The organism is Bradyrhizobium semiaridum (genome assembly GCF_020329505.1).
Taxonomy (GTDB): Bacteria; Pseudomonadota; Alphaproteobacteria; order Rhizobiales; family Xanthobacteraceae; genus Bradyrhizobium; species Bradyrhizobium semiaridum.
The window spans coordinates 112,518-167,831 of sequence record NZ_JAGKJJ010000012.1; the positions used below are offsets into that span (position 1 = coordinate 112,518).

General features: G+C 65.6%; 58 protein-coding genes (2 of these 58 running past the window's edge). 30 read left to right on the forward strand and 28 right to left on the reverse strand.

The genetic code is table 11. The features are described 5' to 3' along the window. Window positions 1-654 carry the 3' portion of a formate dehydrogenase accessory sulfurtransferase FdhD gene (locus J6500_RS16340; protein ID WP_225713721.1) on the forward strand. Its footprint begins 231 nt before the window's first position, so the window shows 654 of its 885 coding nt (coding positions 232-885); its start codon lies beyond the left edge, outside the window; its stop codon occupies window positions 652-654. Beyond that, window positions 647-1,264: a molybdenum cofactor guanylyltransferase MobA gene (gene mobA, locus J6500_RS16345; RefSeq protein ID WP_225713722.1), complete on the forward strand. Its 618-nt coding sequence runs from the start codon at window positions 647-649 to the stop codon at window positions 1,262-1,264. Before J6500_RS16340 ends, mobA begins: the two co-directional genes overlap by 8 nt. A 29-nt stretch (window positions 1,265-1,293) precedes the next feature. Here the strand turns inward: mobA and J6500_RS16350 are convergent, their stop codons facing one another. Continuing rightward, window positions 1,294-2,058, reverse strand: a complete 765-nt coding sequence (locus J6500_RS16350) for a Crp/Fnr family transcriptional regulator (protein WP_225713723.1) — start codon at window positions 2,056-2,058, stop codon at window positions 1,294-1,296. Window positions 2,059-2,286: 228 nt separating this feature from the next. Here J6500_RS16350 and J6500_RS16355 point away from each other — a divergent pair, with 228 nt between their 5' ends. Then, entirely contained in the window at window positions 2,287-2,664 is a 378-nt protein-coding gene (locus tag J6500_RS16355; RefSeq protein ID WP_312018218.1) for a response regulator, read from the forward strand. Between the two features lie 209 nt (window positions 2,665-2,873). Here the strand turns inward: J6500_RS16355 and J6500_RS16360 are convergent, their stop codons facing one another. Together J6500_RS16360 and J6500_RS16365 are read right to left on the reverse strand one after the other, a co-directional pair. Beyond that, the gene (locus J6500_RS16360) at window positions 2,874-4,436 is read right to left on the reverse strand and encodes an alkaline phosphatase D family protein (protein ID WP_225713725.1); all 1,563 of its coding nucleotides are present in this window, start codon (window positions 4,434-4,436) and stop codon (window positions 2,874-2,876) included. Window positions 4,437-4,729: 293 nt separating this feature from the next. Then, entirely contained in the window at window positions 4,730-6,133 is a 1,404-nt protein-coding gene (locus tag J6500_RS16365; protein WP_225713726.1) for a TAXI family TRAP transporter solute-binding subunit, read from the reverse strand. A 213-nt stretch (window positions 6,134-6,346) separates the two neighbouring features. Here J6500_RS16365 and J6500_RS16370 point away from each other — a divergent pair, with 213 nt between their 5' ends. Together J6500_RS16370 and J6500_RS16375 are read left to right on the forward strand one after the other, a co-directional pair. Then, a complete protein-coding gene (locus tag J6500_RS16370) occupies window positions 6,347-6,652 on the forward strand; it encodes a 4a-hydroxytetrahydrobiopterin dehydratase (protein WP_211985922.1) in 306 nt (101 codons plus the stop codon). Window positions 6,653-6,770: 118 nt separating this feature from the next. Next, window positions 6,771-7,166 carry a YkvA family protein gene (locus J6500_RS16375; RefSeq protein WP_225713727.1) on the forward strand — a complete coding sequence of 132 codons (396 nt, stop codon included), beginning with the start codon at window positions 6,771-6,773 and terminating at the stop codon, window positions 7,164-7,166. A gap of 423 nt (window positions 7,167-7,589) precedes the next feature. Here the strand turns inward: J6500_RS16375 and J6500_RS16380 are convergent, their stop codons facing one another. Further along, a complete protein-coding gene (locus J6500_RS16380) occupies window positions 7,590-8,570 on the reverse strand; it encodes an NADPH:quinone oxidoreductase family protein (protein WP_225713728.1) in 981 nt (326 codons plus the stop codon). Window positions 8,571-8,660: 90 nt separating this feature from the next. Here J6500_RS16380 and J6500_RS16385 point away from each other — a divergent pair, with 90 nt between their 5' ends. The 6 genes from J6500_RS16385 (at window position 8,661) to argG (ending at window position 14,558) form a co-directional block, all read left to right on the forward strand. Beyond that, entirely contained in the window at window positions 8,661-9,500 is an 840-nt protein-coding gene (locus J6500_RS16385) for an SDR family oxidoreductase (RefSeq protein WP_225713729.1), read from the forward strand. A 141-nt stretch (window positions 9,501-9,641) separates the two neighbouring features. Next, window positions 9,642-10,235, forward strand: a complete 594-nt coding sequence (locus tag J6500_RS16390) for an invasion associated locus B family protein (protein WP_376707816.1) — start codon at window positions 9,642-9,644, stop codon at window positions 10,233-10,235. 126 nt (window positions 10,236-10,361) lie between these two features. After that, window positions 10,362-11,576, forward strand: coding sequence for a dual-specificity RNA methyltransferase RlmN (gene rlmN / locus J6500_RS16395; RefSeq protein WP_225713731.1), 1,215 nt, complete (start codon window positions 10,362-10,364; stop codon window positions 11,574-11,576). Window positions 11,577-11,733: 157 nt separating this feature from the next. Further along, window positions 11,734-12,225 carry a hypothetical protein gene (locus J6500_RS16400; RefSeq protein WP_225713732.1) on the forward strand — a complete coding sequence of 164 codons (492 nt, stop codon included), beginning with the start codon at window positions 11,734-11,736 and terminating at the stop codon, window positions 12,223-12,225. A gap of 136 nt (window positions 12,226-12,361) precedes the next feature. Then, the gene (locus J6500_RS16405) at window positions 12,362-13,144 is read left to right on the forward strand and encodes a phosphatase PAP2 family protein (protein WP_225713733.1); all 783 of its coding nucleotides are present in this window, start codon (window positions 12,362-12,364) and stop codon (window positions 13,142-13,144) included. Window positions 13,145-13,220: 76 nt separating this feature from the next. Then, a complete protein-coding gene (argG, locus tag J6500_RS16410) occupies window positions 13,221-14,558 on the forward strand; it encodes an argininosuccinate synthase (protein ID WP_225713734.1) in 1,338 nt (445 codons plus the stop codon). A gap of 158 nt (window positions 14,559-14,716) precedes the next feature. On the opposite strand, the gene J6500_RS16415 is transcribed toward argG, so the two are convergent. Next, window positions 14,717-15,304: a TetR/AcrR family transcriptional regulator gene (locus J6500_RS16415; RefSeq protein WP_225713735.1), complete on the reverse strand. Its 588-nt coding sequence runs from the start codon at window positions 15,302-15,304 to the stop codon at window positions 14,717-14,719. Window positions 15,305-15,401: 97 nt separating this feature from the next. Between J6500_RS16415 and J6500_RS16420 the strand changes: the two genes are divergently transcribed. Both J6500_RS16420 and J6500_RS16425 read left to right on the forward strand, forming a co-directional pair. Then, window positions 15,402-15,767, forward strand: coding sequence for a nuclear transport factor 2 family protein (locus J6500_RS16420; protein WP_225713736.1), 366 nt, complete (start codon window positions 15,402-15,404; stop codon window positions 15,765-15,767). Window positions 15,768-15,886: 119 nt separating this feature from the next. Further along, window positions 15,887-17,644, forward strand: coding sequence for an alkaline phosphatase (locus tag J6500_RS16425; protein WP_225713737.1), 1,758 nt, complete (start codon window positions 15,887-15,889; stop codon window positions 17,642-17,644). 143 nt (window positions 17,645-17,787) lie between these two features. Here J6500_RS16425 and J6500_RS16430 read toward each other — a convergent pair whose 3' ends face one another. The 5 genes from J6500_RS16430 to J6500_RS16450 form a co-directional block, all read right to left on the reverse strand. Next, window positions 17,788-19,995, reverse strand: a complete 2,208-nt coding sequence (locus J6500_RS16430; protein WP_225713738.1) for an OmpA family protein — start codon at window positions 19,993-19,995, stop codon at window positions 17,788-17,790. 228 nt (window positions 19,996-20,223) lie between these two features. Then, window positions 20,224-20,520, reverse strand: coding sequence for a hypothetical protein (locus tag J6500_RS16435; RefSeq protein ID WP_225713739.1), 297 nt, complete (start codon window positions 20,518-20,520; stop codon window positions 20,224-20,226). A gap of 63 nt (window positions 20,521-20,583) precedes the next feature. Next, complete coding sequence (locus J6500_RS16440) at window positions 20,584-20,970, reverse strand: VOC family protein (protein ID WP_225713740.1); 387 nt, start codon at window positions 20,968-20,970, stop codon at window positions 20,584-20,586. Window positions 20,971-21,168: 198 nt separating this feature from the next. Beyond that, window positions 21,169-21,996, reverse strand: a complete 828-nt coding sequence (locus J6500_RS16445) for an FkbM family methyltransferase (RefSeq protein ID WP_225713741.1) — start codon at window positions 21,994-21,996, stop codon at window positions 21,169-21,171. Between the two features lie 71 nt (window positions 21,997-22,067). Beyond that, window positions 22,068-24,122 carry an ABC transporter ATP-binding protein/permease gene (locus J6500_RS16450; protein ID WP_225713742.1) on the reverse strand — a complete coding sequence of 685 codons (2,055 nt, stop codon included), beginning with the start codon at window positions 24,120-24,122 and terminating at the stop codon, window positions 22,068-22,070. A 235-nt stretch (window positions 24,123-24,357) separates the two neighbouring features. On the opposite strand from J6500_RS16450, the gene J6500_RS16455 reads away from it, so the two are divergent. Continuing rightward, on the forward strand, window positions 24,358-24,810 hold the full coding sequence (locus J6500_RS16455) for an SRPBCC family protein (protein ID WP_225713743.1): 453 nt from the start codon (window positions 24,358-24,360) through the stop codon (window positions 24,808-24,810). Window positions 24,811-24,952: 142 nt separating this feature from the next. Here J6500_RS16455 and J6500_RS16460 read toward each other — a convergent pair whose 3' ends face one another. Beyond that, entirely contained in the window at window positions 24,953-27,112 is a 2,160-nt protein-coding gene (locus J6500_RS16460) for a hybrid sensor histidine kinase/response regulator family protein (RefSeq protein ID WP_225713744.1), read from the reverse strand. 371 nt (window positions 27,113-27,483) lie between these two features. On the opposite strand from J6500_RS16460, the gene J6500_RS16465 reads away from it, so the two are divergent. Both J6500_RS16465 and feoB read left to right on the forward strand, forming a co-directional pair. Next, the gene (locus J6500_RS16465; protein ID WP_225713745.1) at window positions 27,484-27,759 is read left to right on the forward strand and encodes a FeoA family protein; all 276 of its coding nucleotides are present in this window, start codon (window positions 27,484-27,486) and stop codon (window positions 27,757-27,759) included. Then, complete coding sequence (gene feoB, locus J6500_RS16470) at window positions 27,756-29,633, forward strand: ferrous iron transporter B (protein ID WP_225713746.1); 1,878 nt, start codon at window positions 27,756-27,758, stop codon at window positions 29,631-29,633. Before J6500_RS16465 ends, feoB begins: the two co-directional genes overlap by 4 nt. Window positions 29,634-29,767: 134 nt before the next feature. On the opposite strand, the gene J6500_RS16475 is transcribed toward feoB, so the two are convergent. The 5 genes from J6500_RS16475 to J6500_RS16495 all read right to left on the reverse strand — a co-directional run bounded on the left by J6500_RS16475 (window position 29,768) and on the right by J6500_RS16495 (window position 34,342). Beyond that, entirely contained in the window at window positions 29,768-30,553 is a 786-nt protein-coding gene (locus J6500_RS16475; protein ID WP_225713747.1) for a succinate dehydrogenase iron-sulfur subunit, read from the reverse strand. A gap of 18 nt (window positions 30,554-30,571) precedes the next feature. Beyond that, window positions 30,572-32,413, reverse strand: a complete 1,842-nt coding sequence (sdhA, locus tag J6500_RS16480) for a succinate dehydrogenase flavoprotein subunit (RefSeq protein ID WP_225713748.1) — start codon at window positions 32,411-32,413, stop codon at window positions 30,572-30,574. Between the two features lie 3 nt (window positions 32,414-32,416). Next, the gene (gene sdhD / locus J6500_RS16485; protein ID WP_225713811.1) at window positions 32,417-32,791 is read right to left on the reverse strand and encodes a succinate dehydrogenase, hydrophobic membrane anchor protein; all 375 of its coding nucleotides are present in this window, start codon (window positions 32,789-32,791) and stop codon (window positions 32,417-32,419) included. Between the two features lie 14 nt (window positions 32,792-32,805). Continuing rightward, window positions 32,806-33,204, reverse strand: a complete 399-nt coding sequence (gene sdhC, locus J6500_RS16490; protein ID WP_225713749.1) for a succinate dehydrogenase, cytochrome b556 subunit — start codon at window positions 33,202-33,204, stop codon at window positions 32,806-32,808. Between the two features lie 190 nt (window positions 33,205-33,394). After that, entirely contained in the window at window positions 33,395-34,342 is a 948-nt protein-coding gene (locus J6500_RS16495; protein ID WP_225713750.1) for a LysR family transcriptional regulator, read from the reverse strand. A gap of 106 nt (window positions 34,343-34,448) precedes the next feature. On the opposite strand from J6500_RS16495, the gene J6500_RS16500 reads away from it, so the two are divergent. After that, window positions 34,449-34,697: a hypothetical protein gene (locus J6500_RS16500; protein ID WP_225713751.1), complete on the forward strand. Its 249-nt coding sequence runs from the start codon at window positions 34,449-34,451 to the stop codon at window positions 34,695-34,697. Window positions 34,698-34,719: 22 nt separating this feature from the next. Next, window positions 34,720-35,580, forward strand: coding sequence for a sulfite exporter TauE/SafE family protein (locus J6500_RS16505; RefSeq protein WP_225713812.1), 861 nt, complete (start codon window positions 34,720-34,722; stop codon window positions 35,578-35,580). 92 nt (window positions 35,581-35,672) lie between these two features. Here J6500_RS16505 and J6500_RS16510 read toward each other — a convergent pair whose 3' ends face one another. Together J6500_RS16510 and J6500_RS16515 are read right to left on the reverse strand one after the other, a co-directional pair. After that, entirely contained in the window at window positions 35,673-36,173 is a 501-nt protein-coding gene (locus tag J6500_RS16510; RefSeq protein WP_225713752.1) for a DUF3658 domain-containing protein, read from the reverse strand. Between the two features lie 19 nt (window positions 36,174-36,192). Continuing rightward, the gene (locus J6500_RS16515) at window positions 36,193-37,719 is read right to left on the reverse strand and encodes a malonate--CoA ligase (protein WP_225713753.1); all 1,527 of its coding nucleotides are present in this window, start codon (window positions 37,717-37,719) and stop codon (window positions 36,193-36,195) included. 86 nt (window positions 37,720-37,805) lie between these two features. Between J6500_RS16515 and J6500_RS16520 the strand changes: the two genes are divergently transcribed. Next, complete coding sequence (locus J6500_RS16520) at window positions 37,806-38,567, forward strand: SDR family oxidoreductase (RefSeq protein WP_225713754.1); 762 nt, start codon at window positions 37,806-37,808, stop codon at window positions 38,565-38,567. Window positions 38,568-38,692: 125 nt separating this feature from the next. Here the strand turns inward: J6500_RS16520 and J6500_RS16525 are convergent, their stop codons facing one another. Continuing rightward, window positions 38,693-40,093 carry an MFS transporter gene (locus J6500_RS16525; RefSeq protein WP_225713755.1) on the reverse strand — a complete coding sequence of 467 codons (1,401 nt, stop codon included), beginning with the start codon at window positions 40,091-40,093 and terminating at the stop codon, window positions 38,693-38,695. 325 nt (window positions 40,094-40,418) lie between these two features. Here J6500_RS16525 and J6500_RS16530 point away from each other — a divergent pair, with 325 nt between their 5' ends. The 3 genes from J6500_RS16530 (at window position 40,419) to J6500_RS16540 (ending at window position 42,588) form a co-directional block, all read left to right on the forward strand. Next, a complete protein-coding gene (locus tag J6500_RS16530) occupies window positions 40,419-40,973 on the forward strand; it encodes a fasciclin domain-containing protein (protein WP_225713756.1) in 555 nt (184 codons plus the stop codon). Between the two features lie 182 nt (window positions 40,974-41,155). Continuing rightward, window positions 41,156-41,788, forward strand: coding sequence for a cytochrome b/b6 domain-containing protein (locus J6500_RS16535; RefSeq protein ID WP_225713757.1), 633 nt, complete (start codon window positions 41,156-41,158; stop codon window positions 41,786-41,788). A 14-nt stretch (window positions 41,789-41,802) separates the two neighbouring features. Continuing rightward, a complete protein-coding gene (locus J6500_RS16540) occupies window positions 41,803-42,588 on the forward strand; it encodes a molybdopterin-binding protein (RefSeq protein WP_225713758.1) in 786 nt (261 codons plus the stop codon). Window positions 42,589-42,646: 58 nt separating this feature from the next. Here the strand turns inward: J6500_RS16540 and J6500_RS16545 are convergent, their stop codons facing one another. After that, a complete protein-coding gene (locus tag J6500_RS16545) occupies window positions 42,647-43,843 on the reverse strand; it encodes a YbfB/YjiJ family MFS transporter (RefSeq protein WP_225713759.1) in 1,197 nt (398 codons plus the stop codon). A gap of 312 nt (window positions 43,844-44,155) precedes the next feature. Here J6500_RS16545 and leuB point away from each other — a divergent pair, with 312 nt between their 5' ends. Further along, window positions 44,156-45,268, forward strand: coding sequence for a 3-isopropylmalate dehydrogenase (leuB, locus tag J6500_RS16550; RefSeq protein WP_225713760.1), 1,113 nt, complete (start codon window positions 44,156-44,158; stop codon window positions 45,266-45,268). 101 nt (window positions 45,269-45,369) lie between these two features. On the opposite strand, the gene J6500_RS16555 is transcribed toward leuB, so the two are convergent. Together J6500_RS16555 and J6500_RS16560 are read right to left on the reverse strand one after the other, a co-directional pair. Further along, complete coding sequence (locus tag J6500_RS16555; RefSeq protein ID WP_225713761.1) at window positions 45,370-45,774, reverse strand: hypothetical protein; 405 nt, start codon at window positions 45,772-45,774, stop codon at window positions 45,370-45,372. Between the two features lie 190 nt (window positions 45,775-45,964). Then, window positions 45,965-46,762, reverse strand: a complete 798-nt coding sequence (locus tag J6500_RS16560) for a hypothetical protein (protein ID WP_225713813.1) — start codon at window positions 46,760-46,762, stop codon at window positions 45,965-45,967. A gap of 115 nt (window positions 46,763-46,877) precedes the next feature. On the opposite strand from J6500_RS16560, the gene J6500_RS16565 reads away from it, so the two are divergent. Together J6500_RS16565 and J6500_RS16570 are read left to right on the forward strand one after the other, a co-directional pair. After that, entirely contained in the window at window positions 46,878-47,912 is a 1,035-nt protein-coding gene (locus tag J6500_RS16565) for an aspartate-semialdehyde dehydrogenase (RefSeq protein WP_225713762.1), read from the forward strand. Between the two features lie 94 nt (window positions 47,913-48,006). Continuing rightward, on the forward strand, window positions 48,007-48,561 hold the full coding sequence (locus tag J6500_RS16570; protein ID WP_225713763.1) for a TIGR00645 family protein: 555 nt from the start codon (window positions 48,007-48,009) through the stop codon (window positions 48,559-48,561). A gap of 13 nt (window positions 48,562-48,574) precedes the next feature. Here J6500_RS16570 and J6500_RS16575 read toward each other — a convergent pair whose 3' ends face one another. Then, entirely contained in the window at window positions 48,575-49,219 is a 645-nt protein-coding gene (locus tag J6500_RS16575) for a carbonic anhydrase (protein WP_225713764.1), read from the reverse strand. A 147-nt stretch (window positions 49,220-49,366) separates the two neighbouring features. Between J6500_RS16575 and J6500_RS16580 the strand changes: the two genes are divergently transcribed. Further along, on the forward strand, window positions 49,367-50,245 hold the full coding sequence (locus J6500_RS16580) for an HpcH/HpaI aldolase/citrate lyase family protein (protein WP_225713765.1): 879 nt from the start codon (window positions 49,367-49,369) through the stop codon (window positions 50,243-50,245). 162 nt (window positions 50,246-50,407) lie between these two features. Here J6500_RS16580 and J6500_RS16585 read toward each other — a convergent pair whose 3' ends face one another. The 3 genes from J6500_RS16585 to J6500_RS16595 form a co-directional block, all read right to left on the reverse strand. Continuing rightward, entirely contained in the window at window positions 50,408-51,196 is a 789-nt protein-coding gene (locus J6500_RS16585; protein WP_225713766.1) for a glycosyltransferase family 32 protein, read from the reverse strand. 94 nt (window positions 51,197-51,290) lie between these two features. Further along, complete coding sequence (leuD, locus tag J6500_RS16590; RefSeq protein WP_225713767.1) at window positions 51,291-51,893, reverse strand: 3-isopropylmalate dehydratase small subunit; 603 nt, start codon at window positions 51,891-51,893, stop codon at window positions 51,291-51,293. A gap of 188 nt (window positions 51,894-52,081) precedes the next feature. Beyond that, window positions 52,082-52,483: a metallopeptidase family protein gene (locus J6500_RS16595; protein WP_225713768.1), complete on the reverse strand. Its 402-nt coding sequence runs from the start codon at window positions 52,481-52,483 to the stop codon at window positions 52,082-52,084. 103 nt (window positions 52,484-52,586) lie between these two features. On the opposite strand from J6500_RS16595, the gene J6500_RS16600 reads away from it, so the two are divergent. The 4 genes from J6500_RS16600 (at window position 52,587) to J6500_RS16615 (ending at window position 54,888) form a co-directional block, all read left to right on the forward strand. Beyond that, window positions 52,587-52,898 carry a hypothetical protein gene (locus J6500_RS16600; RefSeq protein WP_225713769.1) on the forward strand — a complete coding sequence of 104 codons (312 nt, stop codon included), beginning with the start codon at window positions 52,587-52,589 and terminating at the stop codon, window positions 52,896-52,898. A 220-nt stretch (window positions 52,899-53,118) separates the two neighbouring features. After that, entirely contained in the window at window positions 53,119-53,352 is a 234-nt protein-coding gene (locus J6500_RS16605) for a hypothetical protein (RefSeq protein WP_225713770.1), read from the forward strand. Between the two features lie 128 nt (window positions 53,353-53,480). Continuing rightward, window positions 53,481-53,792, forward strand: coding sequence for a hypothetical protein (locus J6500_RS16610; protein ID WP_225713771.1), 312 nt, complete (start codon window positions 53,481-53,483; stop codon window positions 53,790-53,792). A gap of 475 nt (window positions 53,793-54,267) precedes the next feature. Beyond that, entirely contained in the window at window positions 54,268-54,888 is a 621-nt protein-coding gene (locus J6500_RS16615) for a hypothetical protein (protein WP_225713772.1), read from the forward strand. 60 nt (window positions 54,889-54,948) lie between these two features. Here J6500_RS16615 and J6500_RS16620 read toward each other — a convergent pair whose 3' ends face one another. Together J6500_RS16620 and leuC are read right to left on the reverse strand one after the other, a co-directional pair. Further along, window positions 54,949-55,158: a hypothetical protein gene (locus J6500_RS16620; RefSeq protein ID WP_225713773.1), complete on the reverse strand. Its 210-nt coding sequence runs from the start codon at window positions 55,156-55,158 to the stop codon at window positions 54,949-54,951. Between the two features lie 127 nt (window positions 55,159-55,285). Beyond that, on the reverse strand, window positions 55,286-55,314 hold the 3' portion of the coding sequence (gene leuC / locus J6500_RS16625) for a 3-isopropylmalate dehydratase large subunit (protein ID WP_225713774.1). It continues 1,378 nt past the right edge of the window; only the last 29 of its 1,407 coding nucleotides appear in the window; its start codon lies beyond the right edge, outside the window; it ends in the stop codon at window positions 55,286-55,288.

Here is a 55,314-nt window from a genome sequence, read left to right on the forward strand (position 1 = left end):
TACGACGACGTCGTCACCGAGGTCGAATATGACGACGATCTGCAGGTCGTCGTGGTGCGCACCGCGCATCACACCAATTTCGAGGTGAAGCTGAAGAAGCGCACGCAGACCTCGGGCTGCGCCCAGGGCACGGCGTTCGGAGACCTGCTGGAAGCAGTCGAGAAGGTCGCGCTGCCGAAGGCCGAACTGCGCACCTCCTGGCTCTACCGGATGACGCACACCATCAACACGATGCCGTCGCTCTATCTCGAGGCGGGCGCGATTCACGGCTGCGTGCTGTGCAAAGAGAGCACACCGGTCTGCTACACCGAGGACGTTGGCCGGCATAATGCCGTCGACAAGATCGCGGGCTGGATCTACCGCCACAACGTCGATCCCGCGGACAAGATTCTCTATACGACGGGGCGGCTGACGTCGGAGATGGTGATCAAGACGGTGCGGATGGGCATTCCGATCCTGGTCTCCCGCTCCGGCTTCACGGCGTGGGGTGTCGATCTGGCGCGGCAGGTCGGGCTGACGCTCGTCGGGCGCGCCCGCGGCAAGCGCTTCATCGCGCTGTCGGGCGAGGAGCGGATCGTCTACGACCAGAACCTCGACTATGTCGAAGAGGAATCGATGCGCCACAAGCGCAAGGGCGAGGGTGGCGATGACTGATATCCCCTGCGTGGTGCTTGCCGGCGGGCTTGCGCGGCGGATGGGCGGCGGCGACAAGCCGATGCGCCAGATCGCGGGCCGCACCATCCTGCAGCGCGTGATCGATCGCCTCGCGCCGCAATGCGCCGGAGTGATCATCAACGCCAACGGCGATCCCGCGCGGTTCGCAGCGTTCGGTCTTCCTGTCGTCGCGGACGATGTCCCCGACTATCCCGGTCCGCTCGCCGGCATCCTGGCCGCACTCGACTGGACCGCGACGAACCGGCCCGATGCGAAATGGCTGCTGAGCGCGGCGGGCGATTGTCCGTTCCTGCCTCGCGATCTCGTCAAGCGCCTCGACGAGGCGCGTGTGGCGCAGCATGCCGAACTCGCCGTCGCCGCGTCAGGCGATCAGACGCATCCGGTGATCGGTCTCTGGAGCGTACGCCTGCGTAACGAATTGCGCCAGGCGCTCGTCGTGGAAGGCGTGCGCAAGATCGACCGCTGGACGGCGCGCTATCCGCTCGCAACGGTCGCCTGGCCGGCCGAGCCGCTGGATCCGTTCTTCAATGCCAACACCGTCGACGATATCAGGGAAGCCGACCGCCTCGCCGCGCTCGACGGTGGGTGATCAGCGGGCCGCAAGCTGCCATGGGCGGTCTAGTTCGCGGGATTGTCCTCGGCCGGATAGACGCCGCGCAGCACCTCCTCGAAGTGATCCTTGACCGCGTCGTTGCACTGGCAGGCGCGCTGTCGCAGCCGGTCCGGATCGCGGACCACGATCGCGCCGCGGCGCGTGTCCAGCACACCCTCGGCCTTGAAGGTCTGGATCACGCGGCTGGTGTAGCTGCGGCCGACGCCGAGCAGGGTGGAGAGCTGCTCGTGGGTGAGCGGCACCACGCCGTCGCCGTCGGTGCGCTCCATCGCGGCGATGATCCATTTCGCGGCGCGCTGCTCGATCGAGTGGATCGCGTTGCAGGCGGTGGACTGGAAGATCTGCGCCAGCATGCAGTCGGCATAGCGCGCGAAGATGTTGCGCACCGAGTTCGAGTTCAGCTTGGCTGCGTCGAGCTTGCTGATCGGCATCCGCGCGAATGGCCCGCCGAACTTGACGGTGATGCGGGTATAGGCCGGCAGGAAGCCCTGGCTGACGATGCCGCCGACCGCACCCTCGCGGCCGACCAGGATGGTCTCGACGTCGCGCCCGTCCTCGTTCGGCACCATGTAGGAGACGAGACTAGGCCCGCACGGGAAATGCACGGTCTGCACATCGTCGCCGGGATTGTAGAGCAGGTCACCGGCCGCTCCATCCAGCAGCACCAGATATGGTGCGATCAGCTCATAGTCGGTGGCGTTGAGCCGGCGCAAAAGATTGTTGAACGGTCGGTCGCTCGTCCCGGCCAACTCGGTCCGCTTCGTAATCATTGGAGGTTCCTGCCCAGCCAACGCCGACAATAACGGAAAGGTTCCTGGTTTTATGTTCACTAGTGAACAGACGGTGCCGCTTGCGATGTGATGGTTTCATCTCGGGAACAATCGGCGTGCCTGCCAGGGGGCGTCGGTCGCGGGCCATTCGACCGGACCTGATCCGGTCCTTCATCTACGTTCAACCATGGACTCTGGCACGCGATGACACCCGCCTTCTGTGACGGCATGCCCCGTGATGTCCTGATCGTCGAGGACGATCCGATCATCGCGCTGGATTTCGAGGACACCATCCTGCGGTTCGGCGCGAAGACGGTTCGCACTGCCGCCAGTCCGCGGCGCGCGCTCGAACTGATTGCCGCGCAGCCGCCCGATTTCGCGCTGCTCGACCTCGCTCTCGTCAATGGCGAGACGCCGTTCGCGATCGCCGAACGGCTCGATGCGCTGCGGATCGCCTATGTGTTCGTGACCGGTTACGGCTCCGATGTCAGCCTGCCGTCACCACTCGCCGGCATGCCGCGGCTGAGCAAGCCGTGTCCCGCCGATGCGCTGCTGGCCGCGCTGCGCCGGTGGCGCTGCAAGCCGACCGTGGACGCGGGCGAGTGACGCCTGCTTCCACGTCCCCTTGCAAAAGCGAGGTCGCTTTGCTGGCTAGAGCAAAAACCGGTGAGGATCTGCTCTCTCCACATGCAACGTCGCCTGTGGCTGGACCCCCATCCCGACCTTCCCCTTTTAGGGGGAACGGGAAGCGAGGGCTGCACTCCATCGACAAGGCCGTCGACAGAGCGTCGGCATCATCGAGCTGAAGCGGCGGGCTACGCCTGCTTCGGATCGAGCGTGATCGCCCACAGCTCGACGTCCTTGCGGTCGCGCAGGCTCACCGTCATCTGGCCGCTCTTGCCGTCGATCTTGACGTGGCCGAAGAACTGCATGCCGGCCGACGGCGGCAGGTTCTGGTTGGCTTCGCCGGGCGCCTTGACGAACTTCACCTCGGGACCAAACGTGTTGTCGAGCTCGTTCGGGCCGAACGTGCCGGCGTGCAGCGGGCCGGAGACGAATTCCCAGAACGGATCGAAATCCTGGAACTGGGCCTTGTTCGGATTGTAGTAGTGCGCGGCGGCGTAGTGCACGTCGGCGGTCAGCCACACCGTGTTGACGACACCAGAAGTCTTGATGAAGCGCAGGATGTCGGCGATCTCGAGCTCGCGGCCGCGCGCCGGGCCGTCACCCTGCGCGAAGGCTTCCGAGCCCTTCTTGTTAGCCGCATCGTCATAGACGATCAGCGACAGCGGCATGTCGGATGCGATCACCTTCCAGGTGGCCCGCGAGTTGAGCAGGCCGCGCTTCAGCCAGGCGAGCTGGTCGGGCCCGAGGAAATAGGCGCCGGGATCGTAGCTCTCCTGCAGATTCGGACCGTTCGGGCCGCGATAGCTGCGCTCGTCGAGCATGAACACGTCGAGATGCGGGCCGTAGCTCAGCGTACGATAGACCCGGCCGGGCTCGACGATGCTCTCGCGCATCGGATACATCTCGTGGAAGGCGCGCGCCGCGCGCGCGGCGAGCAGCGTGATGTCACGCTCCTTGTAGGCGGCCGGCAGCTGCTTCGACAGCGACCAATTGTTGGTCACTTCGTGGTCGTCCCACTGCACGAAGATCGGCACCTCGGCGTTGAAGGCGCGCAGATTCTCGTCGAGCATGTTGTACTTGTGTGCGCCGCGGAATTCGTCGAGCGTCTCGGCGACCTTGGATTTCTCCACGACGGTGATGTTCTTCCAGATCTTGCCGTCGGGCTGCTTCTGCTCGGCGTTGATGACGCCGTCGGCATAAATCGTATCGCCGGAATGCAGGAAGAAATCCGGATTGTGCTTCTTCATCGCGGCGAAGGTGAACATGCCGCCGTCATCGGGGTTGATGCCCCAGCCCTGGCCGGCGACGTCCCCGCCCCACACGAACGAGACGTCGCGGCGGTCGCCGGGCGCGGTGCGGAAGCGGCCGACCACCGGTTCGCCGACGATGTCGGTATGCGAGAGGTCGCGGAACCGGACGCGGTAGAAGATGTCCTGGCCCGACGGCAGGTTCTCCAGCAGCATCTTGGCGGTGAAGTCGCTCTCCGGCAGTGCCGCGATCGGCGGCAGCGTGCGGGCATCCTTGAACGAGTCTGAGGTGGCGACCTCGACCATCATCTGCGCCGGGCGGTCGGCCCGCGCCCACACCACGCCACCGTCGGTGCCGACATCGCCCGACTGCACGCCATGGGTGATCACCGGACGGTCGGCGGCACGCGAGAGGTAGGGCATCGCGATCAGCCCGACGCCAGCCGCGGCCGTGGTGGACAGAAAGCGTCGGCGGGTCAGATTTCGCGAAAACCGGATGGTCATAGGAAGCTCCTCAGCGTCACGACGCGACAATGCGCCGCAGGCGGGGAAAGACCTAGAAAAATTCCATGACGGCGAGATTACAGGGATGGGCGAAATCGGCTCCGGGATCGCTGCCGTAAGGTGAGCAGGCAGCTCAGGCTCCCTCGCCCGTTCTTACGGGGAGAGGGTGGGGGTGAGGGGCTCGATCCGCGAAGATGGTGACAATGGCGCTTGCGGAGGCTTCCCCTCACCCGGATCGCATCTGGCGATGCGATTTGGCCTCTCCCCGCAAGCGGGGCGAGGCAAGAGGCGACCTACGCCGACCCCGCCGCCCTGAACTGGGTCGCGGCGCGCTGCAGATTCTGCGGCATGCTCATCAGCAGTGCCTTGCGGTCGGCCACGGCGTTGTGGAACTGCTCGAGCGCGATGTTGAACGCGGTCAGCGTCCCTTCCTCGATCGCACCGTGCTCGTAGCAGAGCAGCGTATGCCGCAGGATGTCGTCGGCTTCCGCCTGCAACTGGTCGAGCTCGTCGGTCGAATCGCTCTGCCGGGCGGCCTTCAGCATCTCCAAGAGACGCTCGCGCTGCGAGGTGTTGGTGTTGCGTTCGTCCTGCTTGAGATAGCCGGCGAACCAGGCGCCGGCCGAGCCCATCGCGGAGAGCGCCATCAGGCCCCACCAGATGTAATCGCTGTAGCGGTCGAGGAAGGTCTTCTCCTCGCCGTCGACGAAGGCGGCAGCGCCCGGATGCGCCGGGATGGTGGCGTCCTTGTCGGTGTCGGGCGTCTCGATCTTGGCCGCGAGCGGGAAATCGCTCTTGAGCTGTTGCCGAACCGCGAACAATTGCCGCGTGAACGCCGCCACCGTCGAGTCCGACAGTCCCTTTCGCGCGACGATGTGGTGCGAGAAGCTGATGGTCTTGACCTCGTCCTCCGGCCGGTCGGCGGAGCCGAGCGAGCCGGCCGGAATCTCCGCGGCCTCATAGGCCGGGTGGTTCTGCGCGATCGCTTCCGCGGCGTCGATCGCGAGGAAGGTCGGCTCGCCGCCGTCGCGGCTCGTGGCGCTGATGGCGTCGATCGTGATCTTGCTGTTGGCGGGGCCGGCGGCGAGATAGGCGTCGGCCTTCTGGTTGCGGATCGCTTCCGCGACCTCGTTGGCCGGGAACTGGATGATCTCGACCTTGAGAGGATCGACGCCGTATTGCTGCAGGATCACCTTCAGCAGATTGACGTTGGCCTGGGTGCGGCCGACGACGCCAATCTTGTGGCCGGCCAGTTGCGTGATCTTGGTGATCTTCGTGCCCCTGCGGGCCTTGCCCTTGGCTGGCGGAATCCACATCACCACGACATTCTTGCGCAGCGTCGCGACCGCCTGCGCGTTCTTCGGCACATCGAGATCGCCGCGGATGATGGCGAGATCGGCCTTGCCATCGGCAAGCGTCTGCGCGCTCGCCGTGGCGCCCTCGGTCTGTACCGGGCGCAGCTTGACCTGGCTGTTGTGGTTGTTGTTGAAGGCCTGCGCGAGGGCCTGCACGACCTTGAGGTCGTCGCTGTTGGCCGGTCCCACCGCGATCCGCAGTGTCATCGGGCGCACTGCGAAATAATACCCGGCGGCGAGCGCGCCGATGAGAGCCAACGCGCCGGCAATCAGCACGAAGATCAGCCGCCGCTTGGCCGATCGGGGCGGCTTGGGTGATAGGCTGGCGGAGCCGTCGGTCATCGATCTCGCTAACAAAATCCTTAGGAGTCAGGGCTCGGGACGATCAACGCGCACGCGCAGCCACATTGTAGCAAATTAATGATCCGGCCGACGTTACATCTGTGTCATGGTTACCAGCGGCCATAGGACGCGATTTCGGCCTTAATTTGGGCATGGACCCCGTCCCGCCGGCCGGTTGTTAGGCTAAAGTTGGGGCCGAACAGGAGGTTTGCCATGGTCGAACGGCTGTCAGCGGAGGCCCGCAAGGCTGCGCTCTGGGAATTGGCGGGCTGGTCGGAACTGGCCGGGCGCGAGGCGATCGCAAAAACCTTCGTGTTCAAGGATTTCAACGAGGCCTTCGGCTTCATGGCCCGCGCCGCTTTGGTCGCGGAGAAGAACGACCATCATCCGGAATGGAAGAACGTCTACAAGACGGTCGAGGTCGTACTGGCGACCCACGAGGTCAGCGGGGTCACCAAGCGCGACATCGATCTCGCCAAGGCGATGAACGCGATCGCGCGGCAGTTAGGGGTCAATTGAGTTTGCCCATCATTGCGACCCGTTGGCTCGCGATGACGGAAACCTTGCAGCGACCGGCCGACATCCCCAGATTCGCTTCGTCCGCCGCCGAACGTCGTGCGGCGTCGAGGAGCCAGCGATGCCATCGACCGATCACGGTGCGGGATTCGGGCCTGCCGACCGGCTGGCGCAGGACCCGGAAAGCGTGCGCCGCCGCTTCTGGATCAAATTCAAGAAGGTGGTGGGAAGCCTGCCTTTTGCCGAGGAACTGCTGGCCGCCTATTACTGCGCCTTTGACCGCCAGACGCCGCGCCATGTACAGGCGTCACTGCTCGGCGCCATTGCCTATTTCGTGCTGCCGTTCGATTTTGTGCCGGACATGCTGCCGATCCTCGGCTTCACCGATGACGCCGCGGTGCTCGCGACCGCAATCCGCATGGTCGCCAGCCACATTACGCCGGAGCACCGCGAAGCGGCCCGCGCCGCGCTGAAGCGCGGGGTGGATGAAGCACCTCTCGATCCGTCATCCCGATGACTGGGACGGCTTCGTAGCCGGATGCAGCGAAGCGCAATCCAGATCTTCTCTCGCGTCCCGCACCGGCCCAGGATTTCGCTGCGCTGCATCCGGGCTACGCGATCGCTTTCTTAGCTTCGTAGCGGTGGGCAAAGGAGCGTCTTCGACGCATCGCTGAGTTGCCCGACGTGTCAAGCCGCCGGGTCTTGAGCGTCGGCAGCAGGGCTCCTTTGCATGGGTTGTTTTCGATGTTTTTGCCTGGCCGGGGCCGGCCCAGACAACGGCGCTTCACCTCGCCCCGCGTGCGGGGAGAGGTCGGATCGCATCGTCAGATGCGATCCGGGTGAGGGGAGTCTCAGCGAATTCGTCTATCGCCGCCTGTGCGGAGACAGCCCCTCACCCCAACCCTCTCCTCGCGAAGAGCGGCGAGGGAGCTCGCCCAGCTCAGCTTCCCGGATGCAGGATCACCTTGCCCATCGCCTTGCGGCCGGCGAGCACCTTCAGTGCCTCAGCGGTCTGCGACAGCGGGAAGGTGCGGTCGACATGCGAGGAGATCTTGCCCTCGGCGGTCCATTGCACGAGCTTCTCGAGGTTCTTGCGGTTTTTCTCCGGGTTCTGCCGGGCCCAGGCGCCCCAGAACACGCCACGGATATCGCAGCCCTTGAGCAGCGCGAGGTTGAGCGGGATTTTTGGAATATCGCCGGCGGCAAATCCGATCACCAGGAAGCGGCCTTCCCAGGCCGTCGAGCGCAGCGCCGCCTCGGCATAGGCGCCGCCGACCGGATCGAACACGATGTCGGCGCCCTTGCCGCCGGTCAGCTTGCGCAGGCCTTCCTTCAGATCTTCCTTGGCGTAGTTCAGCGTCAGCTCGGCGCCGTGCTGCCTTGCGAATTCCAGCTTCTCGTCCGACGAAGCGCAGGCGATCACCTTCAGCCCCATCAGTTTGCCGAGCTCGCATGCCGCAAGTCCGGTACCGCCGGCGGCCCCTAACACCGCGAGCGTCTCGCCCGGCTTGGGGCTGGCACGATCTTCCAGCGCATGCAGTGCGGTGCCGTAGATGATGATGATTCCGGCGGCGCGGTCGTAGTCGAGATTGTCGGGAATCTTCACGATCGAATTCGCGGGCAGCGCGATCTTGTCGCGGGCGCCGTTGTGGCCGCACGATGCGACGACGCGGTCGCCGACCTTCAGATCGGTGACACCTGCGCCGACGCTTTCGATTACGCCGGAAACTTCGGCGGCAGGCGAGAACGGGAACGGCGGCTTGATCTGGTACTTGCCCTGGATCATCAGGATGTCGAAGAAGTTCAGCGCCGCCGCCTTGATCGCGATCACGGCCTCACCCGGCGCTGCCACCGGATCGGGGACGTCAGCCAGCACGAGATCGTCGGGTTGACAGTATTGCGAGCAGAGGATGGCTTTCATGGACACACCTGAGTTTCGGACGCAAAAAGGCTGAAAGCTTCTTTGCCGGATTTGGCGCGGAGCGACAATACAAAGCGGAGGGATCAAACTATGTTTGAAAAAGGCCTGCTGGCACACAAGCGCATCCTGATCACCGGCGGCGGCACCGGCCTCGGCGCGGCGATGGGCCGCCGCTTTGCCGAGCTCGGCGCCGAGCTGATCATCTGCGGACGCCGGCAGGAGCTATTGGAAGACACCGCGGCCAAATTCCGCAGCGAATTCGGGACCAAGGTGTCGACGGCGCGCTGCGACATCCGCGACGGCACCGCGGTCGAGGCGATGATCGAGCAGGTCTGGCAGGACGCGCCGATCGACGTTCTCGTCAACAATGCTGCCGCAACCTTCATCGCGCAGACCGAGCATCTGTCATTCCGTGCGGCCGACGCGATCCTCGCGCCGACCCTACACGGCACGCTGTATTGCACGCTCGCCGCGGGCCGCCGCTGGATCGAGGGCAAGCACAAGGGCGTGGTGCTCTCGATCCTCTCGACCTCGACCATCACCGGCCGCGCCTTCACCGTGCCGTCGTCGATGGCCAAGACCGCGGTGCTGGCGATGACGAAGAGTCTCGCGGTCGAATGGGGGCCGAAGGGCGTCCGCACCCTCGCGATCGCGCCCGGCGCGTTTCCGACTGCCGGCGCGACTGGACAATTGCGTCCGGAAGCGCGTGGCGAGAGCTGGTCGCAGCGTGTTCCGCTCGGCCGCGCCGGCGAGCACTCAGAGCTTGCCAATCTCGCGAGCTTCCTGATTTCCGATCAGGCGGGCTACATCAATGGCGAGATGGTGGTGGTGGATGGGGGCGCGCATCTGCGCAGTTCCGGTGCCGAGGACCTGCTGCAATGGACCGACGAACAGTGGGAGAAGCAGCGCGCGGCGCGCGCAAAAGCATGACGCGCAACGTGTCCATCGTCCACACCAGGCCTTCGGCCTAACTGCCTTCCCAAGCAGGCGTTTCCCGGTTATCCATCCGCACCGGCGAGGGGGAATCGCCGGGCCATCTTCCAGTCACAATGATGGGGGAACCAGTTGGCCGTGCGGCAAATACTGACATCGCTGGTTGCCTGTAGCCTGGTGTGCGGCATCGTCCCGCTTGCGCCGGTGCAGGCTGCGCCCAAGAAGGATGCGAAGGAAGCGGCAAAGCCGGCGCCTTCGGCCGCCGCGGCTGCCGCCGGCGGTGCCGAGCCGACATTGATCGGGCAATTCGGCACCTGGGGCGCCTACACGGCTGCGCCGAACGGCAAGAAGGTCTGTTTCGCGCTGGCCAAGCCGTCGTCGTCGAAGACCAATCCGCCGAACCGGCCGCGCGATCCGGCCTATGCCTTCATCTCGACCCGTCCGGCCGAAAAGGTCGTCAACGAGGTCTCGATCATGATCGGCTACGCGGTGAAGCCGGGCTCCGAATCGACGTTGCAGGTCGGCGGCGGCACCTACGCGATGTACACCCAGGGCGACGGCCTCTGGATCAAGAATGCGGCCGAAGAGGAGCGGATGGTGGAAGCCATGCGCAAATCGGCCGAGGTGACGGTGAAGGCCGTCTCCGCCAAGGGCACCGAGACGATCGATACCTTCTCGCTGAAGGGTCTGTCGCAGGCGCTCGACCGGCTGGGCCAGGACTGTCGGCGCTAGAGCATGATCCGGAAAAGTGTGAAGCGGTTTTCCGGAAAGATCATGCTCCAATAAAACCGCCTGAAGGTACAAATCGAGGTATTTGGTGGCTTTCCAGCACCGGCTGGAAGGCCTATTTGAGGTTTCATGACCGACACCCAGACCACTACCGCTGCGCCCGGCGCCAATACGCTGGTCGAAAAGGTTCCGCTGGAAACCTACGTGCCGCCGGCCAAGCCGTCGCTGATCGGGCTGTCGCGCGCCGAGATCGCCGACCGCCTCGGCGAGATCGGCGTCGCGGCCTCGCAGCGCAAGATGCGCACCCAGCAGCTCTGGCACTGGATGTATTTCCGCGGCGCCAGGAATTTTGCCGAGATGACCAACGTCTCGAAGGACATGCGCGCCGAGCTGGAGAAGCATTTTACCGTCGATCGCCCCGAGGTGGTTGCCGAGCAGATCTCCAACGACGGCACGCGGAAATGGCTGCTGCGGCTGCCGAGCGGCAATACGCTCGAGAAGCCGCACGAGGTCGAGTGCGTCTACATCCCCGAGACCGATCGCGGCACGCTCTGTGTGTCCTCGCAGGTCGGCTGCACGCTGAACTGCGCTTTCTGCCACACCGGCACGCAGCGGCTGGTGCGCAACCTCACCGCCGGCGAGATCGTCGGCCAAGTGATGGTGGCGCGTGACCGGCTCAACGACTGGGCCGACCGCGAGGACGGCACGCGCCGCGTCACCAACATCGTGATGATGGGGATGGGCGAGCCGCTTTACAATTTCGATGCGGTGCGCGATGCGCTGCTGATTGTTGCCGACAACGAGGGCATCGGCATTTCCCGCCGGCGCATCACGCTGTCGACCTCCGGCGTGGTGCCGAACATTGCGCGCACCGGCGAAGAGATCGGGGTCATGCTCGCGATCTCGCTGCATGCGGTGCGCGACGAGCTGCGCAACGAGCTGGTGCCGCTGAATCGTAAATATCCGATCAAGGAACTGCTGCAGGCCTGCCGCGACTACCCCGGCGCGTCGAACGCGCGGCGCATCACCTTCGAATATGTGATGCTGAAAGGCGTCAACGACTCGCTCGATGACGCCAAGCTGCTCGTGAAACTGCTCAAGGGCATTCCGGCGAAGATCAACCTGATCCCGTTCAATCCGTGGCCGGACACCGCCTATGAATGCTCGGACTGGGAGCAGATCGAAAAGTTCTCCGAATACATCTTCAACGCCGGCTACTCCTCGCCGGTGCGCACTCCGCGCGGCCGCGACATCCTCGCCGCCTGCGGCCAGCTCAAGTCGGAGACCGAAAAGCTGTCCGCCCGCGAGCGCCAGGCGCTCCGCGCGATGGCGATGACGGATTGAGTGTTGTGGCGCGCCGCCGTCTCCACATCGTCATTGCGAGGAGCGGAGCGACGAAGCAATCCACGTCCCGGCAAGCTCAGAGCTGGATTGCTTCGTGGAGCCTGTCATCCGGCAGCGCATTGCGCTGACCGGGTGGCTCGCAAGACGGGGAAATAGTATGGCGCTGATCGGCCGCCTGTTCGTCGTCGCCTTTGCCTTCCTGATGGCCTGCTTCGCGGCCGGCGTCATCGTGGTCGTCGCGGTGCTCTATCCCGAGATCAGCGATCTCGCCGGCGGCCCGATCGACCAGAGCGCCGTCAATATCGTCCTCGGCTTCGGCTTCATCTTCATTTCCGGCTTCGCGCTGCTGCCCGCCCTCATCATCGTGCTGATCACCGAGGCGTTCAGCATCCGCAGCGTGCTGGCCTACGCCGTCGGCGGCGCGCTGGTCGGTGCGGCCTGCTATCTCGGCCTCGTGCCGTTCGATTCCGACATGATGCAGTTCCACGGCATCGTGCGGCGGCACATGGAGATCATGACCGGCGCCGGCATCGTCGCCGGCCTCGTCTACTGGCTGATCGCCGGCCGCGCCGCCGGCGTCTGGCGCGAGCCGCGGCGTCCCTTGCAGCCACCTCCGCCGCTGCCCTCGCAATCGCGACCGCAGCCGTGATCCATCCCGTCATCGCGAGCAAAGCGAAGCAATCCATCGCTCTGCGCGCACGGAAGCATGGATTGCTTCGTCGCTTCGCTCCTCGCAATGACGGCAGGGGTTTTCTTGCCCCGCCACCTCGGCTAAACCGCGCGCCATGAACCGGACCGGACTTGTCATCGCGCTGGCGCTGGCGCTCGTCATCGGCATCCTGTTCGGGATTTATCCCGAGCTCGACCTGAAGCTGGCGGCGGTGTTCTACGATGCCGCGCAAAAAACCTTTCCGCTGAAGCTCGATGCGGTGGCATCGTTCGCGCGCGATGCGGCGATGTGGATCGCCTGGGCGCTGGTGCTGCCGGCGATCGTGACCATCGTGGTGAAATTCATTCGGCCGGACCGACCGATGCTGATGTCGGGCCGCGCCGCGGTGTTCCTGCTCACCACGATGCTGCTCTCCGCGGGTGTGCTGACCAACTTCACCTTCAAGAGCTATTGGGGCCGGCCGCGGCCGGTGGCGGTGGCCCAGTTCAACGGCACGCAATCCTTCGTGCCGTGGTGGGACCCGCGCGGCGCCTGCGCGCGCAACTGCTCGTTCTTTTCGGGCGAGGGCGCCACCGCGTTCTGGACCTATGCGCCGGCAGCGCTGACGCCGCCGCCCTGGCGGCCGCTGGCCTTTGCCGCGGCGACGGTGTTCGGCGTCGTCACCAGCGGGCTCAGGATGGCGTTCGGCGGCCATTTCTTCACCGATGTCGCGATCGCCGGCCTGGTGTCGTTTTTCGTCGTCTGGCTGTTCTACGCCCTGATCTATCGCTGGGCGGCGACCCGGCTGACCGACGAGCAGGTCGATGCGGCGCTGACCCGGCTGGCGCAGCCCGGCTACCGGCTGATGCAGCGCTGGCGCGGGCGGGCGCAGACCGAATCCGGCGAGCGTCAGGCCTGATTAAAGGCGTGCCCAGCCCGGCGAAATTTGATATCGCCACCTCAAACACCACCCGTTTTCGAGCGATTGGACCGCCATGAGTACGATTCTGAAAAGCCTGCCCACCGGGGAAAAAGTCGGCATCGCATTCTCGGGCGGCCTCGATACCTCGGCGGCGCTGCTCTGGATGAAGCTGAAGGGCGCCAAGGTTTTCGCCTACACCGCCAATCTCGGCCAGCCCGACGAGGCCGACTACGACGCGATCCCGCGCAAGGCGATGGATTTCGGCGCCGAGAGAGCCCGCCTGGTCGATTGCCGCACCCAGCTGGTGCATGAGGGGATCGCCGCGATCCAGTCAGGCGCGTTCCACATCTCGACCGGTGGCATCACCTATTTCAACACCACGCCGCTCGGCCGCGCGGTGACCGGCACCATGCTGGTGGCCGCGATGCAGGAGGACGGCGTCAACATCTGGGGCGACGGCTCGACCTTCAAGGGCAACGACATCGAGCGCTTCTACCGCTACGGCCTGCTCACCAATCCGAGCTTGCGCATCTACAAGCCCTGGCTCGACCAGCAGTTCATCGACGAGCTCGGCGGCCGCGCCGAGATGTCGGCGTTCATGACGGCGCAGGGCTTCGCCTACAAGATGAGCGCGGAGAAGGCCTATTCCACCGACAGCAATCTGCTCGGCGCCACCCATGAGGCCAAGGATCTCGAAAGCCTGTCGACCGGCATCACCATCGTCAATCCGATCATGGGCGTGCCGTTCTGGCGCGCCGATTGCGACGTCAGGCCTGAGAAGGTGGTGGTGCGCTTCGAGGAAGGCCAGCCGGTCGCGCTGAACGGCAAGAGCTTTGCCGATCCGGTCGCGCTGTTCGTCGAAGCCAACGCGATCGGCGGCCGCCACGGCCTCGGCATGAGCGACCAGATCGAGAACCGGATCATCGAGGCCAAGAGCCGCGGCATCTATGAAGCGCCCGGCATGGCGCTGCTGCACATCGCCTATGAGCGGCTCGTCACCGGCATTCACAACGAGGACACGATCGAGCAATACCGCATCAGCGGCATGCGGCTCGGCCGCCTGCTGTATCAGGGCCGCTGGTTCGATTCGCAGGCCCTGATGCTGCGCGAGACCGCGCAGCGCTGGGTGGCGCGCGCCGTCACCGGCGAGGTGACGCTGGAGCTGCGCCGCGGCAACGACTACTCGATCCTGAACACCGAGAGCCCGAATCTGACCTACGCGCCGGAGCGGCTCAGCATGGAGAAGGTCGAGGACGCCGCCTTCACGCCGGCCGACCGCATCGGCCAGCTCACCATGCGCAACCTCGACATCGCCGACACCCGCGTCAAGCTCGGCATCTACGGCAAGACCGGATTGATCTCCGGCGGCCAGGGCTCGGAGATCTTCAAGCTCGAGAACGACAAGGGCTGATCGCGCAAACGTCGCAACAAACTCAGTGTCGTCCCTGCGAAAGCAGGGACCCAGAACCACGAATGCTGATCGCTTTGCGACGCCGGAACGACGAGTCTCTTCCGCCGCGGAGTATGGATCTCTGCTTTCGCAGGGACGACATCGGGAGAGACCATGAGCTACTTCACCCTGAGCGCGTCCAGCAGCGAACGGAACGCGCGGGCGTAATCCGCGCCGCTCTTGCCGATGTCCGGCCCGGCCGACACCGCGACCGCGGCTTCCGTCACCGCGCCGAGCAATAGCCGCGCCAGCGGCTCGATCGGCTGCTTTGCGATGACGCCGGCCTCCATCGCCGCTGACAGCGCGCGCGGAAACTTGCCGCCGAAATGCTTGGCGTCGATCTCGCGCCAGCGCTCCCAGCCGAGCACCGCGGGGCCGTCGCGCAGGATGATCTGGCCGGTCGGACCTTTTGCGCAGGCCGCGAAATAGCCCTGCGTGCCCGCCGCCATCGCGGCCAGCGGATCGTTCTCGGCGCGCGAGATGCGGTCGAGATCGGCGACGAGATCGAGCGAGACCTGCTCGAACACCGCGGCGAATACCGCCTCCTTGGTCGCGAAGTGATGATAGACCGCGCCTTTTGCCACGCGCGCGCCCGCGGCGATGTCATCGATCGTCGCCGCCGCAAAGCCGCGTTCGCCAAAAATGCGCCGCGCCGCCTTGACGATGGCCGCTCTGGTCTTCTCGCGCCGCTCGGCCTGGGTTGCCATGATCGTATCTCTAGCCCAGTTCCCTCCCCGCGCCAATTGACTTACCGACCTTCAGTCGATAAATACCGACCAATAGTCGGTAAATGGAGACGTCGCCATGCCCTCACTGAAAACGCTGCAGGCCTTCGCCGACACGGTCGAATCCAACGACCATGTCGGTGCCATCAAGAATTTCTACGCCGCGGATGCCCGCACCCAGGAGAACGACGGCGAATGGCGGGTCGGGCGCGAGGCGCTGGCGGCGCGCGAGGCGGCGGTGCTGGCCGCGGTCGCCGGCGTCAAGACCACGCGGCTCGGTCCGCTGCTGCTCGACGGCGATCATTCCGCGATCTGCTGGCGCTTCGAATTCACCGCCAAGGACGGCAAGGTCCGCGCCATGGAGGAGGTCGCCTGGCAGACCTGGCGCGGCGAGGAACTGGTCGAGGAGCGCTTCTTCTACGATCCGCAGCAGATGGCGCGGTGAGGTCGGCGGCGGCGGTGGCCTTGCGGCAATACGACCCGGCACGGCCTCATTGCAGCGTCATCCGCGACCGCTAGCCTCTGCCGTCGCGCAACGGAGATGCGCGAAGGCGGAGCACCACCATGATCAGGCAATTTGCCACCGCAGCAGCCACGCTGCTGCTGTCGGCCACGGCAGCGCTGGCCCAAACCATCTTTCCGATCGACCGCGCCGATATCCTCGCCGGCGCGAAATTCGATTTCAAGGTAGAGTTTCCCGATGCGGTCGATCCGGCGAAGCTGAAGGTCACGCTGAACGGGACTGATTACGCCGCGGCGTTCGGCCAGAGCGGTAGCTTCATCGCGCGCGAGGCCGGTAAGGACCAGTCGGCACTGCTGCTGCGCGATGTCGTGCTCGACAAGCCCGGCGCGGTCACGGTCGAGGTCAGCGACGGCACGCGAAGCCGTGCGGTGACGTGGACGGTCTATGACACGCCTGCGCGCAAGGCGAGGAACGTGATCCTGTTCATCGGCGACGGCATGTCGCCGGCGCATCGCGCCGCGGCACGGATCCTCTCCAAGGGCATCGCGGAGGGCAAGAGCCGCGGCAAGCTCGCGATCGACGACATGCCGCAGATGGCGCTGGTCGCCACCGCAGGTTCGGACTCGATCATCACGGATTCGGCCAACGCCGCCAGCGCCTACGCCACCGGCCACAAGGCCGCGGTCAACGCGCTGGGCGTCTATGCCGATCGCACGCCCGATCCGCTGGATGATCCGAGGGTCGAGACCATCGCAAGTGTGGCGAAACGCAAGCTCGACCTCGCCATCGGCATCGTCACCAACACCGAGGTGGAGGATGCGACGCCGGCGGCAATGATCGCGCACACTCGCCGCCGCGCCGCCTATGATGCGATCGTCGCGCAGTATTTCGACGCTAGGCCCGATGTGCTGATGGGCGGCGGCAGCGCCAATTTCCTGCCGAAATCCGCGCGCGGTTCGAAGCGCGCGGACGAAGTCGATTATCTCGCCCGCTTCCGCGAGGCCGGCTATCCGATCGCGACCACGCGAAGTGAGCTCAACACGCTCGCGGCGAAGCCCGACACCCGCCAATTGCTCGGCCTGTTCGCCACCGGCAACATGGACGGCGTGCTCGACCGCAAATTCCTCAAGCGCGGCGGAGTGACAAAATTCCCCGAGCAGCCGGACCTGACCGAGCAGGTGCAGGCCGCGCTCAATATCCTGTCGAAGCATAACGCCGGCTTCTTCCTGATGGTGGAATCCGGCCTGATCGACAAATACGCCCATCTGCTCGACATGGAGCGCGCGGTCTACGACACCATTATGCTCGACAATGCGGTGCGGCTGGCGAAGGACTGGGCCAAAGCGCGCGGCGATGACACGCTGATCCTGGTGGTGGCGGACCACAACCATCCGAACAGCCTGGTCGGCACCATCAACGACGACATGAGCGTGACGCCGAACGTACCGCTGCGCGAGCGCGTTGGGGTCTACGAGAAGGCCGGCTTTCCGAACTATCCGGCGCCCGACGCCGAAGGCTATCCGTCGCGGGTCGACGTCAGCCGGCGGCTTGCGATCTTCTCCGCCAGCCTGCCCGACCATTACGAGACGTTCCGCCCGAAGCTCGACGATCCGAACGAGCCGACGGTGAAAGGCGATGCGCCCGACACCTTCAAGGCCAACGACAAATACAAGGACGTGCCCGGCGTCCTGCTGCGCTTCGGCAATCTGCCGGCGATGATCGGCGCCAGCGTGCATTCCGGCGAGGACGTCATCCTCACCGCGACCGGCCCCGGCAGCGAGCGCGTCCATGGTTCGATGGACAACACCGAGGTGTTTCGGGTGATGGCCGAAGCATTGGGGCTGGGTGCAGGGAAGTAGGTGCGAACGACGCGTTGTTGTCGCGCCCTCGCTGTACCCCGCAAGCGGGAGGGGCATATTTCCCGCGCGAAGGCTTGCGAGCGTTCCACAAACAAATGGCCGGGATCGCTCCCGGCCATGTCGTGTCTTGCTCGGTTGCTCGTTCAACGCGGCGGTGCGGCGGAGGCGGTGCCGCCGTTGAGCAGCGGGGTGATGCGGCGGACGGTGACGCGCCGGTTGATGCGGCTCGGCCCGTCGGTCTGCTCCTTGAGATACTGCTCGCCATAGCCCTGCGACGTCAGGTTCTCGGCCGGCACGTTGAACTGCTGGGTCAGCAATTCGGCCGCGGCCTGCGCCCGGCGGTCCGACAGCGACAGATTATCAACGTCGTTGCCGACCGCGTCGGTGTGGCCCTCGATCAGGAACACCTCGCTCGGGTTGCGCTGGATCGCACGGTTGATGCCGTCGGCGATCGTCTGCAGCTTCGCGGCCTGGTCCGGCGGGATGGTCCACGATCCGGTGTCGAACGTGATGGTGTCGATGTCGACGCTCGGCATCCGCATGCGGACGTTCGGGCTGTAGCGGATCTCGTCAAGCGAGTAGCGGCGCTCGATCCGCTCCACCGGCGGCGCCTCCATGGTCTGGTAGATGACATCCGGCGGCGCATCCTCCGCGCTGACGATGTAGCGGTCGTAGGGGATGTTGACCACCGGCGGCGGCACGTCGACATAGAAGCCGCCGACCGCGCGCGGATCGCGGTAGCTGTTGTCGATGATCACGAGCTCGCGGCCGCCGCGATCCCTTCGGATCCGGCGCAGCATCTGGCCGTCGGGGCCGACCACCGTGATGATCTCGCTGCCGTCGGGCCGCACCACGACGGTGCGGGTCTCGCCGCCGATCGTTTCGGTGCGAATGTCGCGCGCGCCGTAGCGGAAGCGATAGACGTCGTCGCCGCGGACATAGGCCTGTCCGCTCGGGTCGCGCACGATGATGCGGTCGGGTTCGGTGTAGATGGTGCGGCCGTCCTCGACCACCTCGCGCCGCTCCCTGTGCAGGTCGGCGATGGTGCCGCCGATGATCGCGCCGGCGACCACGCCGGCACCGACCGCAGCACCGATGGCGAGCGGCTTGATGTTGTCATGACGCGGCGGCGGCGGCAGCGGCGCCGTCACCTGCGGCGCGCGTTGGAAGGCCGGCGCGACCGTCGGCGGAGCGTTTTGCGCGCGGCCGGGCGGCGGCGTTGCGGCTGCAGAGCCGGGCACCACAGTCGGCGCGGTGGCGCCGTCACGACGCACCAGCGGCGCGCCGGGTTGCGCCGCCTGCGGGGCGGCTGGCGCTCCGGCAGCTGGCGCTCCAGCCGGTGGCGTGGCAGCGGCGGGAGCCTGTCCGGGCACGCCCGGCCGCACCGGCGCTTGGGCGCCGCCAGGTGCAGGCGGTGTGGCTGTGGGAGCGGGCTGCCCCGGTGCTGGCGTGGCTGCGCCAGGCGGTGTGCCCGGAGCCGGCCTTGCACCAGGCGGGGTCGTGCCCGGCTGCGGGCGAGCACCGGGACCCGGTGCCGGCGCAGCGGCGGGCGGTGTCGCACCCGGCTGCGGACGCGCACCCGGTGCGGGGCTCGGCGTAGCCGCGGGCGGTGTTGCGGCTGGCGCAGGCGTTGCGGCCGCGGGAGGAGTTGCGCCTGGCTGTGGCCGTGCACTCGGCGCGGGGCTCGGCGTGGCCGCGGGAGGCGGTGCACCTGGGGTTGCGGGACGCGCGGCGGGTCCGGCTCCCGGCGGCGGAGTCGCCGGACGCTCCGGCGTTGCGGCAGCCGGCGGTGTCGGAGAGGGACGCGCTGGCGCAGCAGCGGGCGGCGGCGTCGGAGACGGGCGTGCGGGCGCGGCCGCCGGAGGCGGGATCGGCGTGGGATGCGCAGGTGCGGCCGCAGGCGGCGGGGTCGGAGCCGGCCTTGCAGGTGCAGCCGCGGGCGGAGCGGGTGGTGTCGGATGTGCCGGGGCAGCTGCGGGCGGCGGCGTCGGGGCCGGCCGCGCCGGTGCGGCTGCAGGCGGAGGAGGTGGCGTCGGCCGTGCCGGGGCGGCAGCGGGCGGCGGGGCAGGCGGCGTGGGCCGTGCCGGGGCCGCCGCGGGCGGCGGTGCGGGATGCGGCGCGGCGGCCGGCGGTTGCGCCGGGCGTGCCGGCGGCGCACCTGCCGGCGGCGTCGGGTGCGCCGGACCGCCCGGTGCGGGCCGGGCCTTCGGCTTGCCGTCGGGTCCGGTTTCCTCTTTCGGCTGCGCCTGCGCGACGACCAGCGGCGAAGTTTGCGCGTGCGATGCTGAGGCGGCGAATTGCATCACCGTCAGCGCTGTCGTGGCAAGCAGCACGAGACGAAGCTTTGTCATGTCTTGGAATCCCCGGCGGAAGATCTGGCAGGAAGCTAAAACGAGAGAACCGAACAATTCGGCAGGACGATGAACCGCCAGCCGTGAGGCCGCAATGTGGCGACTGACTAGCTGTAGCCGCACTTTATTTCGACATCATAACGAGTTGCAGCCGCATTTGTTCACGGCGCATTCAGACGCAACGTTCGGACATGGAATGATCCGCGGCAGAACCGAGGCAGATCTGCTTTATCGCGGACGAAGCTGATCCGTCGCCGGTGGCGGACCGGGTGGTGGTGCAGGCGGCCCGCGCACCGGCAACTCTTCCGGCGTGTTGCCAGGCAGTTCGTCTGGCCGCGCCGGTTCACCGGGCTCGCGCACCGGTGTGGGAATCTCCGGCCGAGGATTGCCCGGAGGAATTCCGGGCGGCGGTTCGCGCGGCGTGCCCGGCGTTGCCGGTGGAATTTCCGGCGGCTCGGTCGGCACCGAGGCGAGGATCCCGGAAGTCAGCAGCGTCTCGTCGATGCCGTCGCGGACAGCGGTCATTGATCGCTCCATCGGACATTGAAACGACAACGGATCGCGCCGCACGACGTTCCAGCACCGCGTTCATTCCGGAGCGTGGCAGACCGCCTCGATATTGTGACCGTCGGGATCGCGCACGAAGGCGCCGTAATAGTTGGCGTGATAATGCGAGCGAATGCCGGGCGGACCATTGTCGGTGCCGCCAGCGGCTATCGCGGCCTTGTAAAAGGCATCGACGGTGGCGCGGTCATTTGCCGTGATCGCGATATGCACCGGCTTGTTCATCGCGCCTTCGCCGCCGATCCAGAAGTCCGGCTTGCCATTGGCGCCGAAGCCGGCCGCGGGTTCATGCCCGGTCAGCTCTGCCGGCACTTCCTTGATCAGGCTGTAGCCGAGCGGCGCCAACGCCTTTTCATAGAACGCCTTTGCGCGCGCGTAGTCGGAGACGGAAAAGCCGATATGGTCGATCATCGCGAGCCTCCTTTATGGTGACGCATGTCTGTCCACGTTCCTCGCTTCACCTCCCCTTGAAAAGGGGAGGTCGCTTTGCTCGTCAGAGCAAAGCGGGTGAGGATCTATCTCTCCACCGACATCGTCGCCGGTGGCTGACCCCGACCCCGACCATCCCCCTTGCAGGGGGAAAGAAGACCGATCCGCATGGGAGCGGGATCACTCCCGCACGAGCAGCGTATTGCTCCGCGTGCGGCCCTGCTCGACGTAACCACGCGCGCGCATGTCCGCAATGCAGTCGTCGGTCCATTCGTGCTTCGACAGATGCTCGATCACGACCGCGCGCGGCCACAGCGCTCGCGGCGCGTCGCGGAAGAAGCCGGTGAGCACGCGATCTTCAAATCCTTCGACATCGATCTTCATCGCGTCGACATGTGTCGCGCCGGCCTCTTCGAGGATCCGTTGCAGCCGCAGCGACGGTACGCTGTAGGCCTTGCCCGAGGGCGTGCCGGTGACGATGTGGCTGGCGCCGAGATTGTCGCCGTCGGTCTCGATCATCAGCTCGCCATCGGCAGGGCCCGCGGCCGCCGCGACGAGCCGCACCTGCGCAAAGCCCGAGGCCTGGGCGTTGAAGGCGAGCCGCGCATGCGTCAACGGATGCGGCTCGATCGCGATCACCTGGCCGGTCGGCCCGACATCGCGGGCCAGCGCCAGCGCATAGGTGCCGACATTGGCGCCGAGGTCGACGAAGATGCCGCCGGCGCCGACGTGGCGGCGCAGGAAGTCGAGCTCGACCAGATTGTAGTCGGGGTTGAACAGCGCGCCGCGCTCGGTCGCGCTGGCCTGATGAAAAAAGCGGAACGAGGCGCCCTGATACGTCACGTCGAGCGGCCCTGCCCCGAACAGATTGACCAGCCGTGACAGCCACGGACGGAACGCGCCGCGCTTCAGGCCGGTCGCATGCGCCAGGCGGATGATGGCGGCCTGCGCCGCATTCGGCGCAAACGTGCCGAACGGCGCGGGCGGCGTATCGTTGTTCGGGATCAAGCTTCAGCCTCGTCGAAAGCGGCGCATGCATAACCGGTTTTGGCGGAAGCGCCAACGGCCGTGGCCGCCCCTTACGCCGCCTTGCCCGATGCGCGCCGCTGCCGCAGGAAGCGCCCGAGCAGCCGCCGCTTGCCCTTGCGCGGGATCAGGTCGACGTCGCTGACGAGCTTGGCGCCGCCCTTGCGCCGTTCCAGCACGATCTTGCGGCTGTGGAACGCTTCCAGCTCGGCGCGATGGCCGACGCTGACGATGGTCGCCCGCGGCATTTCCTTCGTCACCGTCTCCATCATCTTGTCCTGGCTCTTCTCGTCGAGCGCGGAGGTCGCCTCGTCGAGCACGATGATGTCGGGATTGTGCAGCAGCAGACGAGCGAAGGCCAGCCGCTGCTTCTCGCCGCCGGACAGGGTCTGGTCCCACGGCGCTTCCTCCTCGATCCTGTCCTTGAGATGGTCGAGCCCGACCTTCTTCAGCGCTTCGCCGATCTCCTCGACGGTCCAGTCTTCCGCGGCGCCCGGATAGGCCACCGCGCGCCGCAGCGTGCCCGACGGCACGTAGGGCTTTTGCGGCAGCATGAACAGACGGCGGTCGGCGTGCAGCCCGACGCTGCCGCCGCCCCACGGCCACAATCCCGCGATCGCCCGCACCAGCGTGCTCTTGCCGGTGCCGGATTCGCCGGCGACCAGCAGCCGCTCGCCCGGCGCGATCGCGACTTCGGTCTCACCGACCACCGCCGTGCCGTCATCGAGCGTGACGGAGAGATCATTCAGGCTCAGCATGGTCTCGCCCTCGGTCTCGCCGCGCTTGATGCGGCCGAAGCCGTCGCCGCTCTCGGCGCGCTCCAGACCGTCGAGCGACATCATCAGCGAGGCGATGCGGCGCGCGCACGCGTTCCAGTCGGCCAGCCGCGGATAATTGTCGACCAGCCAGCCGAACGCGTTCTGCACGATGGTGAAGGCGGAGGCCGCCTGCATCACCTGTCCCAGCGACATGCTGCCGTCGAGGAATTTCGGCGCGCATAGCAGCAGCGGGACCACCGGCGCGATCAGGTTCGATCCTTGCGACACCAGCGTCGTGCGCATGTGCTGTCCGGCGAGCCGCGCCCATTGCCGCAATACGTTCGAGAACGTCCGGTCGATGCCGTCGCGCTCTTCGGCCTCGCCGCCGAGCAGCGCGATGCTCTCGCCGTTCTCGCGCACGCGGGTCAGGGTGTAACGCAGTTCGGCCTCGGCCTGGTTCTTGTCCTCGGAAATCTGCACGAAGCTGCGGCCGATCGCCGTGATCGAGCCGGATGCGATCGCGGCATAAAGGATGGCGACGATGACAAGGAAGCCGGGGATGGTCACGGAGGAGCCGCCGAGCGTCAGTGTCAGCGCGCCGCCGATGGTCCAGAGCACGACGATGAAGGTGATTGCGGACAGCAGCGCGGAGGTCACGCCGGCGACGAAATCGACCGGCGAGTCGGTTGCGATCCGCAGATCCTCGGCGATGCGGTATTCCGGGTTCTTGTGGTCGCCGTCGACGAGGTTGAGCTGGTAGTAGCGCCCGTTGGTCAGCCAGCGCGACACCACCGCGTTGGTCAGCCAAGCGCGCCAGCGCCGCTGAATGCCCATGCGGGCGAACACCTGCGCCACGCCCAGCAGCACGCTGCCGAACGCGAGCGGAAAGAAGATCGCGGTCAGGTAATAGACGGTCGCCGCATCGCGCTTCTCGATTGCATCGAAAATCGCGCGATTCCAGACATTGATGCCGTACTGCACGGCGACGTTGGCGACGATGAGCAGCAGCAAGCCGATCGTGAACAGCCACGCCAGCCGATCGCCGTTCTCGCCCCAATAGCCGCGCGCGCTGATCCAGAACCGCGTCAGCAGGTATTCCTTGCGCGCCTGCTCGGCCTCCTCGGGTGACAGTTCGGGGTCGGGTTCGAGCGCCTCGGGCGGCGGCGGCTCGACATGGTCGCCATCCTCGGTGGTCACGTCGACGAGCTCGGAGGTGTCGTCGGCTGCTTGCTGCGCGGAATCCTTGCCGTTCGCATCGGCCGGCTTCGCCTCGGCGCGCTTGGCGGAAGACGACGCCTCGGCGGACGACCCCTTCACCTGCGATCCGGATTTGGCCGCGACCTTGCCCATGGGATTGCAACGCAAGGGAAATCAAACGGTTCCGTCGTCGGGTTCCCGATTCGTCGCTTCGCCGCAGTTCTCGCGGGCAGCAGTCCAGAGGTGCGGCGCGCTTCCCGCATGTGCGGATGATCTTGCCAATTCAAGGGCGGTGTCGCGCTGTGGCGGACGAGCCTGCTCGCTGTGAACGCGCCGTGTCATCCGTTAGGCTGCGGCTGCCGAGGTCCGCGGCGCCAGGAGACCAGGGATGCGCCTTTCAGACAGCGTTACGGTGAGCCGAACCGCCGGCGAGATCTTCCGCTTCATGACCGAGCCGCAGAATCTGGCCAGATGGGATCGCAGCGTCGTCAAGGTGATCGAGACGTCTTCACGACCGGTGAACGTCGGTACCACGTTCGACACCATAGGTCCCTCGATACGGGGCAAAGAAGGTCTCAAAACATCCTACGAGGTCCTCCGGATCGAGCCGGACCGCCACCTCGAGGTGCGCGTCACGCACTCGAACTTCTTCAAGACAGCGGTCTGGTGCACCGAGCTCGAGCCGCTTGGCGAGGCGACCCGCCTGGTCTGCGCCGTCGACCTCACATTGCGTTTGCGCTACCTGCCGCTTGCGCCGGTGCTGCTTCTCAACAAAGGCGCGATCACGCGGGACCTCGGCTATCTCAAGGCGGAACTCGAGCGCGGCGATATCGTCAGCTGAACACGTTGCTTGGGCTCCGTCAGCCGCAAGCGGGAAGCAACCTGATCGGTGCGCCTCCGAGCACAACAAGACCCCGTAGCTATGGGTCCTCTGCTTCCGCAGGGACGGCAGTTCTGGATGCTGCCGTACGCGGAAAACTCCCTCACCCCGCCGCGGCCTGATCCCGCCGCTGTCGGCGTGCGCGCACGGCCTTGTGCAGCACGCGGGCGAGTTGCTCGGCGGAATAGGGCTTTTGCAGCAGCTCGAAGCCGGGGCTGCCCTGCTGTGACAGCACCTGGCTGTAGCCGGAGGCGAGCACGATCGGCAGGTCGAGCCCGCCCTTTCGGATCTCTTGCGCGAGTTCGATGCCGCTCATGCCGGGCATCACGACATCGGTGAACACGAGGTCGAAGCGGTTGGGGTCGACGGCGAGCTCCTCCAGCGCATGGGTGGCGCTCTCGACCAGCACGCAGGTGCAGCCGAGCTGGGTCAGCGTGTCGGCGGCGAACTGGCCGACCTCGGCATTGTCCTCGACGATCAGCACGGAGGCGCCGCGCTGATCGACCGAAGCCATATCCTCGGCAAGCAGCGATGCGGGGCGCGCGGCGGTGACACGCGGCAGATAGAGCGTGAAGGTCGCGCCCTTGCCGACCTCGCTCGCCACGTTGACCTCGCCGCCGGACTGCCGGGCGAAGCCGAACACCTGCGAAAGGCCGAGGCCGGTGCCCTGTCCGACCTCCTTGGTGGTGAAGAACGGCTCGAAGATGCGCCCGAGCATGTCCTGCGGAATTCCGACCCCGGTGTCGGTCACGGACACCGCGACATGGCCGTGCGGGTTCGCCGCATCGGGCGCCGCGGGTTCGAGTCCGTTCGCCAACGGCAGACCATTGGTGCGGCGCACGGTGATCGTGAGCTTGCCGACGCCGTCCATCGCATCGCGGGCGTTCACCGCCATGTTGATCACGGCGGTCTCGAACTGCCCGGCATCGGCGTTGACGAGGCAAGGCTCGTCCGGCACCTGCGCCGTGATCTCGATGCGCGAGCCTATCAGCGTTGTGAGCATCTCGCTCAGGGTCCGCACGTTCTGGCACACGTCGAACACCTCGGGCTTGAGCGATTGCCGGCGCGCGAAAGCGAGCAACTGGCCCGTCAGCTTGGCGGCGCGGCCGACGGTGTCGGAGATCGCCTCGATGTAGCGCAGCCGCCGCGGTTCGGGCAGGTCCTGCCGCCGCAGCATGTCCACCGAGGCGCGGATCACGGTGAGGAGATTGTTGAAGTCGTGCGCGACGCCGCCGGTGAGCTGTCCGAGCGCCTCCAGCCGCTGGCCGTGGCGCAGCGCGTCCTCGGCCTCCTCGCGCCGGTTGGCTTCCTCGTGCAGGCGCTGGGTGCGCCGGAGAGCGAGCGCGAGCAGGCCGAACATCAGCGCGGTGGCCGGGATGCCGAAGATCAGGTGCTGGCCCACCGTCGTGACCCAGCGCGAGCGGATCGCCGAGGTCTCGAGGCCGGCGCTGACATAGACCGGGTACTCCGCGAGCCGCTGGTAGCGCATGCGCCGCTCGATGCCGTCGGCCGGGGACTTGATCGTCATGGTGCCGGACAGCGGGTTGGCGACCAGCTGTTGCCCGAGTGGTCCGCTCGGCTCGAACCGAACCTCGTGATCGACCGGCGGGAAGTGGGCCAGCACCGAGCCGTCGGTCCTGATCAACGCGAGGAAGCTGCCGGGCTCGCGGCCGATCCGCGCATAGAAATTCTCGAAATATTCCGGCAGCACCGAGGCCTGGATCACGCCGGCAAAGCTGCCGTCCCCATTGCTGCGGCGCCGGCCGACGCCGAAGAAACGCGCCCCCTGGTAGGGCAGGCGGGGTGTCAGCACGTCGCCGATAAAGGTGCCGATGTCGCGATCGGTGTGGATCCGGAAATAATCCCGGTCGGAGAAATCGATCGTGGGCGCCGGCGCCACCAGGCTGTTGACCAGTGCATGGCCCTTGGCGTCGAAGACCCAGACCGATTTGACCTGGGGAAGGGTGCCGATGAGCTGTCGCAGCCGCTGATGCAGAGCCCGCTCGCGCGCGGCGATCGCAGCGTCCGGCATGTCGCGGACGATCTCGGCGATTTCGGACAGGCTGTGGTCGATGGTCTCGAACACCTTGAGCGCGTGCTCATGGGCGACGTCAAGCGTCCGCTCGATCTCCCGGTCGGCCGCCTCGTCGGTCGAGATCCATGACATCGCGGCGGCAAACACGAACAGCGCCAGCGGGAGGGCCAGCGACGCGGCCATCATCCATTGCAGCAGTCTCAGCGAATTGCGTTGTGCGGGTTGCACGGGCGCTCCGGCTCCGATGCCGAGCTTAACGCAAACCACCGCGCCGGAGGAAGAAAAACCCCACTTGCGGTTGCGGCGCGCGACCCGGCCCGTTGCCGGTCGTGGATAGCGAGGAGCGACCGCGATCGATAAATTGCGAGCCAATCCGCCCGGCGCCGAGCCTCGTCGTCGATGCGTCGGAGCGTCACGGCGGCCCGAGGCCGCGGCATGCCCGGTGGGGCTGCACGGTGACTTCACGACCTCGTCAGCTGCCGCCGCAGTCAAGCGAAAAACCGGCCGGGATGGCGTTGGCGTACGCTGTTTTTAGCGGTTCTAAAACCTGCGATGGGCAAATGCTTGATTCTGTGCCTACCTGCTGAAAGACAAGCCACATGACAAGCGATCCAAACAACTCCCAGGACATCCGGCTCGGACATGCGGATCGCGGTTTTGTCGGCAAAATCACCAGGCTCGATGCGCTGGTGACGGGCTCATCGCTCTCGCCGCAGGAGCTGGAGCAGCGTCTGGTCGAGATGGGATTCGTCGAGGGCGCGCGCGTGGAAATCCTGCACGAGGGCACGATCCGGCGGGATCCGATCGCGGTGCGCGTCGACAGCACCACCATCGCGCTGCGGCGGAGCGAAGCCATGGCTGTGATCGTCGAATGACAACTGCGTCCCTGCGCCTTGCGCTGGTCGGTGCGCCGAACACCGGCAAGACCTCGCTGTTCAACCGGCTGACCGGCAGCACCCAGAAGGTCGCCAACTATCCGGGCGTCACGGTCGAGCGCAAATCCGGCAGCTTCGTCACGCCGGAGGGCCGCAGCGTCACCGTGCTCGATTTGCCCGGCACCTATTCGCTGCGCGGCCGCAGTCCGGACGAGGAGATCACCCGCGACATCGTGCTCGGCCGCTTCAAGGGCGAGGCGGTGCCCGACCTCGTGCTCTGCGTAGCCGACGCCACCAATCTGCGGCTGACGCTGCGGCTGGTGCTGGAGCTGAAGCAGATCGGCCGGCCGATGCTGCTGGTGCTCAACATGATCGACATCGCCAGACGCCGCGGCGTGACGATCGACCTCGAGCGGCTGTCGCAGGAACTCGGGCTGCCGGTCACAACCGCGGTCGCGGTGCGCAAGGGCGGCGTCGACGACCTGCTGAAACGGACCGACGAGCTGATGGCGCGGGTGCAGGAAGCGCAGGCGGCCAGTCAGTGGACCGCGCCGACGATCGCGGATCTCAAGGCCGCGCAGCGCGAGGCGGACCGCATCATCGCCGCGAGCGTGACCCTGCCGGCCAAGCCGGACACGCTGACCAACCGGATCGATGCGGTCGTGCTGCATCCGGTCTGGGGCCTCGCGATCCTGGCGCTGATCCTGTTCGTGATGTTCCAGGCGGTGTTCAGCTGGGCCCAGCCGGCGATGGAGCTGCTCTCGGACAGCTTCTCCGCGCTCGGGCAATGGATCCACGATGTGCTGCCGGAAGGCTGGGGCCTGCTGCAAAGCTTCCTGCAGAACGGCGTGATTTCGGGCGTCGGCAGCGTCATCGTGTTCCTGCCGCAGATCATCATCATCTTCCTGTTCATCCTGCTGCTGGAAGATTTCGGCTATATGGCGCGCGCCGCGTTCCTGATGGACCGCATCATGGGCGGCGCCGGGCTGCACGGCCGCGCCTTCATCCCGCTACTGTCGAGCTTCGCCTGCGCGATTCCCGGCATCATGTCGACGCGGGTGATCGACAATCCTCGCGACCGGCTGACCACGATCCTGATCGCGCCGCTGATGACCTGCTCGGCGCGGATCCCGGTCTACACGCTGATCATCTCGGCCTTCGTGCCGGCGACCAAGGTGTGGGGTTGGATCAATCTGCAGGGGCTCGTGATGTTCGGGCTCTATGCCGCCGGGATCACCAGCGCGCTGACCGTCTCGGCGGTCGCAAAATTCTTCCTTTGGCGCGATCACGCGCCGGCGCCGTTCATGCTGGAATTGCCCGACTACAAGGTGCCGCGGCTGCGCAGCATAGCGATCGGGATATTCAACCGCGCCAAGGCATTTCTCTACCGCGCCGGCACCACGATCCTGTCGATGATGGTGCTGATCTGGTTCCTGGCCTCGTTCCCGACTGCGCCCGCGGGCGCCGAGGGGCCGGCGATCAACTACAGTTTTGCGGCAATGATCGGCCATGCGCTGGAGCCGCTGCTGCGGCCGATCGGCTTCAACTGGCAGATCGCGGTGGCGCTGATCCCGGGCATGGCGGCGCGCGAGGTCGCGGTCGCGGCGCTCGGCACGGTCTATTCGATCGAGGGCGGCAAGGAGGCGGCCGACGCAATCGGCCAGGTGCTGGCGCAGAAATGGACGCTGGCGACCGCGCTGTCTCTGCTGGTCTGGTACATCTTCGCCCCGCAATGCGCCTCGACGCTGGCGGTGATCCGCCGCGAGACCGGCAGCGCGAAGTGGATGGTGGTGACGTTCGTCTACATGCTCGCGCTGGCTTACGTGGCGAGCTTCCTGACCTTCAACCTGGCGCAGGCGCTGGGCATCCATTGATGCCCAGCCAACCAGGAAAGCCTAAAGCAGGATGAGGTGGGGTTGGGTTGGAGCGGCAGCGGCGGGTTCACCTCTCCTTGGGAGAGGTGGGCCGAACCCGCGGTCAAACCGATTCAACGTAACTTCAGCCCGCTTTAGATCTGGCGCTCGACCATCTTGAGCTTGAGCTCGGCGATCGCCTCGGAGGGGTTGAGGCCCTTCGGGCACGCCTTGGCGCAGTTCATGATGGTGTGGCAGCGATAGAGGCGGAACGGGTCCTCGAGATTGTCGAGCCGCTCGCCGGTCGCTTCATCGCGGGAATCGGTGACCCAGCGCGTCGCCTGCAGCAGCGCGGCCGGGCCGAGGAAGCGCTCGCTGTTCCACCAGTAGCTCGGGCATGAGGTCGAGCAGCAGGCGCACAGAATGCATTCGTAGAGGCCGTCGAGCTTCTCGCGGTCCTCATGGCTCTGCCGCCATTCCTTCTGCGGGGTCGGCGTCGTGGTCTTCAGCCACGGCTCGATCGAGGCGTACTGGGCGTAGAAGTTGGTGAGATCGGGGACGAGGTCCTTGACGACCGGCTGATGCGGCAGCGGGTTGACTTTCACCGCGCCGCCGGAGGCGACGTCGTGCATCGACTTGGTGCAGGCCAGCGTGTTCTGGCCGTCGATGTTCATCGCGCAGGAGCCGCAGACGCCCTCGCGGCAGGAGCGGCGGAAGGTCAGCGTCGGGTCGATGTGGTTCTTGATCCAGATCAGGCCGTCAAGCACCATCGGGCCGCAGTCGTGGACGTCGACGTAATAGGTATCGACGCTCGGATTCTTGCCGTCGTCCGGGTTCCAGCGATACACCCGGAATTCGCGCGTCTCGGTGGCGCCGGCCGGCTTCGGCCAGGTCTTGCCGCCGCTGATCCTCGAATTCTTCGGAAGTGCGAATTCAACCATGCTTGCTTGCCTTCGTTATCAGTAGACCCGCGCCTTCGGCGGGATGTACTGCACGTCGTTGGTCATCGTGTAGCTGTGCACCGGGCGGTAATCGATAGAGGTCTTGCCGGCCGGATCGATCCACGTCAGCGTGTGCTTCATCCAGTTCTTGTCGTCGCGGTCCGGGAAATCCTCGCGCGCATGCGCGCCGCGGCTCTCGGTGCGGTTGGCGGCCGAGTCCATCGTCACCACCGCCTGCACGATCAGATTGTCGAACTCCAGCGTCTCGATCAGGTCGGAATTCCACACCAGCGAGCGGTCCGACACCGCGATGTCACTGACGCCGCCATAAACCTTGTGGATCAAATTCTGGCCTTCGCTCAGCACCTCGCCGGTGCGGAACACCGCGCAATTGTTCTGCATCACGTGCTGCATGCTGTCGCGCAGCTTCGCGGTCGGAGTGCCGCCGGAGGCGTGGCGGAAGTGATCGAGCCGGTCGAGCGCGCGGTCGGACCCATCCTTCGGCAGCTCCGGCTGCTTGGCGTTCGCGGTCAGCTTCTCGGCGAGCCGCAGCGCCGCGGCGCGGCCGAACACCACGAGGTCGATCAGCGAGTTCGAGCCGAGGCGGTTGGCGCCGTGCACCGAGACGCAGGCGGCCTCACCGATCGCCATCAGGCCCGGCACCACCGAATTGTCGTCGCCGTTGCGCTTGGTCAGCACCTCGGCGTGGTAGTTCGTGGCGATGCCGCCCATGTTGTAGTGCACCGTCGGTACGATCGGGATCGGCTCGCGGGTGACGTCGACATTGGCGAAGATCTTGGCGGATTCGGAGATGCCCGGCAGCCGCTCATGCAGCACCTTCGGATCGAGGTGATCGAGGTGCAGGAAGATGTGATCCTTCTTCTTGCCGACGCCGCGGCCCTCGCGGATCTCGATCGTCATCGCGCGCGAGACGACGTCGCGCGAGGCGAGGTCCTTGGCGGAGGGCGCGTAGCGCTCCATGAAGCGCTCGCCTTCGGAGTTGACGAGATAGCCGCCTTCGCCGCGGGCGCCTTCGGTGACGAGGCAGCCCGAGCCGTAGATGCCGGTCGGGTGGAACTGGACGAACTCCATGTCCTGCAGCGGCAGACCGGCGCGCAGCACCATGCCGCCGCCATCGCCGGTGCAGGTGTGCGCCGAGGTGCAGGACGCGTAGGCGCGGCCATAGCCGCCGGTCGCCAGGATCGTGGTCTGGGCGCGGAAGCGGTGCAGCGTGCCGTCGTCGAGCTTGAGCGCGATCACGCCGCGGCAGACGCCCTGGTCGTCCATGATCAGGTCGATGGCGAAGAACTCGATGAAGAACTCGGCCGAGTGGCGCAGCGACTGGCCGTACATCGTGTGCAGCATGGCGTGGCCGGTGCGGTCGGCGGCGGCACAGGTGCGCTGCGCCTGGCTCTTGCCGAAGTCGATGGTCATGCCGCCGAACGGGCGCTGATAAATCTTGCCGTCCTCGGTGCGCGAGAACGGGACGCCCCAATGCTCGAGCTCGTAGACCGCGTCGGGCGCGTTGCGCACCATGTATTCGATCGCGTCCTGGTCGCCGAGCCAGTCCGACCCCTTGACGGTGTCGTACATGTGCCAGCGCCAGTCGTCCTGATGCATGTTGCCGAGCGAGGCCGAGATGCCGCCCTGCGCCGCCACGGTGTGCGAGCGGGTCGGGAACACCTTGGTGATGCAGGCGGTGCGCAGGCCGGCTTCCGAGCAGCCGACCACGGCGCGCAGGCCGGCGCCGCCGGCGCCGACCACGACGACGTCGTAGGTATGATCCTGAATCGGGTAGGCCTTGCCGTTCGTGGCCGGGCCACTGCCGTTGGTGGCCTTGCCGTTACCTTCACCGGCCATGGGTCAAACTCCCGATGACAATTTGAGGATTGCGTAGATCGAGGCCATGGCGACCGCGATGCAGAAAAAGTTGTTGGCCATGACGCTGGCGAGCTTCAGCTTCTCGTTATGGATGTAGTCCTCGATCACGACCTGCATGCCGATCTTCATGTGCCAGACGCTGGCGACGATGAAGAGCAGCAGGATGATGGCGATCGGGATCGAGCCGAGGATCTGCGCCGCGCCGGCGTGGTTGCGGCCGAGCAGCATGATCACCACGACGATCACCGGGACGATCAGCAGCACCATCGCGACCGCGGTGAGGCGCTGCCGCCAGAAGTCCTTGGTGCCGGAATGCGAGGAGCCGAGATTGCGGACGCGCGCCAGGGGCGTGCGCATCGACGACGGGCCGCTCATCGTCCACCTCCAACGGCATAGGCAATGATCCAGACCAGCACGGTGGCCGAGATGCCGGCGATCAGCGCGCCCCACGTCAGGGCCTCGCGCTCATTGGCCTTGAAGCCGTAGCCGAGGTCCCAGACCAGGTGGCGAATGCCGCTGAACAGATGGTGCATCAGCGACCACGTGTAGCCGAACACGATCAGCTTGCCGATCAGGCTGCCGGTGAAGGCCTGGACGTTGGCGTAGGCGCTGGGGCCGGAGGCGGCGGCGATCAGCCACCAGGCGAGCAGCAGGGTGCCGAAATACAGCGCGATGCCGGTGGCTCGGTGGACGATGGACAGCGCCATCGTCAGCGTCCACCGATAGGTCTGCAAATGGGGCGAGAGAGGTCGTTCGATCCTGGCGGTCATCGGCGGGCTTTATGTTGTGTGGGACCGCGGCCGGCCCATCGGGGAACGCGGTAGATGAATTCTATTTACGGAGTCGGATCACGCCGCGCAACGGCCAAATAGCCTTCGTTCGAACCGAAGTTCATTGTTAGCGCAGCCGAATTCTGGTTGATCCGCAGTCTGGTATACCATACGCCACCAAGGAATGAATCTAGATATCTGCCTCGCTGGCGACGCCTGCCGCAGGTGACGAAGCTCGGCGGAACCTGTCGATCCCGCGCCAGCGTTCCACCAGATAATCGACGAATGCCCTGATCTTAGGCGATGCCAGCCGCGACGGCTGGAAGGTCAGATGCAGCGGCGTCGGCGCTGGTTCGTAGCCGATCAGGAGGCGCTTCAGCCGGCCCGCCGCGAGGTCATCCTCGACCTGCCAGGATGGCGCGCGGACGATGCCCGCGCTGTCGCGGGCGGCGCCGACCAGCGCGTCGAGGCTATTCATCCAGAGCCGACCGGATATGCGGAATTTGCGACCCGTCCTGCTGCCGTCGTCAAAGCGCCATTCCGCTCCGCCGGGCGTTTCCGAGAACACCAGGCAGTCGTGCGCGGCAAGATCCTGCGGCGTCTGCGGCTCACCACGCTGCGCCAGGTACTCGGGCGAGGCGCAGGTGATCATGCTGATGTCGGCGAGGTGCCGCGCGATCAGTTGCGAATCGCGCAGCCGGCCGATGCGGATCGCAAGCTGGATATCCTCCTCGACCATGTCGACCGGCCGATCGACCAGCAGGAGGTCGACGGACAGCGCAGGATAGCGGCGCAGGAATTCGGCCAGCATCGGCGCAATCACCAGCCGTCCGATCAGGCTCGGCGAGCTGACGCGTATCCGCCCGGACGGCTGGTGTGGGTCGCGCGCCAGTGCGGCCTCGATCTCCTTCACCTCGCCGAGGATCGATCTGGCGCGCTCGTAGAGGATGCGGCCATCGTCGGTGAGCGCGAGCTGGCGGGTGGTGCGCAGCAGAAGACGCGTGCCGAACTGCGCCTCCAACGCGCTGATCTGGCGGCTGACCGCGGTCAGCGAGCTCGGCAGCGAGCGTGCCGCGGCCGACAGGCTGCCGGTCTCGACCACCCGCACGAAGGTTGCCATGGCGGCGAGCTGATCCATGGTCCCATCCTTCCGTATTCCGCAAGAGAATCTGCCGAATTGAAACAATACCCCCGCATATCAGAAGGGTCTAGCCTGCCGGCCGCAAAAGCCGAGGGGGCGCGACATGGCGTCGTTTCCGAACCGATCAAAGCCGCTGGCATGGCGAAGGAGCGCGCGCCGTGCGAGCGCCGACGATCCGGCCACCCTGCTTGTGTTCTCCTGCGTCGGCTTGCTAGTCGATGTCGTGGCGCTGCTGGTGCAGGGCGCGGCACACTCGGTCCCACTCCACTTTGCCTTGGTCGCGGGCGCCGCTCCGGTGGCAGCCCTGGTCGCGCGGTGGCTGGCCGATCGCGCTGACGCAGGCGGATGCTGAAGCTGGGAATGGGTTGGGAATGATGATGGCTGGCCTCGACGTCGCCGAGCTTGTCGAACTCGCATTGCTGCTGATCGCGGTCGGGGCACTGTCCGGATTTCTCGCCGGCCTGTTCGGAATCGGCGGCGGCGCCATCCTGGTCCCGGTGTTCTATGAATGCTTCCGCCTCGCGGGCGTGCCGCTCGAGGTGCGGATGCCGCTCTGCATCGGCACCTCGCTCGCGATCATCATCCCGACCTCGCTGAGCTCGTTCCGGGCCCATTATCGCCGCGGCGCGGTCGACATGACGATCCTGAAGCGCTGGTGGCTGCCGATCCTGATCGGCGTTGCGGCCGGCAGCGTCACCGCGCGGTTCGCGCCGGAGCGGCTGTTCAAGATCGTGTTCGTGATGGTGGCATGGTCGGCAGCGGCGCGGTTGCTGCTCGCGCGCGAGACCTGGAAGCTCGGCGACGACGTGCCGAAGGGTTTTCTGATGCGCGTCTACGGTTTCTTCGTCGGCCTGTTGTCGACGCTGATGGGGATCGGTGGCGGCCTGTTCGCCAATCTCCTGATGACCTTCTACGGCCGGCCGATCCATCAGGCGGTCGCGACCTCATCGGCGCTCGCCGTGCTGATCTCGATCCCCGGCGCGCTGGGCTACATCTATGCCGGCTGGCCTGCCGCCGCACGCTTTCCGGACGTCGCCGCGCTACAACTGCCGTTCGCGCTCGGCTATGTCTCGCTGATCGGCGCGCTGCTGGTGATGCCGACCACGCTGGTCACCGCGCCGCTCGGCGTGAAGGTCGCGCACGCGCTGTCGAAGCGGGCGCTCGAGATGGCGTTCGGCGCGTATCTTTTCATTGTCGGCGGACGGTTCGTCATCAGCCTGCTCGGGGGAAGATAAGCGTGTAGCCCGTAGCCCGGATCGAGCGAAGCGCAGTCCGGGGCCGGTCCCTCAGCGCGATAACCCCGGATTACGCTTGATCCCGGCTACGGCTAATTGGGGCGCGTTTGCTTGTGTCTGATTTCGCTGTGACCCCACATTCGTAGATCGCCTACGCCGTCAAAATGGCCTGCCTCGGCTAAAGCAACGATGCGGGCCGCAATGACCTCACCATCGTCAATGGGCAAAGCTTTTTCTCGGAATGTCTTGAGGACGCCTGTGATCACCTTGGCCATCTTTTGCCATTGCGGTTTTACGACCTCGAAGATGATTTGGTCGATCTCGTCGACCGGCACGGAAGCAGGGAGTGAAACCTTGCTCCATCGGAGCGTGCTGCAGATTACTCCCCGTTCGGAGGGCCTCAGTTCCGGATGCTGTCCATAAACATAGGGAAGCAATCGTCGGTTCGCGATGTCGAAAAGCTTGCCGATTTCAGCCCCCAGGGCGTCTCGTTCGTGCTCGTCGAGGGTCCCCACGGCACGGGAAACGAGATTGATCGCCTTGTCCAAGTCCAATAAGCGCTTCTTGAGTTCGAGCGCCTGCTTCTTATCCATCGCAACGCTCCGGATTGGGCTATTTCGAATAAATATCCTTATACGTATCCCGCAGAATATTCTTCTGCACCTTGCCCATCGCATTGCGCGGCAATTCGTCCACTACGAAGACGCGCTTCGGCATCTTGAATTTGGCGAGCCTCCCGTCGAGCGCCTTCAGCACCGAGGCCTCGCTGACATCGGCGCCCTTGTTGCAGACCACGACGGCGGTGACGCCCTCGCCGAAATCGGCATGCGGCACGCCGATCACGGCCGATTCGACCACGCCGGGCATGGCGTCGATCTCGCTCTCGATCTCCTTCGGGTAGACGTTGAAGCCGCCCGAGATCACGAGGTCCTTGCCGCGTCCGAGGATGTGGACGTAGCCCCTGTCGTCGATCTTGCCGAGGTCACCGGTGATGAAGAAGCCGTCGTCGCGGAATTCGGCCTTGGTCTTTTCCGGCATCCGCCAGTAGCCTTTGAACACGTTCGGGCCCTTCACCTCGATCACGCCGATTGTCTCCGGCGCCAGTTGCTTGCCGGTTTCGGGGTCGGCGACCCGCACCGAGACGCCGGGCAGCGCGAAGCCGACCGCGCCGGGGACGCGGTCGCCGTCATAGGGATTGCTTGTGTTCATGTTGGTCTCGGTCATGCCGTAGCGCTCCAGCACGGCATGACCGGTACGCGCGGACCATTCGCGGTGGGTGTCGGCGAGCAACGGCGCCGAGCCCGAGATGAACAGCCGCATGTGCTTGGTCGCCTCCTTGTTGAGGCCGGGGTTCTGCAACAGGCGGGTATAAAAGGTCGGCACTCCCATCATCACGGTCGAGCGCGCCATCAGCTTGAGGATCAGGTCCGGATCGAACTTCGGCACGAAGATCATCGAGGCGCGGGCGAACAGCGTCACGTTGCTGGCCACGAACAGGCCGTGGGTGTGGTAGATCGGCAGCGCGTGGATCAGCACGTCCTTGTCGGTGAAGCGCCAGTAATCGACCAGCGAATACGAGTTCGATGCCAGATTGTCGTGCGACAGCATCGCGCCCTTGGAGCGGCCGGTGGTGCCGGAGGTGTAGAGGATCGCGGCGAGATCGTCATTGCTGCGCGGAACCGTCGCGAACTCCTCAGCTGCCTTGTCGGCGGCCTCGGTGAGCGAGCCCTTGCCGGTCGGATTGAGGGTCTCGACCTTCGCACCGACCTTGGCCGCGATCGCCTTGATGCCCTCCAGCTTGGCGGGGTCGCAGACGACCAGCGACGGCTCGGCGTCGGTGATGAAGTATTCGAGCTCGTTCAGCGTGTAGGCGGTGTTGAGCGGCAGATAGACGGCACCGGCCCGCACGGTGGCGAGATACAGCACGAGGCCCGCGACCGATTTCTCCGTCTGCGCCGCGACGCGATCGCCCGGCTTCACCCCGCGGTCAACCAGCACATTCGCCATCTGTCCGGCGCGCGCGATCAAATCGCCGTAGGTGATGCGGCTGCCGTCGAGCTGCTCGATCGCGAGCCGGCTGGGGTCGTCGAGGCCGTCGAACAGGCGGGAAAACAGGTTGGCGTTGGTGGTCGTGTTCATGCAACATCCCCGAGGGGCGAAAGGGCCGGTAAGAGTCCGGCTGGATTAGCAAAAACGCCCTTCGAAAAGCAACGGAGACAGATTGCATGACAAACAATGGGAAACGCGTGGCCTGGGTGACCGGTGGCGGCAGCGGAATCGGCGAATCCGGGGCCGAGTTCCTGGCCGCGGACGGCTGGACGGTGGTGGTCTCCGGCCGCCGCAAGGCAGAGCTCGACCGCGTGGTGGCCAACATCACGAAAAAGGGCGGCAAAGCCGAGGCGATCCCGCTCGACGTCAGCAACAAGGCCGATGTCAACAAGGCGGCGGACGCGATCGTCGCCAAGCATGGCCGCATTGACCTCCTGGTCAACAGCGCCGGCATCAATGTGCCGAAGCGCAGCTGGGCCGACATGGATCTGGAAGGCTGGGACAAACTGGTCGAGGTCAACCTCAACGGCGTGCTGTACTGCATGCGGGCGGTGCTGCCGACGATGCGCAAGCAGCAGGACGGCTGCATCATCAACGTCGCCTCATGGGCCGGCCGCCACGTCTCGAAGATGCCGGGCCCGGCCTACACCACGACCAAGCACGCGGTGCTGGCGCTGACCCATTCCTTCAATATGGACGAATGCGTCAACGGCCTGCGCGCCTGCTGCCTGTCGCCGGGCGAGGTCGCAACGCCGATCCTGAAATTGCGCCCCGTGGTGCCGAGCGAGGCCGAACAGGCGAAAATGCTGCAGCCCGAGGATTGCGGCCGCACCATCGCCTTCGTCGCCAGCATGCCGGCGCGAGTCTGCATGAACGAGATCCTGATCAGCCCGACCCACAATCGCGGATTTATTCAAACGCCGGCGAACAGGGATTAGGCTCCCCTCGTCTGGGGGGCGGCCACGGGTGACGCTATCCGGAGAGAGTTGATCCCCACCCGCTTTGCTCTTCGAGCAAAGCGATCTCCCCTTACAAGGGGGAGGTGGAGCAGCGTTGCTCAAGATCATTCGATGATCTCGTTCAGCTCCTTGCCGGAATGCTCTGGCACGAACAGGAAGACGCCAATCGCCATCGCTATCATCAGCACGGGGATGCAGAGGAACGCGAGCGCGAACGAGCCGGTGTGCTGCTGGAGCGCGATCGAGACGAATGGGAACAGCACGAAGCCGACGAAATAGGCGATCGCCCAGACCACGCCATTGGCCGCGCCGCGGATGCGGGTCGGAAAGATCTCGGCGGTCAGCGTCGTGCTCGGACCCCAGAAGCCGAGGAAGCCGAGGCACCACAGCAGCCCGAACGTCCACAGCAGGAGGCGGTCCTCGGAATAGACCCAGAGCGTCATGAACACCGCGCCCTCGATCAGCGTGATGATGAAGGCGCGGCGGCGGCCGATCTTGTCGATCAGCCAACCGACCAGGCACAGCCCGAGGAAGCCGCAGAGACCGTAGAACACGTAGAACAGGCTGTATTCGGCCGTCGACCAGTGCTTCTCGGTCGACAGATAAAGCGGCATCCAGGAGCCGACGGTGCCGTAGATGCAGGTCGAGGCGCAGGCGACGAACAGCGCGACCAGGGTTGCAGGCAGCACGTCGGGCATGAACACTTGGCGGATACCGACCGATTTGGCCTTGCCGAACCAGGCGCTATCCTCGGTGCTGACCGTGCCGCCGCGCGCCAGCGTGTCCGCGATGCGCCGCTTGCGGTCCTGCGCGCGCACCCAATAGGGCGATTCCGGGCAGGTCGAGCGGATATAGATCGCGAGCAGTGCGATCACGCCGGGCACCATGACCGCGACACGCCAGCCGTAGCTGGCGGCGACCAGCCCGGTGATGGCACCCGCGAGCGTGGCGCCGAGGCACCAGGCCGATCGCGTGATGGTGATCACCCGCCCGCGCAGCCGCGCCGGCCAGGTCTCGGCCACCAGCATCGAGCCGAGCGACCACTCGCCGTTGAGCGCGAAGAACAGCAGCGAGCGCGCGATCACGAACACCGTGAAGGTCGGCGACAGCGCCGCGACCGGCATCAACAGCGAGAACAGCGCGATGTTGACGGCGAGCAGCGTGCGGCGGCCGAACCTGTCCGCCAGCCAGGGCCAGAAGTATAGGCCGGCAATGCCGACGAAGAGCGCGATCTGCATGCCGGAGCGATATTCCGGCAGGCTCAGCTGAAATTCCTTGATCACCATCGGCGAGACCAGCGCGAAGATCACGCCGTCCATGCCGTCAAAGCCCCAGCCGAGCGCGTTGGCGGTGGCGATGTGCCAGTGGGTTTTCGTAACCTCGGTGCTGCCGGCGACGGCGCGGTAATTGGCGTATTGCAGGTGGTGCCGCTCGAGCGGGCCGGTGTCGCTGCCGGCTTGGTCCGCCGCAGACGCGGCGTGTTGGTCCGCCGTAATGCTGCTCATGATCGCCTCCCATTTGCCGCCGCCTTTGAGGCGTGCCGCAACCTCAGGCTGAAGCAATTGCAGCGCTGCGGCAAGCGAATTGCTCGCGGCGGTGCACTGGTCTTGCCGTGGAGTGGAATTGGTTTTGGCGCACCGCAGACATTGCGCGTACGCAAGGCGTCATCGCCGGTTTCAGGAATCACAAAGAATTATTTCCGGAAACCGTCCGGACAACTCCCCGTAGCTCGGCCAACGACGACGCACTCACCAGCCACCTCGCGCCGTTGTTGCCCCTTCATGACCGGCGCAGAGCCGCCGGACAGCTGACCCATTGGGAGATGAAACCATGTCGAAGCGTATTGCATATCTCGCCGCCGCCGCCTTCAGCGCGCTCGCGATCACTGCCACCGTCATTGCGTCCGCTCGCGCCGAGGAGAAGACCGTGATGGTCGGCGGCGCGGCGATGTTCCCGTCCAAGAACATCGTCCAGAACGCCGTCAACTCTAAGGACCACACCACGCTTGTCGCCGCGGTGAAGGCCGCGGGCCTCGTCAGCACGCTGGAAGGCAAGGGCCCGTTCACGGTGTTCGCGCCGACCAACGCCGCCTTCGGCAAGCTGCCGGCCGGGACCGTCGACAACCTGGTCAAGCCCGAGAACAAGGCGACGCTGACCAAGATCCTCACCTACCATGTGGTGCCCGGCAAGCTCGAGGCGTTCGACCTCACCGACGGCAAGAGGCTGAAGACCGCCGAGGGCGAGGAACTCACCGTCAAGAAGCAGGACGGCAAGGTCTGGATCGTCGACGCCAAGGGCGGCAGCTCGATGGTGACGATTTCGAACGTCAACCAGTCCAATGGCGTCATCCATGTGGTCGACACCGTGCTGATGCCGGCGACGTAACACCCGGCGGCCTCCTTCGGTCCCTGACGGGACGAGCAAAACGGCGAGCCGGGCAACCCCGTCCCGGCTCGCATTTTTGTGACCGCGATAGACGGCGTGCATCGAACTGATAACCCTGATCCTGTAACGGAACGCGGGTTCCGGGCGTATAAGCCAGTAACGACCCCAAGCAGAGAATTCCCATGTCGAGCCTTGCCGTCAGTGACGACCACGCAGACACCGCGACACCGGCGAGGGTGATCCAGCCCGCCTGGGTGCGGGTGGTGCACTGGGTCAATGCCGTTGCCATGATCCTGATGATCATGTCCGGCTGGCAGATCTACAATGCCTCGCCGCTGTTCAACTTCAGTTTCCCGCGCAGCATCACGCTCGGCGGCTGGCTCGGCGGCGCGCTGCTCTGGCACTTCGCCGCGATGTGGCTGTTGATGGTCAACGGCCTGGTCTATCTGATCCTCGGCCTCGTCACCGGCCGCTTCCGCCGCAAGCTGCTGCCGATCATCCCCCGCGGCGTGATCTCCGACACCAAGGCGGCGCTGACCTTCAAGCTCTCGCATGCCGATCTCACGAGGTACAATCAGGTACAGAAGCTGCTCTATGCCGGGATCATCCTCGTCGGAATCGTCATCGTGCTGTCCGGCCTGTCGATCTGGAAGCCGGTGCAGCTGCACTGGCTGGTGTCGCTGTTCGGCGGCTACGACTTCGCACGCTATGTGCACTTCGCCTGCATGGCGCTGATCGTCGCCTTCCTCGTGATCCATGTCGCGCTCGCGGTCTTGGTGCCGAAGAGCCTGCGCGCCATGATCATTGGACGCTAAGAAGGAGATCTGTCATGGGCCGCCTGCGCAAGCTCCTGATCCCCGGCGTCGACAAGAAGCTCTTGGTCCGCGACGCCGTGAAGACCATGCCGGACCTGACGCGCCGCCGCTTCATCACCATGGGCGCGAGCCTCGGCTCGCTGACCTTGCTGACCGGCTGCGACGTCGTCGATTCGTCCTCGGCCGAGGAGATGCTGAAGAAGGTCTCGAAATTCAACGACGCGGTGCAGGCCTGGATGTTCAATCCGAATGCGCTGGCGCCGACCTTCCCCGAGAGCATGATCACCAAGCCGTTCCCGTTCAACGCCTATTACGATCTCGACGACGCGCCGGATATCGACGGCAAGGAGTGGAAGCTGGAGGTTCGCGGCCTGGTCGACAACAAGAAGTCCTGGACGCTGGACGAGCTCTACCAGCTGCCGCAGGTCAAGCAGGTCACGCGCCACATCTGCGTCGAGGGCTGGAGCGCGATCGGCAGCTGGACCGGCACGCCGCTGCGCGACTTCCTCAAACTCATCGGCGCCGACACGCGCGCGAAATATGTCTGGTTCCAGTGCGCCGACAAGGACGGCTACAACTCGCCGCTCGACATGCCGAGCGCGCTGCATCCGCAGACCCAGATGACGTTCAAATTCGCCGACGAGATCCTGCCGCGCGCCTACGGCTACCCGATGAAGATCAGGGTGCCGACCAAGCTCGGATTCAAGAACCCGAAATACGTGATCTCGATGGAAGTCACCAACGAGTACAAGGGCGGCTACTGGGAAGACCAGGGGTACAATTCGTTCAGCGGCAGTTGAGGAGGCGAATAGCGAATGGTGAGTGGCGAATGGGCAAGCGCGTTCTGCTCCCTACTCGCTATTCGCCATTCGCCTTTTTTGGCCCCACTTTCCGCTGGAACGCCGATAGTAGCGCCCCCAGCGCCAGCATCGCCGCCGAGACGTTCAGCGCGAACGACAGGCTGCCGACGGCGTCGGTGATGGCGCCGACCACGATCGGGCCCAATGTCTGGCCGATGCCGAAGGCGATGGTCATCGCGGCGATCGCGGTCGGCCAGGATTCCGGCGGGTAGTTGAAGCGCACGAAGGCGGTGGTCGAGCCAACCACCGCGAAAAAGGCGACGCCGAACACCAGCGCAGAGATTGCGAGCAGCAGCGGCGAATGGCCGAAGATCGGCAGTGCCGCGCCGAGCGCATTCATGCCGAGAATGATCGTGGTGGCGAGCCCGCCGCGGTCGAGCGCCAGCACGCGGCGCCAGACCCAGGGCGTGACGAAGGCGGAAAGGCCGATCAGGCTCCAGAACGCGCTCTGGGCCGCAGCGCCGCCGCCGCCGTCGCGGACATAGGCGATCATGAAGGTCATGTAGGCGATGTAGCCGGCGCCGAACAGGAAATAGCCGGCGAGATAGATCAGCACCGGCTTCACGGCGAATTTCGTGCGGACGATGCCGCCGGTCGCGGCATCGGCATGGAACGGCGCGAGCAGCAGCGGCACGGTCATGACGACCGAGAGCAGCGTCATCGCCCACCACACGATCCACCACGAGCCCGCGCCAAAGCCCTGCAACACGAACGGCGCAACGAGGCCGGAGGCCAGGATGCCGATGCCGGGGCCGGCATAGAACAGGCTGAGCAGGAAGTTGGCGCGCTCCGGGCGCGACTGCGCGATGGTCGCGGCCAGCGCGCCGCCGCCGACGAAACCGATCGCGGCGGCAAAGCCGGCCAGCAGCCGAGCGAAGCTCAGCACCGCGAAATTCCCGGAGATGGCGCACAGCGCCAGCGACAGCACGCAGGCCAGCGTCGACCAGCGTACCGAGGCGGCAAGGCCGAAGCGCTGGATGATGCGCGAGGCGAGCAGCGCGCCGACGAGGTAGCCGGCAGCATTGATCGTGTTCATGAAGCCGGCGGCGGAATAGGACCAGGCCAGCGAGCCGCGCATGTCGGGCAGGACAAGCGAATAGGCAAAGCGGCCGATGCCGAGCCCGACGGTCGGTGCCAGCGACAAGATCAGAATCAGCCGCGCGGGATGCGGGTAGGACGGGGCGGGGGCTCTCACACTTCACTCCGGCAATGCGCGCATTGTGGCAGGCCGCGGCGATCCTGCCCAGCACCGGGCGCTGCAACGGTGTTTTGCGAAATAGGCAATCGGGCGATCGGCGCCAGCGCATACGGCATGGCGTCAGCTACCCGCGCGGGGTGCCTTGCCAATCGGTGCCGGGCGTTTTAGCACTCCGGCCAGATTTCATTGGCTGGTCATGCCCGGGCTTGACCCGGGCATCCATCCGCCTTCAGAGGCTTTTCGAAGCGGGATGGATTGCCGGGTCAAGCCCGGCAATGACGGCAAAACAGCTATCCAGAGGTAACGACCATGGCGACCCATAAACTGCTGCTTCTCCCCGGCGACGGCATCGGCCCCGAAGTGATGGCCGAGGTGCAGCGCCTGATCGACTGGCTGAATGCGCAGGGCATCGCGAAATTCGAGACTGAGACCGGCCTGGTCGGCGGCTCGGCCTATGACGCGCACAAGGTGTCGATCTCCGAAGCGGACATGGCCAAGGCGACCGCGGCCGATGCCGTGATCTTCGGTGCGGTCGGCGGTCCGAAGTGGGACAGCGTGCCTTATGAGGTGCGCCCCGAGGCCGGCCTGCTGCGGCTGCGCAAGGATCTCGGCCTGTTCGCCAACCTGCGTCCGGCGGTGTGTTATCCGGCGCTGGCCGAAGCCTCCAGCCTCAAGCGCGACGTGGTCGAGGGTCTCGACATCATGATCGTGCGCGAGCTCACCGGCGGCGTCTATTTCGGCGAGCCGAAGACCATCACGGATCTCGGCAACGGCCAGAAGCGGGCGGTCGACACCCAGGTCTACGACACCTACGAGATCGAGCGCATCGGCCGCGTCGCCTTCGACCTGGCGCGCAAGCGCAGGAACAAGGTGACGTCGATGGAGAAGCGCAACGTCATGAAGTCGGGCGTGCTCTGGAACGAGGTCATGACCCAGGTCCACGCGCGCGAATACAAGGACGTCACGCTGGAGCACCAGCTCGCCGATTCCGGCGGCATGAACCTCGTCAAGGCGCCGAAGCAGTTCGACGTCATCGTCACTGACAATCTGTTCGGCGACATGCTGTCCGACATCGCAGCGATGCTGACCGGCTCGCTCGGCATGCTGCCGTCGGCCTCGCTCGGTGAGATCGACGCCAAGACGAAGAAGCGCCGCTCGCTGTTCGAGCCGGTGCACGGTTCGGCGCCCGACATCGCAGGCAAGGGCCTCGCCAATCCGATCGCGATGATCTCCTCGTTCGGCATGGCGCTGCGCTACTCGTTCGACATGGGCGAACTCGCCGACAAGGTCGATGCCGCGATCGCTGCCGTGCTCGCCAGCGGGCTGCGCACCGCCGACATCAAGTCGGAAGGCGCCACCGCCGTCAGCACCACGCAGATGGGTGAGGCGATCCTGAGGGAATTGCAGAAGCTGCACGCGTAAGGAGTGCAGCAACCACGACAATGTCGTCCCGGTACGCGTGCACAAACAAAAATGGCCGGGCTGAGCCCGGCCATTTTCACGTCGGCAGATCGCCGAAATTCTCAGTACAGCGGGAAATTCCGCGGATAGCCGCCGAGATCGCCGGGCGGGCTGAGCGGCTGGCGGTCGATCGGCTGGTTCTTGTTCTCGCGCGCGAAGGAGGGATAGCCGACGTCAGGCGGATAGGCGTAGTCGTTGAACTTGCGGTCGCCCGGCAGCACTTCGGTGCCGGCATCGAGCCAGGAACGCGTGGTGACGTAGACGCGGGTGCGCGGGCCCTGCTGGTAGACGCGGTTCGGGCCCTGCGCGCCGTAATAGCGGCGGCCGTCGCGGTCGTACTGGTCCTGCTGCTTGCGCTTGCTCGGCGACTGCGCGCTGGCCGCGGTGACACTGAGCGCGGTTGCGGTGACCGCAGCCGCAGCAAGCAACACCACGAGCTTGTTCGCGGCAGGGAATTTCAAGGTCATCGCATCCTCGTCAGTACGGCCCCCGGGTTGGGGCTGGCGCGTCGCCAAAATCACTTGGAACGCATTGTAGCCGCGATGGGTAGGCCGTCACTAGGTCAATTGCGCCACACCGCCGGACATAATGCGGCATAAAGCGCAAAAGTTTCATGAAAACCAGTGCCTTGCCCAGGTCCCTGCCACCATGTCGCCATCAAAAGGCGCCGCGCAGCCGCGGGTTCTCGCTGCCCATGACCCAGTCGGACGACAGCGCCGGGGCGCCGGCGGTAACGCAGTCGGTGCGCTTCAGCTCGGCATGTGCGAACAGCCCGGCCAGCCGCGGGTCGTTGCCAGCCGCCAGCAGGGTCAGCCGGTTCAGCATGCAGGCGATCGCGGCGCGTTGGGCCGGCAGGCTGGCGCGCTGGCAGGTCCAGCCGGAGATCCGGACATCAGGCGCATCGACCTGTTTGAGGAAGCCGAGGCAGCCTCGGCCGCCCTCGCGTTGCGCCGGGCGCAGCAGCGTCACGCTGCCGAACTTGCTGTCGATGATCCCGGCGGCCTCGAGTTCGCGGACGCCGCCGGGGTCGAGCCGCCCGGCAAGCTCGGCGATCGCGGGGCCTGTGGCCTCGCCGCCCGGACGGTAGATTTCCAGTTCGGCGGCCGGCGCGCCGCCGGCATCGGCCCAGCGGAAGACGTCCTTGCGGCCGCCCTCCGGATGCCGGAGCACTTCGTAACTCTCTGTTTTATCTCGTGGATCGAGCCGACTCACGACGAAGGCGGGCACCGGACGGCTGGCCGGGCTCCAGCCCGCGGCGGTGCCGGGCGCCGCCATCGCCGTTGCGTCCGGCAGCTGCTTCCATAGATAGTTGCCAAGGGCGACGAACAGCGCGAGCACGGCGACATAAGCGAACAGGCGGGAGAAGGTGGCGTACACCTCGTCGACGAAACTCGTCAGCGCCGACGCAATTTCCGTATGATGGGGTGCGGCCCGATCGGCCTGAAATAAACGCATCAAAACGCTCAATTGCACGCGACGTTGTCTTGACGGGGTTTCTCGCATAGAAGCGCTGCCTCTTCCCTTTCCGCTGTCAGCGGGGGAACAGGCATTTTTCGTCGGAGAGTGAACGATGGGTTACAAAGTCGCGGTGGTCGGTGCGACCGGCAATGTCGGGCGCGAAATGCTCAACATTCTCGACGAGCGCAAATTCCCCGCCGACGAGGTCGTCGTGCTGGCCTCGCGCCGCAGCGTCGGCATCGAGGTCTCCTATGGCGACCGCACGCTGAAGGTGAAGGCGCTCGAGCATTATGACTTCTCCGACGTCGACATCTGCCTGATGTCGGCCGGCGGCTCGGTCTCGAAGGAATGGTCGCCCAAGATCGGCGCCGCCGGCGCGGTCGTGATCGACAATTCCTCGGCCTGGCGCATGGACCCCGACGTGCCGCTGATCGTGCCCGAGGTGAACGCGGACGCCGCCGCGGGCTTCACCAAGAAGAACATCATCGCCAATCCGAACTGCTCGACCGCGCAGCTCGTCGTCGCGCTGAAGCCGCTGCACGACAAGGCGACCATCACCCGCGTCGTGGTCTCGACCTATCAATCGGTGTCGGGCGCCGGCAAGGATGCGATGGACGAACTGTTCTCGCAGACCAAGGCCGTCTACACCAATGACGAGCTGGTCAACAAGAAATTCCCCAAGCGCATCGCGTTCAACGTCATCCCGCACATCGACGTCTTCATGGAAGACGGCTTCACCAAGGAAGAGTGGAAGATGATGGCGGAGACCAAGAAGATCCTCGATCCGAAGATCAAGCTCACCGCGACCTGCGTGCGCGTGCCTGTCTTCGTCGGCCATTCCGAGGCCGTCAATGTCGAGTTCGCCAACCCGATCAGCGCGGATGAGGCGCGCAACATCCTGCGCAACGCGCCGGGCTGCCTCGTGATCGACAAGCACGAGCCGGGCGGCTACGTCACGCCCTATGAGGCCGCCGGCGAGGACGCCACCTATATCAGCCGCATCCGCGAGGATGCGACGGTCGAGAACGGCCTGTCGTTCTGGTGCGTGTCGGACAATCTGCGCAAGGGCGCGGCGCTCAACGCCGTGCAGATCGCCGAGGTCCTGATCAACCGCAAGCTGATCACCGCCAAGAAGCAGGCGGCTTAGAGCATGATCCGGAAAAGTGTGAAGCGGTTTTCCGGAAAGATCATGCTCAAACAAGAGAGCTAAACGCGAGATTGGCGGTCAGGAAGCGCGTGCGATGGCGGAAGAACCGGCGACCTACCGGCCCAATCCGGCGCTGAAGCGCGTCGAGACCGGTTTCGAGAACCTGCTGTTCAACAGCCGATGGCTGATGGCGCCGTTCTATTTCGGCCTCGTCATCAGCCTCGCGGCGCTGCTGCTGAAGTTCTGCATGGAGCTTTGGCACTTCATCCTGCATGTGCTCGACGCCAAGGAATCCGACATCATCCTCGGCGTGCTGTCGCTGATCGACATCTCGCTGACCGGCAATCTGATCCTGATCGTGGTGTTCTCCGGCTACGAGAATTTCGTCTCCAAGATCGATCCGGCCGGGCACCCGGATTGGCCGGACTGGATGACCAAGGTCGATTTCGGCGGCCTGAAGCAGAAGCTCCTGGCCTCGATCGTCGCCATCTCGGCGATCCAGGTGCTCAAGGCGTTCATGAATATCGACACCGCATTCGATCCGAGCAAGCTCGGCTGGCTGGTCGGTGTGCACCTGGTGTTCGTGGTGTCCGCCTTCATGCTGTCGATCTCCGACCGCTGGGGCGGCGGCGGTCACGGCGGCGAATAGTTTCATTCGCCTCTTACAAGGCGTCGCGGACGCTGATGAATTCCTTGGCGACCCGATCGAGCACGAACAGCGAGCCTTCGGCGACGCCGAAATAGGCGCCGTGCAACTGCATCTCGCCGCTCTCGACACGCTCGCGGACGAACGGGAAGGTCATCAGGTTCTCGAGCGAGCGGAACACCGCAGCCTTCTCGATCCGGGTCACGAAGTCCTGCATGGTCTCGTGCTCGCGCTGCTCGACGACCTCGCCCGGCTTGATGAACATCTGCATCCACTTGCCGATGAAGTCGCCCGGCGTGAGCGGCTTGATCTTGTCGACAAAGGCGCGGATGCCGCCGCATTGGGCATGGCCCAGCACCACGACGTTCTTCACCTTCAGCACGGTCACGGCATATTCCAGCGCGGCCGAGACGCCGTGGGCGTTGCTGTCGGGCTGGTAGACCGGAACCAGATTGGCGATGTTGCGCACGACGAACAATTCGCCCGGACCGGCATCGAAGATCACTTCCGGCGAGACGCGGGAATCGCAGCAGCCGATCACCATGGTCTCGGGAGACTGGCCGCGCTCGGACAGTTCCCGGTAGCGCGACTGCTCGGTCGGCAGGCGCTGCGTGGCGAAGGCCTTGTAGCCTTCGATCAACTGTTTCGGAAAGAATTTCATGGCGCCTCTGGCTAACCACATGCGCATGTCTGGAGCAAGACTTTCGGTTTCGGGGCTGGAATGATAGCGGCAGGGCTTGAAAAGCGGCGCCGTATCGGTGCCTAAACAATGGACATTCGCCGCGCCCGAGCCCTTGAGGAGATCGCCATGACCCGTCCGCGCCGCAGCCTGCTGTTCATGCCCGGATCGAACGCGCGGGCGCTGGAAAAGGCTCGTACGCTGCCGGCCGACGGCATCATCCTCGATCTGGAGGACTCCGTTGCGCCCGACGCCAAGGCGGTGGCCCGCGAGCAGATCGCCAAGGCGGTCGCCGCCAAGGGGTTCGGCAAGCGTGAGGTGCTGATCCGCATCAACGCGCTCGACACGCCCTGGTGGGTCGACGACATCGGCATGGCCGGCAAGGCGCAGCCGGACGGCATCCTGGTTCCCAAGATTTCGACCATCGAAGACCTCAACGCCGTCGCCGACCGGCTGAGCGACATCAATGCGCAGGCCTCGATCCGGGTCTGGGCCATGATCGAGACCGCGCGAGCGGTGCTCGACGCCGACAAGCTCGCCGCCGCCTCGAAGGATTCCGAGACGCGGCTCGCCGGCTTCGTGTTCGGGCCGAACGACATTGCGCGCGAGACCCGGATTCGGATGAAACCGGGCCGCGCCGCGATGATCCCGATGATCACGCATTGCATCCTGGCGACCCGCGCGCACGGGCTCGAGATCCTCGACGGTCCCTACAGCGACATCAGCAATATCGACGGCTTTGCCGAGGAATGCGCGCAGGGCCGCGATCTCGGCTTCGACGGCAAGACGCTGATCCATCCGAGCCACATCGACGCCTGCAACGCCATCTTCACGCCGCCGGAGGCCGAGGTCGCCGAGGCGCGCAAGATCATCGCGGCGTTCGAAAGGCCGGAGAACGCCGCGCGCGGCGCGATCCAGCTCGACGGCCGGATGGTCGAGCGCCTGCACGCCGAAATGGCCAGGCGCACCATCGCGATCGCCGATGCGATCGCCGCGATGGGGCATTGATCGAGCGGCCGCTTCGCTTTTCCCCTTGTGGGAGAAGGTGGCGCGAAGCGCCGGATGAGGGGTTGTCTCCGCTTGCGAGATGCTCTCGTATGGAGAGAACCCCTCACCGGCTTCGCGTTGCGAAGCCACTCTCTCGCACAAGGGGAGAGGGTGCAGCGGTATCTAGCCGCCGAACTTCTCCGCCGCCCAGGCGTAGAGGCTGCCCTTGATCGGCGCGTCTTTACCGCGGCCCTTGGGCGAGATGTGCAGGCCGATGATTTCGGGATCGTTGAGGTAGCGCGAAAAATCCGACGGCTCGAAGAACAGCTTCGGCTCGGCATGCACGGCATAGAACGACCGCTTCGGCAGCGCGTATTGCAGCTCGCCTTCGCGGCGCGCCAGCGCCGTGAGCGCGGCCGGCCCATAGATTGCGATCCGGATGTCGGAGAGGCGGTTCGATTTGCCGCGCAGCCGGCGCATCGCGAAGGTCACGCGGTGCCGCAGTGCGAGCCAGTCGGGCGTCAGCTCGTTCTGTTTCATCAGCGCCTCGAAGGCGCGCACGATCGGATCATCCGGCGCCAGATACAGCACCGAGTTGCCGAGCTGCCGCGGCCGCTCCCAGGCGAAATATGGCTTGGCCGGATCGATCTCGACCGGCTTCAGCAGCAGCACGTCGGCGTCGAGCCAGACCCCGGCGCGCTGCGCCATCAGCCGCATGCGGAAGAAGTCGCTGAACTGCAGGATGGTCCAGTCGCGCCATGAACCGTCCGGCTGCGCCGGGCGCAGCTTCTCGGCGAACGCATGCGGCAGCACGGCCTCGGCCTCGGCATTGTCGACGCCGTCGGGCAGGCCGGGGATCGGGTCGAAGCTGTAGACCGTGACCTTGTGGCCGGCCGCCAGCTGCGAGCGCAGGCAGGTCCGGCGCAACGCATCCATCGGGCCATGCCAGAAGGTGACGACGTCAGGCAACATGCGGCCAGCTATAAGCAGTTTTGCCGCGGCGGCAAAAGGGCAAACAAAAACCCCGGCGCCTGCTGGCACCGGGGCCTTGATGAATAGACGACCGTCAGGCCCAGGCGCGTTCCCTGAGCTTGGCCTCGTAGGCGTCGATCGAACTCTTCTTCTCCATCGTCAGGCCGATGTCGTCGAGGCCGTTGATCAGGCAGTGCTTGCGGAACGGGTCGATCTCGAACTTCACCTTGCCGCCGTCGGGACCGCGGATCTCCTGGTTGGGGAGGTCGATGGTCAGCGTCGCGTTGGCGCCGCGCTCGGCATCGTCGAACAGCTTGTCGAGGTCTTCCTGCGAGACGCGAATCGGCAGAATGCCGTTCTTGAAGCAGTTGTTGTAGAAGATGTCGCCGAACGAGGTTGAGATCACGCAGCGGATGCCGAAATCGAGCAGCGCCCAGGGCGCGTGCTCACGGCTCGAGCCGCAACCGAAATTGTCGCCGGCGACCAGCACCTTGGCGTTACGATAGGCCGGCTGGTTGAGGACGAAATCCGGGTTCTCGCTGCCGTCGTCCTTGTAGCGCTGTTCGGAGAAAAGCCCCTTGCCAAGGCCGGTGCGCTTGATGGTCTTGAGGTACTGCTTCGGAATGATCATGTCGGTGTCGACATTGATGATCTTCAGCGGCGCCGCGACGCCTTCCAGCGTGGTGAACTTGTCCATCGGAGCAACTTCCCGGTCAAAAAATGGGAGATAAGAGCCCGGTATTTATCGCGAATGTGACAGCGGTAAAAGGGCCATTTCCGCAGGGCTGGAGCTCCCGTTCCGATTAGATCGGACCGGGAGCTCCAGCTTCCTTCTTGGACGTGTTTTCTTCACGCGAACCGGGTCCCACTTCGCTGGAAGACGCTCTAGTCCCCCGCATCCGCTTCAATCGCCTCCATATCGGCGTCGGACAGCCCGAAATGGTGGCCGATTTCATGGATCAGGACGTGGCGTACGATGTGGCCGAGGGTCTCGTCGTGCTCCGCCCAGTAGTCCAGGATCGGCCGGCGGTAGAGCCAGACCAGGTTGGGCAGCCGGGCGACGTCGCGATGGCTCTGCTGAGGCAGGCCGACGCCATGGAACAGGCCGAGCAGATCGAATTCGCTCTGCGCCTGCATCTCGTCCAGCACCTCGTCGGTCGGAAAATCATCGACCCGGATGATCACGCCCTCGCAGAGGGTCCGGAAGGTCTTCGGCAGGCGCTCGAACACCTCGTGCGCCATGGCTTCCATTTCGGCCAGCGAGGGGGCTTTGGCTGTGGTCCACATGACACTCCTTTAGCGCGAGTGCGGTCCGCCGCGCCAGCGCGGTTGACCTTGGCGGCGCAATGGGAGACCGTGCGGCCCGATAACGGGGTCTCGGGTGGCGCAAATGAAACGGATCGTGGCGACAGCGCTGTTGGCGGCATCGGTCGGGCTCTCGCTTCCGGCGGCGGGCGCGCAGGCGCAGAGCGCGCAGGATGGCGTCCGCGTGGCCCAGGCCGCGCCGGAGCGGGTGGTCGAACGCCGCCGGCTGCGGCGCATTCCGATCTACCGGCCCGATCATTGGGAACCGGACGTGATCCCGCGCTACAATCCCGGTCCGAATGCCGTGCGCGATTGCACCGCGACCTATGTGCAGGAGCACCGGCCGAGCGGCACCGTGATCACGCCACGCATGAACTGTTTCTGGCGGCCCGGCTAGCGCATTCTCGATCGAGCGGATTGTTTCTCGCGAGACACGAAAATCGTGCGCTCGCGTGGGAACCTGACGCCGCCTAGCGGCATTCACCATCGTGGCGCAGTCATTCTCCATTCACGTCGTCCGCATTCTGCTTGCGATCTGCGTCGCGGCAACGGGGGTCGATTCGATGTTCGGATCGTCGTTGCGAGACGTGACATCCAGAAAATCGAGGAGACGACAGATGAAGGTGACGAAGGTTCTGGGGCTTGCCGCTGTCGGCGCGGTGCTTGCGCTCGCGGCACCGGCCGAGCGCGCGCAAGCGTTCTCGCTTGCGACTCCGGGTGCCGTGGCAACGGTTCAGGACAATGCGAACCCGACCACCACGCAAGTGCGCTGGCATGGCGGCCGCGGATGGCACCGCGGGTGGCATCGCGGATATCACCGCGGCTGGCATCGTCGTCACTGGCGCCACTGATCGCGCGGCGTTTCAGCGCAGTTGAGACACAGGCCCGTGGGCAGCGGGCCTGTTGTCGTTGTCAGCCACGAAAGCGGCAGATTCGCACGCGCGAGATGACTCTCATCGCAATCTGTCAGGAGTTGATCATGATGAGACGGATCGGTGTTGCCGCGGTCGCCGGCGCGTTCGCATTGGCGGCGCCTGCAGCCGCACATGCTGCGTCACCGGCCAAGCCGCAAGCTGCCGCCCAACAGCGGCACGCCGGCAAGGCGACGGACTTCAGCGCGCAGCATCATCACCGCCGTTACCATCATCACCACCATCACTACGGCCACCGGCCGTACGACCGGCCCTACGTCTATCGGCCCTACTACTACGGACGGCCTTACGCCTACCGGCCGTATCCGTACGCCGTGCCGGCGCCATTCACGTTCGGCTTCGGGTTCGGCCCATTCTGATCGCGCACGCGATGCGTGTTGCGCATGACGTGAGAGAAGCGAGCAGCTCCGATTGATCGAAGCTGCGAGTGGTCGGTCATCTTGAGAGCATGTGAGTGTATGACTCGCGAGCGGCGCCGGATATTCAACGTCGTCCTGGCGAAAGCTAGGCCCCATTACCCCAGCAGCTGGTTGTTGCGTGACGTTGGGCCGCAATCCCGCTCTCAATCAAATTCGGTGGTTATGGGTCCTGGCTTTCGCCAGGACGACGGCGTGGTGAGACCGCTCATCACGACGCTATCACCGTCACCGTGAGATGCACGATGACATCGACCGTCACGACGGTTCCTTCCGGACGTTTCGTCGCACCTCTTGCGTGTTCATGGCGCATTCACTTCGGCCTTTCTAGCGTCATGCCGGGAGCGACTGCAATGAACGCGTGAAGCCAGCTGCTGTGCAGCGCGGTTCTCATTGTCGTTGTCAGGGAGGTTGAGAAATGAACGAGAGCTATCTGGGACGCGGGCTGCGCCGCGTCGGCGTCGCGGCGGCCGCGATCGTCGCGCTGTCGATCGCCTCGCAGCAGCGCGCCGAAGCATTGTCGCCCATGACCCCGGGCGCGGTGCCTGCGGCGAAGCACGCAAGCGACGCGATCACGACGCAGGCCCGCCATGGTCCCGGCGGCGGAGGCGGCTTCCATGGTGGTGGAGGTTTCCGCGGCGGCGGTGGTTTTCACGGCGGTGGTTTCCGCGGCGGCGGATTCCACGGCGGCGGGATGCACGGTGGAGGCTTCCGAGGTTTCCACGGTGGAGGCTTCCGCGGCTTCCATGGCGGCGGCGTCCGCATCGCGCCCGCCTTCCACGGCGGCTTTCGCCATGGCGGGTTCCATCGCCATTACGGTGGCTACCACCGCTTCTATGGCGGCGGCTATCGCTACGCCTACCGGCCGCATTTCCGCCGGCACTACCATCACCGGCGCTTCTTCTACACGCCGTCCTATTACTACCCGGCCTACTATCACCATCGCCGCTGCCGGGTGATCTGGACCTATTACGGGCCGCGCCGAATCTGCCGGCCGTGGTACCGCCATCACTACTACCGGCCCTACGGCTATTGGTAAGGGCGGAAATGACAGCGGGCGCCAAACGGCGCCCGTTTGTTCGGTCCATGCCGTGCAGGCCTAATCCCGGTCGGTGAGCTTCCAGGGCTTGACCTTCCACGGCGTCAGGTTTTCCAGCCGCCACTGTGTCCAGCGCTCCGGCGGCCAGTGGCTGAGGCGCGAGGTCTCCTTCACGACCGGCAGCGGATCGACGATGCGCGGCGCCGCGCGGCGGCGCTTCTGCCGCGTCGCCTCGCTGATCATATCGACGAAATCGGACTTGTCCGCCACGGCCGGCTCCTCGCGAGACTTGAATTCGCAAGGGCCAGTGTGCGTGCCGGCCGTTAACGACCCGTTTCCGCAACGGCTCGAGCTTGAGACAAGAGCCGCAGCGTTTTCGAGCGAACTGCTCCGACAACTACCGCCAGTCGCGCACGTCGACGAAGT

Coding starts and splice junctions, on each gene's coding strand:
- mobA (WP_225713722.1), top strand. CDS start 647: ATGACTGATATCCCCTGCGTGGTGCTTGCCGGCGGGCTTGCGCGGCGG.
- J6500_RS16350 (WP_225713723.1), bottom strand. CDS start 2,058: ATGATTACGAAGCGGACCGAGTTGGCCGGGACGAGCGACCGACCGTTC.
- J6500_RS16355 (WP_312018218.1), top strand. CDS start 2,287: ATGCCCCGTGATGTCCTGATCGTCGAGGACGATCCGATCATCGCGCTG.
- J6500_RS16360 (WP_225713725.1), bottom strand. CDS start 4,436: ATGACCATCCGGTTTTCGCGAAATCTGACCCGCCGACGCTTTCTGTCC.
- J6500_RS16365 (WP_225713726.1), bottom strand. CDS start 6,133: ATGACCGACGGCTCCGCCAGCCTATCACCCAAGCCGCCCCGATCGGCC.
- J6500_RS16370 (WP_211985922.1), top strand. CDS start 6,347: ATGGTCGAACGGCTGTCAGCGGAGGCCCGCAAGGCTGCGCTCTGGGAA.
- J6500_RS16375 (WP_225713727.1), top strand. CDS start 6,771: ATGCCATCGACCGATCACGGTGCGGGATTCGGGCCTGCCGACCGGCTG.
- J6500_RS16380 (WP_225713728.1), bottom strand. CDS start 8,570: ATGAAAGCCATCCTCTGCTCGCAATACTGTCAACCCGACGATCTCGTG.
- J6500_RS16385 (WP_225713729.1), top strand. CDS start 8,661: ATGTTTGAAAAAGGCCTGCTGGCACACAAGCGCATCCTGATCACCGGC.
- rlmN (WP_225713731.1), top strand. CDS start 10,362: ATGACCGACACCCAGACCACTACCGCTGCGCCCGGCGCCAATACGCTG.
- J6500_RS16400 (WP_225713732.1), top strand. CDS start 11,734: ATGGCGCTGATCGGCCGCCTGTTCGTCGTCGCCTTTGCCTTCCTGATG.
- J6500_RS16405 (WP_225713733.1), top strand. CDS start 12,362: ATGAACCGGACCGGACTTGTCATCGCGCTGGCGCTGGCGCTCGTCATC.
- argG (WP_225713734.1), top strand. CDS start 13,221: ATGAGTACGATTCTGAAAAGCCTGCCCACCGGGGAAAAAGTCGGCATC.
- J6500_RS16415 (WP_225713735.1), bottom strand. CDS start 15,304: ATGGCAACCCAGGCCGAGCGGCGCGAGAAGACCAGAGCGGCCATCGTC.
- J6500_RS16420 (WP_225713736.1), top strand. CDS start 15,402: ATGCCCTCACTGAAAACGCTGCAGGCCTTCGCCGACACGGTCGAATCC.
- J6500_RS16425 (WP_225713737.1), top strand. CDS start 15,887: ATGATCAGGCAATTTGCCACCGCAGCAGCCACGCTGCTGCTGTCGGCC.
- J6500_RS16430 (WP_225713738.1), bottom strand. CDS start 19,995: ATGACAAAGCTTCGTCTCGTGCTGCTTGCCACGACAGCGCTGACGGTG.
- J6500_RS16435 (WP_225713739.1), bottom strand. CDS start 20,520: ATGACCGCTGTCCGCGACGGCATCGACGAGACGCTGCTGACTTCCGGG.
- J6500_RS16440 (WP_225713740.1), bottom strand. CDS start 20,970: ATGATCGACCATATCGGCTTTTCCGTCTCCGACTACGCGCGCGCAAAG.
- J6500_RS16450 (WP_225713742.1), bottom strand. CDS start 24,122: ATGGGCAAGGTCGCGGCCAAATCCGGATCGCAGGTGAAGGGGTCGTCC.
- J6500_RS16455 (WP_225713743.1), top strand. CDS start 24,358: ATGCGCCTTTCAGACAGCGTTACGGTGAGCCGAACCGCCGGCGAGATC.
- J6500_RS16465 (WP_225713745.1), top strand. CDS start 27,484: ATGACAAGCGATCCAAACAACTCCCAGGACATCCGGCTCGGACATGCG.
- feoB (WP_225713746.1), top strand. CDS start 27,756: ATGACAACTGCGTCCCTGCGCCTTGCGCTGGTCGGTGCGCCGAACACC.
- J6500_RS16475 (WP_225713747.1), bottom strand. CDS start 30,553: ATGGTTGAATTCGCACTTCCGAAGAATTCGAGGATCAGCGGCGGCAAG.
- sdhA (WP_225713748.1), bottom strand. CDS start 32,413: ATGGCCGGTGAAGGTAACGGCAAGGCCACCAACGGCAGTGGCCCGGCC.
- sdhD (WP_225713811.1), bottom strand. CDS start 32,791: ATGCGCACGCCCCTGGCGCGCGTCCGCAATCTCGGCTCCTCGCATTCC.
- sdhC (WP_225713749.1), bottom strand. CDS start 33,204: ATGACCGCCAGGATCGAACGACCTCTCTCGCCCCATTTGCAGACCTAT.
- J6500_RS16495 (WP_225713750.1), bottom strand. CDS start 34,342: ATGGATCAGCTCGCCGCCATGGCAACCTTCGTGCGGGTGGTCGAGACC.
- J6500_RS16500 (WP_225713751.1), top strand. CDS start 34,449: ATGGCGTCGTTTCCGAACCGATCAAAGCCGCTGGCATGGCGAAGGAGC.
- J6500_RS16505 (WP_225713812.1), top strand. CDS start 34,720: ATGATGGCTGGCCTCGACGTCGCCGAGCTTGTCGAACTCGCATTGCTG.
- J6500_RS16510 (WP_225713752.1), bottom strand. CDS start 36,173: ATGGATAAGAAGCAGGCGCTCGAACTCAAGAAGCGCTTATTGGACTTG.
- J6500_RS16515 (WP_225713753.1), bottom strand. CDS start 37,719: ATGAACACGACCACCAACGCCAACCTGTTTTCCCGCCTGTTCGACGGC.
- J6500_RS16520 (WP_225713754.1), top strand. CDS start 37,806: ATGACAAACAATGGGAAACGCGTGGCCTGGGTGACCGGTGGCGGCAGC.
- J6500_RS16525 (WP_225713755.1), bottom strand. CDS start 40,093: ATGAGCAGCATTACGGCGGACCAACACGCCGCGTCTGCGGCGGACCAA.
- J6500_RS16530 (WP_225713756.1), top strand. CDS start 40,419: ATGTCGAAGCGTATTGCATATCTCGCCGCCGCCGCCTTCAGCGCGCTC.
- J6500_RS16535 (WP_225713757.1), top strand. CDS start 41,156: ATGTCGAGCCTTGCCGTCAGTGACGACCACGCAGACACCGCGACACCG.
- J6500_RS16540 (WP_225713758.1), top strand. CDS start 41,803: ATGGGCCGCCTGCGCAAGCTCCTGATCCCCGGCGTCGACAAGAAGCTC.
- leuB (WP_225713760.1), top strand. CDS start 44,156: ATGGCGACCCATAAACTGCTGCTTCTCCCCGGCGACGGCATCGGCCCC.
- J6500_RS16555 (WP_225713761.1), bottom strand. CDS start 45,774: ATGACCTTGAAATTCCCTGCCGCGAACAAGCTCGTGGTGTTGCTTGCT.
- J6500_RS16560 (WP_225713813.1), bottom strand. CDS start 46,762: ATGCGTTTATTTCAGGCCGATCGGGCCGCACCCCATCATACGGAAATT.
- J6500_RS16565 (WP_225713762.1), top strand. CDS start 46,878: ATGGGTTACAAAGTCGCGGTGGTCGGTGCGACCGGCAATGTCGGGCGC.
- J6500_RS16570 (WP_225713763.1), top strand. CDS start 48,007: ATGGCGGAAGAACCGGCGACCTACCGGCCCAATCCGGCGCTGAAGCGC.
- J6500_RS16575 (WP_225713764.1), bottom strand. CDS start 49,219: ATGAAATTCTTTCCGAAACAGTTGATCGAAGGCTACAAGGCCTTCGCC.
- J6500_RS16580 (WP_225713765.1), top strand. CDS start 49,367: ATGACCCGTCCGCGCCGCAGCCTGCTGTTCATGCCCGGATCGAACGCG.
- J6500_RS16585 (WP_225713766.1), bottom strand. CDS start 51,196: ATGTTGCCTGACGTCGTCACCTTCTGGCATGGCCCGATGGATGCGTTG.
- leuD (WP_225713767.1), bottom strand. CDS start 51,893: ATGGACAAGTTCACCACGCTGGAAGGCGTCGCGGCGCCGCTGAAGATC.
- J6500_RS16595 (WP_225713768.1), bottom strand. CDS start 52,483: ATGTGGACCACAGCCAAAGCCCCCTCGCTGGCCGAAATGGAAGCCATG.
- J6500_RS16600 (WP_225713769.1), top strand. CDS start 52,587: ATGAAACGGATCGTGGCGACAGCGCTGTTGGCGGCATCGGTCGGGCTC.
- J6500_RS16605 (WP_225713770.1), top strand. CDS start 53,119: ATGAAGGTGACGAAGGTTCTGGGGCTTGCCGCTGTCGGCGCGGTGCTT.
- J6500_RS16610 (WP_225713771.1), top strand. CDS start 53,481: ATGATGAGACGGATCGGTGTTGCCGCGGTCGCCGGCGCGTTCGCATTG.
- J6500_RS16615 (WP_225713772.1), top strand. CDS start 54,268: ATGAACGAGAGCTATCTGGGACGCGGGCTGCGCCGCGTCGGCGTCGCG.